The following is a 56,332-nucleotide window of genomic DNA, read 5'->3' as shown; positions in this document are numbered from 1 at the left end:
GTCGGACCCGAGGTCGACGCCTACCGGCTCAAGACCAACGTGGCGCCCTACACGGGCTTGTCCGCCGGCCAGTTCGAGAAGGTCTCCATGCCCAAACGCTGGCTGTCGGACAACGCCGTCACGGACATCGGTGAGATCGACGGCAAGATCGCCGTGACGCAGCTGCAGAAGGGCTCCCTGATGCAGTCCGACATGATGGTCAAGAGCCCGGAACTGCGGCCGGGCGAGCAGGAGATCGCCATCATGATCGACGCGGCGACCGGTGTGGCGGGCAAGATCCACCCGGACGACAAGGTCAACATCTACGCCACCTTCGCGGGTGAACGGGACGGCGACGTATCCCAGTCCAAGGTCATCGTCTCCAACGCGAAGGTGCTGGACGTAGGCCAGCTGACCGCACTGGACCCGGACGGGGACGACAGGAACCAGGCGTCCGAGGTCGTGCCGATCACCTTCGCCCTCAACACCCTCGACACCCAGCGCGTCGCGTACGCGGAGTCCTTCGCCGAGCACGTACGCCTCGCGCTGATCGCGCCCGGCAGCGACGGCACGATCCGCCCCGGCGACCGCACCTACACGCTCGACAAGGACAAGTGAGGACCGGATGACCGCGAGGATCCTCCCGGCCGTCGGCGACGCCGACGCGGCCAGGTCCGTGACCACCCTGCTCAGCCAGCTCCCGGACGCGGAGCCGGCCGCCCCGGCCGGAGACTCGACGCAGCTCATCGACACCCTCGCCCGCCTCGCGGGCGAGTCCATCGAGGAACTGCCCGAGGTGGTGCTCGTCCACGAGCGGATCGGCCCGGTGCCCGCCCTGGAACTGATCCGGGAGGTGTCCCTGCGCTTCCCCGCCGTCGGGGTCGTGCTGATCACCGCCGACGCGAGCCAGGGCCTCTTCGCCGCGGCGATGGACGCCGGAGCGCGGGGCCTGGTCACTCTCCCGCTGAGCTACGAGGAGCTCGCCAACCGCGTTCAGGCCGCCGCCCAGTGGTCCACCGGCGTGCGGCGCCACCTCGGAGCGGGCGCCGACGTGTTCACCGGGCCCGGCGGCACCGTCGTCACCGTCACCGGGGCCAAGGGGGGTGTGGGGGCCACCGTCACAGCCGTGCAGCTGGCCCTCGCGGCACAGGCCTCGGGGTACACGGCCGCGCTCGTCGACCTGGACCTCCAGACCGGCGACATCGCCTCGTACCTCGACGTACAGTTCCGGCGTTCCATCGTCGACCTCGCGGCCATCACCGACATATCCCCGCGTGTTCTGTCCGACGCCGTCTTCTCGCACTCCACGGGCATGGCCCTGCTGCTCGCGCCCGGCGAGGGCGAACGCGGCGAGGAGGTCAGTGACCGCTCCGCCCGCCAGATCGTCAGTGCCCTGCGATCCCGCTACGAGATCGTCGTCATCGACTGCGGGAGCCAGATGAACGGGGCGAACGCGGCGGCGATCGAGATGGCCGACACCGCCGTACTGGTGACGACGCCGGACGTCGTCTCAGTGCGGGGTGCCAAGCGCATCGTCCGTATGTGGGACCGGCTCCAGATCCGCAAGGCCGAGGAGACGGTCACCCTCGTCAACCGCTTCAACCGCAACACCGAGATCCAGCCGCCGCTGATCCAGCGGATCACCGGAACCCGGATGGCGGCCACGGCGGTCCCGGCGAACTTCAAGGAGCTCCAGGGGGCGGTCGATTCCGGAAGGATGCACGAACTCGACGCCAAGAGCGTGGTCAAGCAGGCACTCTGGAGCCTCGCCGGGGAGCTCGGGCTGGTGAAGGCCTCCGAGAAGGGCGAGAAGGGCGGCGGGAAGTACCGCAACGACCGGGGCGCCCTCGGGCGCGCACGCCGCAAGTGAGACAGCACGGCTCAGGACGGTGGCACGACCGAGACGAGGGGGCATGTTGACCGATGACCATCATGCGGAGAGCGGGCACGGGGATACCCGGACGGCGACGCGTGGCCACGGACGGGCGACGAGCCCGTGACCGCGGCCAGACCGCGATCGAGTTCGTCGGAGTCACGCCGCTGATCATTCTGGTGGCTGTCGCGCTCTGGCAGTGCGCGCTGATCGGTTACACCTACAGTCTCGCGGGCAACGCCGCGGACGAGGGAGCGCGCGCGGGCACCGGCGCACCCTTCTCACGCGCGGCCGCCTGCCGGCAGGCGGCCGACGAGGACCTTCCGGACGCCTGGGCGGCGGGGGCCGACATCAGCTGCCGCTCGGAGATCGGCATGTACCGGGCCGTGGTCTCCCTGAAGGTGCCCGTGATGGTCCCCGGCGTACTGGACTTCCCGATGACCGTCGAGGGCGACGCAGCCGCGGTCAAGGAGGGCTGAGCGATGAACGTGGCACAGGAACAGGGCAGGAGGCGTACCGACCGGGGGCAGGTCGCCATCGAGTACATGGGGTTCATCCCGCTGCTGCTGATCGTCGGGCTGTTCGCCATCCAGCTGGGGGTCGCCGCCTACACGGTGAGCCAGGCAGGGACGGGCGCGCGGGCAGCCGCCCGCATGGCCAGCTTCGACAGGCCGGACCTGCCTCCCCCGGCGGCGGGCCGGGCTGCGATGAGCGACTGGCTGGCCGACGATTCGGCCTTCGTCCCCAGCTGGGGCGTCGACGACGTGAAGTACACCGCCCGGGTGAAGATCCCCTCGGTCGTCCCCGGCATCGACGACTGGGGCTGGGCGGAGCGGAGCTCGACGATGCCACGCGACTGACCCGCCCGATCCAGCACCCGGTGCGTCCGGCAACCGGCCCACCAGACCGAGGAGTCACTGCATGAGCCTGCGGGCACGCATCACCGCCCCCGAGGAGCGCGGCGGGGGACGGGAGGACGGCCACATGGTCGCCACCTACCGCGCCAAGCTGCTCGAGGAGATCGACCTCGCGGAGATGTCCTCGCTGGCCGCCGCCGACCGGCGGGCCCGCCTCGAACGCGTCCTCGGCCACATCATCAGCCGCGAGGGGCCGGTCCTCTCGACCGTCGAACGCTCGCAGCTCATCCGGCGGGTGGTCGACGAGGCACTCGGCCTCGGCATCCTGGAGCCCCTGCTCGAAGACGCCTCCATCACCGAGATCATGGTGAACGGGCCGGACCAGATCTTCGTCGAGCGAAGCGGCAAGGTCGAACAGCTCCCCATGCGCTTCGGCTCGCACGAACAGCTGATGCAGACCATCGAACGCATCGTGTCGACCGTCAACCGCAGGGTCGACGAGTCGAACCCCATGGTGGACGCCCGCCTGCCCAGCGGCGAGCGCGTCAACGTGATCATCCCGCCGCTGTCGCTGACCGGCGCGACCCTCACCATCCGTCGCTTCCCGCGCTCCTTCACCCTGCCGGAGATGATCTCCTTCGGTTCGCTCGACGAGCAGATGCTCATCCTGCTGTCGGGGCTCGTGCAGGCCAAGCTCAACATCATCGTCTCGGGAGCCACGGGTACCGGCAAGACGACCCTGCTCAACGCGCTCTCCGGCCTGATCCCCGACCACGAACGCATCGTCACCATCGAGGACTCCGCCGAACTCCAGCTCCAGCAGAACCACGTGATCCGTCTGGAGTCACGCCCCGCCAACGTCGAGGGCAAGGGGCAGATCACCATCCGGGACCTCGTCCGCAACTCCCTCCGCATGCGTCCCGACCGCATCGTCGTGGGTGAGGTCCGTGGCGGTGAGTCCCTCGACATGCTCCAGGCGATGTCGACGGGTCACGACGGATCACTTGCCACCGTCCACGCGAACAGCGCCGAGGATGCCCTCATGCGTCTTCAGACGCTGGCCTCGATGTCCGAGATCAAGATCCCCTTCGAGGCGCTGCACGACCAGATCAACAGCGCGGTCGACGTGATCGTCCAGCTCACCCGGCATGCGGACGGCGCCAGGAAGATCACGGAGATCGCGGTGCTGGACTCCCACGGCCGCGAGAACTACCGCATCGTCTCCGTCGCCAGGTTCAACGCGCAGCCGATGTCCGCCGACGGCCGGATCCACGGTCAGTTCCAGTACCTCCCGCTCCCCCGAAGGACCGCCGAGCGCCTCTACATGGCGAGCCAGCCCATTCCGCAGGCTTTCGGGGTCGCCTCGTCCGAAGAACAACTCGCCACCCGAGAGGCCAAGTAGGTACCGCGCCATGAACAATCTCCCCCTGATCACGGTCGGCGTCACGCTGCTGTGCGGTGTACTCGGCGTCGCGGGCCTGCACACCTACTCCGCGGGCCGGGCGGACCGCGAGGCGCTGGTCGACCGGCTTTCGCACACCGGACAGATCACGGAAGGCGGCCGGCCCCGGCGGTTCCGGGGCATCGACCGACGGCTGCGCGCCACGCGGCTGGGCCGCAGGATCGAGCTGAAGCTGGCCGCGACGGGCCTCGGGATCACGCCGGGAGAGTTCTTCGTCTACGCGCTCGTGGCGGTGGCGGCCGTCTGGATGATCGCGTCCTCACTCCTGGCCTCGTTCTTCGGACCGGTGGCCGCACTCATCGCCCTGTGGGGTGCGAACACCTTTCTCAACTGGCAGCGCGCCAAGCGCACGGAGCGTTTCATCAACCAGCTCCCCGAGCTCTCCCGCATCCTCGCCAACGCCACCCAGGCGGGGCTCGCCCTGCGCACCGCCATCTCCATGGCCGCGGAGGAGATGGACGACCCGGCGGGCGAGGAACTGGCCCGCGTAGCGCGCCGTCTGGCCGTGGGAGAGCCGCTCGACGACGCACTCAGCGAGCTGACCGACCGGCTGCCCTCCAGGGAACTCGTCGTCCTGGTCACGACGCTGGTCCTCTCCAACCGGGCCGGAGGCACGGTCGTCAGCTCGCTGCGCAACCTCACCCAGACGCTTGAGGAGCGGAAGGAGACCCGGCGAGAGGTGAAGACCCAGCTGTCCCAGGTGACGGTCACGGCGTACGCGGTGCCGATCTTCGGACTGGGGGCCATGCTCCTGATGAACTCGGTCATGCCCGGCGCGCTCGACCGCATGACCGGTGCACTGATCGGCCAGGTGGCTGTGGTCGTGTCACTGATCCTCTACACGATCGGGTTCGTCGTGATCCGGCGCCTGTCGCGCATCGACGTCTGAAAGGCGACCTGACATGGACCTGATTCTTGCCGCCGTCGTGGGTCTGGCCGTCTACGGGGCGATCCACGGCATACGCATGTACCGCGCGGAGGCGAAGCTGCCGGGTGACCTCGCGGTCGCCCTCGAGGTCGGTGCCAGCCGGACGACCGTGGTCGGCTCCGGAGTCGACCGCATGGGCATGCGCTGGGCACCGGCGGTCCTCCGCATGATGGGCCCCAAGGCCGTCAGCAAGAAGCGCCGGCAGATCGACCTGGCGGGCAACCCGGGCGGGCTCACCATCGACCGCTACGCGGCGCGTCGAGCGGTGTACGGGGTGCTGGGGCTGATCGCGGCGCTCCTGATGCTCGCCCGCGGGCAGATCCTCGTCGCACTGTTCATGGCGGCCTTCGGCCTGTTCTGGGTCGAGGCAGGCATCTGGTCCGCGGTCCGGGTGCGCCGTGACCACATCGACCGGACGCTGCCCGACTTCCTCGACGTGCTGGCGGTCGTGGTCTCGGCGGGCCTCGGATTCCGTCAGGCCCTGGGACGGGTGGCCGACCGGTACGAGGGTCCATGGGCCGACGAGCTCCGCATCACCTTGCGGCAGATGGACATGGGCGTCAGCCGGCGGGAAGCGTTCGAGCAGCTTCGTAAACGCAACGACTCGGAGCAGGTCGCGATGTTCGTGACCACGCTCCAGCAGGGTGAGGAACTCGGCGCACCCATCGTCGAGACACTCATCCAGATCGCCAACGACATGCGTCGGACCGATGCCCAGAACGCGCGTCGCAAGGCATCGAAGGCTGTCCCCAAAGCGACTTTCGCGGTGACCTCGTTCCTGTTGCCGGGGACTCTGATCCTGCTGGTCGTCGGCTTCGTCTACGGCGCCGACGTCGACTTCAGCTTCCTGGGCGGTGGCTGACGACATGGCCCGGACCATCGGGGAACGGGAGGTGAAGGAGCCATGGCGAGCCAGGTCAGGCTGTTCACCGCACGGCTGAGGGCGGAAGTGGGCACCGCGGCCCAGGTCGCCGCACGTCCCCGTCCCGCACTCGCGATCCAGGTCAACGCGCTACAGGCGATGTGCCGCCAGGTGTTCGGATTCCGGCTCGCCATGATCGCCATCGCGACTCCGTTCGCCATGGCCGGAACCGCGCCGGGGTTCGCCACCTGGCTGGTCGGCATGGCGATCGTCGTCACGTTCATGGGTTCGTACGTCCTCTTCCGGGACTGGGAGCGCTTCGGTCCCCTGCTCCTGCGCCACCCCTGGGTCCTCGCGGTCGACGCCCTCTTCGGCTCCCTCCTGCTGATCACCGCCACCCCCGAGTCCACCCTGGCCTACGTCACCGTCTGCACCCCTCTCCTGGCCGGTCTCACCACCGGCTGGCGGGGAGCGGCGATCTTCGCGGCCTTCCAGTCAGTGATCATCTTCGGTGTGTACGGCACGAGCGACGATCTGGAGGCCGGCGGTGCGGCGTCACTCCTGCTGCCGGGCTTCTGTGCGGTCGCCGGAGCGGCCGGAGTAACGCTCCGGAACCTGCTCCTGCGCTTCGGATCCGCCAGCCAGGCACTCACCGAGACCAGGGCGCGGCTGGCCGTGAGCGAAGCCGTGGAAGGTGAACGCACCCGCCTCGCCCGGGAGATGCACGACTCCGTCGCCAAGACCCTCCACGGGCTGGCCCTGGCTGCCGACGGCCTCGCCCATTCCGCCGACCGTATGGACCCGCTCACCGTCAAGCACCAGGCGGAACTGGTGGCCCGATCCGCCCGCCGGGCCGCCGCGGAGTCACGCGAACTCCTCTCCGATCTCCGCCGCGAATCCGGCCTGGACGGCGGGGTGGACGTCATCGCCGAGCTCGCCGCCCGCGTGGACGACTTCAGCGGCAGGCACGCCCTGTCCGCCGTCTTCCGCCTGCTCAACGACGCACCCGTGCCGCCGATCCCTCACGTGGTGGCACGGCAACTGCTCACCATCGCCTCGGAGGCGATGGAGAACGCCCACCGCCACGCCCACCCCACCTACGTCGTCGTCCTCGCCGGAATCAAGGGAGACGTCCTGCGCGTCACCGTGTACGACGACGGTCAGGGCCTGCCCGCCGGGACGACGCTCGACAGCCTGAAACGAGGGGGGCACTTCGGCCTCCTCGGCATGGTCGAACGCGCAGCGTCGATCGGTGCCCGTATCCGTATCGGCAAGGGCAGAGCCGCCAAGGGCACCGAGGTACGCCTGGAGCTGCCCATGGCCGCCCTCGCGCCCGCTCCGGTGTCCGCACCCGGGTACGCGGCCGGACCGGACGGAGCATTCGTGCCGCAACTGGAGTGACCTGCTCGTCCTTCCGTCCCGCTCGCCGCCCCACCCTCCGCTCCACCTCCGTCCCCAACCCTGAGAGGAGGTCGCAGAATGCCGGACGACATCTCGCGCGCGTCGGGCCAGAACTGGGCAGCACGGAACCACGCCTCCCAGCACAGCTCCTCGCGCGCCGCCCGGCCGAGCTCGGACCAGAGCTCCGCCGGTTTCTCCGTTCCCCAGCGCTCCACGGCATCCGAGGAACTGCCCGCATTTCCGTCCGGCCCCGGCGCACCCGCGGCGGTCCCCCTGAGAGTCGTCGTCGCCGACGACAACCCGGTTGTCCGTGCGGGACTCGGAGTCCTGCTGTCCGGCAGGGCCGACATCGAAGTGGTCGCCGAGGCGGCGGACGGCCGGCAGGCCTACGACGAAGCCGTGCGGCACCGCCCCGACGTCGTCCTGCTCGATGTCCGGATGCCAGGCGTGGACGGCATCTCCGCTTTGCCGCACCTGGTGCAGGTTGCACCCGTGATGATGCTGACCTACAGCCGTGAGAGCGAGGTCGTGCACGAGGCACTCCGCCTCGGAGCAGGCGGCTACCTCGTCCACGGGGAGTTCACGGCGGACCAGCTCGTGCAGGCCGTCAGGGACACCAGGGCAGGCCGTGCGCATTTCACGGCCACCGCGGCCGACGCGCTCCTCGCCCATATGCGGCAGGGCCCCGGACGACCGGGGCAGGCTCTGCCCGAGGGCCTGGGCACGGCGTTGACAGCCGGGCCCCCGCACGTGGGAGGGGGCTACGAAGGCCCGCGCCCGCCCGCCGCGGCCTACGGCACGCAGCAGCACGAACCTCGCGCGGAACCGGGGTACGCGCCGGAGCGACCCGCTGAGAACAGGCAGGGTCTTTCGCACATGCAACCTTTTGTGGCACAGTCGTCGAATCGGGAGGGTGCTTCCAACAGGGCGCAGTATCAGCTGAGTTCGCGGGAGGTCGAAGTCATGGAGCTGATTTCGTCGGGAATGAGCAACCAGCAGATCGCCGCGACCTGTTTCATCAGCGAAAAGACTGTCAAGAACCACATCAATCGCATCTTCACCAAGCTGCACAGCAGTAGCAGGAGCGAGGCGATCGCCCGCTGGCTCGGCACCGCGCCGAGTGCGGGGCCCGGAACCGGGGGGACAGGCAGCCATGGATGAACGGGGCAGGGGCAGGCGGCTCTGCCGAGTAGGGCCTCGGGCCCAACTCGGCCTTTGGGCCCGCGATTGGGCCCACGGGCCCTCCGGTGCACAGGGTGTGCCGACGTACGTTTCTCATGTCGAAAGCGGCACCGGCCAGGAGGAAGCCGGTTACGCGGAAGGCACCACAGAGACGTACGCGTCGGCCGTCCCACGGTCGGCCGATACCGGAGGGGTACACCATGTCGAACACCGTGCTGAAGACCGCAGTCCAGACCCAGCTGGCCGTGCGGGGCTGGAAGAACACCGTCGTGACCCGGATGGCGGGCCGCGAGCGCTCGCAGGGCCAGACGGCGTTCGAGTACCTCGGCATCATCCTCGTGGTCATCGCGATCATCGGTGGCATCGTGGGCCTGGGTATCGGCACGTCGATCACGACGCGGATCGGCAAGCTGGTGGACCAGATCAAGGCTGGCTAATGGCCGGAGGATTTCGCGGAGACCGAGGGCAGGCCTTCCCCATCTATGTCGTGATGGTGGTGGGCCTGCTCTTCGTCGCGTTCGCGTTCTTCGCGGTCGGTCAGGCAGCCGCCACGCGCAACGGAGCCCAGGGTGCCGCGGACGCTGCGGCTCTCGCGGCCGCCCAGGACGCCCGTGACGGAATGGGACCGGAGTTCCTCGCGGCGCTGCGTACGCCCGAGGGCCTGGACCAGTTCCTTCGGAAGCACCAGTTCTACAACCGGTGCGGGTCGGCGGGTCGTCTCGCCGCCGCGAACGAATCGGATGTTCGTGGTGAGTGCTCGTGGGACTACGGCTATCTGCAGGACGCTGTCACGGTGAATGTGGAGACCCGCAACACTGTCGGCAGATCGGTGATTCCCGGCACGGAGGACGATCACGCCACCGCCGATGCCACCGCGGTGATCGAGTTCCGTTGCAGCCCCAAGCCCGATGACATCGTCGGCGCCCTGGTCACCCTGAGCTGTGACGGCCGGGGCGGTTTCGGTATCGACCTGGCGAAACCCGAACGATGGTCCGTTCTGGTCAAGACGCTTTTTTCCGTGCACCTGATCGACCGTTGACCGCGAATCACGAGTGAGAAAGCAGAATCCATGAGCATCCGGCGTGCTACAGAGCCTCGAAGGGCAGTGGCGGCTGCCTCCATGGTGGTCGTCATGGCCTTTTCCGTCATGGCCTGCGGTGGTGAGGACGGAGGTGACGGTGGTGCGGAGAACAACGCGACGTCCTCCTCCTCCGCCACGGCGAAGCCCACGGACGACGGTGCGGGGGGCAAGGAGGACACCGCCGCAGGGGACAACGTGGACCCGAATGTGAAGCTGGCGGAAATCAAGGGCGCCAAGGACATGGTCCTCGTCATCAACGAGGTGAAGCGTGACTCGTCGGGGTTCGTCACGGTTCAGGGGACCATGACGAACGAGGGAGACGAACCGGTCAACCCCTCGGGCTGGTCCGGCAGCGAACCGATCATCGTACAGACGAACCTCAATTCCGTCGGTGGTGCCACACTCGTCGACAAGACGGGAAAGAAGCGCTACTACATCCTGAGGGACACGGACGGGCGTTGCCTTTGCACAGCGGGGATCTCGGGTGTCATGCCCGGTAAGTCCCTGCCGGTGTTCATGCAATTCCCGGCCCCGCCGGAGACGACCACGGAGGTCGACTTCACCCTGCCGACCTTCGCGACGACCTCGCTGAAGATCTCCGGGTGATGATCAACATGACACGTATCCGTACACGGTTCAGGGCGTCGGATTCGGCAGGGGTGGTCATCGCGACAGCCGTGCTGGTGGCCGGTGCGACGATGCTTGGAGCCGGTCCGGCTCTTGCGGACGACGGGCCCAGTGTTCCGCCCGGTACCGAAGCGAGTGCCGAGCCCCCCGTCGAGGTCGACGGCAATGATCCGGACCTGCAGATGCCCGAGGGCGGAACGCTCGCGCCTGCCAGGGTCCTCGACATCATCCAGGTGGTGGAGGACCTGGGGGGCGAGGAGCGCCGCGAGGACAGCAACGCGGACATCAAGTTCGCGCTCCAGGCCGAGGTCCTCTTCGGCAAGGACAGCGCCAAGCTGGGCCCGGAGGCGAATTCGCGCATCTCCGCCATCGCCGATGAGATCGAGAAGCAGAACGCCACCAAGGTCCGCGTGTTCGGCTTCACCGACGACCTCGGTTCCTCCGCCCACGGTGACGTGCTGTCCAAGCAGCGCGCCGAAGCGGTCAACGGCGTGCTGTCCAAGCAACTGCCCCCGACGGTCACCTTCGAGATCCGTGGGTACGGCGAGGAGTACCCCATCTCCGACAACAGCACGGAGGAGGGCCGGAAGAAGAACCGCCGCGTGGAGGTCTCCTTCCAGCGTGGCGGCAGCTCCTGAGCTCTGTCCATACCGCGGGGCCGGCACCGGGTGGTGTCGGCCCCGACGCGTGTCGGAGCAGGCGGTCTGCCTTCCGTCGACGCCCGTATTTGGGCCCTGAGGCCCATGCCGGTGGGCGTCGTCCCGTGGTCGGATGAATGTCGTGGGTGAAATCCCGCGCATGGACGACTGGTTGGGGGATCAGGGTGTCTGGCACAGGAGGCTTCGCGGCTGTCGGCGGCTCGGGTTGGATAGCGGGCCCTTCGGGGAGGACGTCGCTGCCGAGGCCTCTGCACGTGGTGCTGGTCCTCGTCCGGGTGCTGTTCGGGTTCACGGTGGCCGGAGGCATCAGTGGGCTGATGCTGGCGGCGTCGGTCGACGGCGTCGACGGCGAGCTGCTCGGGCTCCTGCTGTACGCCGCCCTGCCCGGTGCTGCGGGCTTCACCCTGTCGATGCATGTCCGCACGGGTGATGTCTGGATCTGGCGCGGGCTCCTCGGTGTCCACGTGTGGTTCCTTCTCGGGGCATGCGCGACGCTGAGCGGCGGGCAGACCGGGCGTGGTCTGACCCAGCTCGTGATCCCGCTGGTCACCCTGGCCCTGTTGCTCCGCCGCAGTTCCCGTGACTGGTTCGATCTCCGACCTGAACAGCGAGCCCCGCACCGGCCGTTCAGCATCCCCCGGATGATCACGTGGCGCCGTGACGGTGGGCAGACCGCCCTCGAGTACCTGGGCCTGATCCTGGTTGTCGTGGCCCTCATCGGCGGGCTGGTGGCCACCGGTATCGGCAGCCAGCTGACCGGTGGTATCCGTAGCGCACTCTGTGAGCTGACCGGTAGTTCGTGCCCGGCACCCGCCCCCGGTGACGTGGTCGCGGGTGAGGGTGACACGGGCGGAACCGCAGACGGGGGAGTGGACGGCGGGGGCACGGTCACCGGCGGATCCAGCACGGGAGGCTCGGACGCGGGAGGTGCCGATACGGGTGGCGCCGCCTCAGGCGGCAGCACCGGGGGCACTTCCGGCGGAAGCACCGAAGGCACGACCGGCGGCACCACGACCGGCGGCACCACAACCGGCGGCACCGAAGGCACGACCGGCGGCACCTCGACCGGCGGCACCGACGGCGGGTCCGGCGGCTCCGGCGGAAGCACCGAAGGCACGACCGGCGGCACCGAAGGCGCGACCGGGACCGCGACCGGCGGCACCGAAGGCACGACCGGCGGCACCTCGACCGGCGGCACCGAAGGCGCGTCCGGTGGCACCGGCGGGGACACCGGAGGCAGCACCGGTGGCACGGAGGCCGACCCTGCGAGCAGCGTGCAGGAGGAGACCGACGAGGAGAAGAACGACGCCGCCGACGACGAGCCCGGCTGGGAGGACGACGAAGCCGCCGGAGACGACGCCAAGGAGGACGACGAGGACTGCTTCTCCGGATTCGGGGCCTTCTTCTCCTGTGCCGGGGACAAGGTCAAGCAGGTCGGCCAGGGTCTCTTCGTCGACGGGATCTGGGGCGACGTCACCGGGATCTGGGACACGGTCACGGACCTCCCCGGCACCTGGGACGGCATCAAGGACTACGGCAGCTCGCTCGGCGACGCCTGGTCCGAGGGCACGAAGGACGCCGGTGAGAAGTGGAGCAAGGGTGACTACTGGGATGCCCTGACCGACTGGGGCGGCTCCTCCGTCGACACGGGGCTGACCGTCCTCGACGACATGTTCATCGGTGACGAGGTCAAGGACCAGTGGAACAACGGTCAGAAGACCCGTGCCGGCACCAACGTCGTGTGGAACATCGGCTCCCTCTTCATTCCCGGGTACGGCGAGGCCAAGATCGCCCAGAAGCTGGGCAAGCTCGGGAAACTGGGCAAGCTCGGCAAGCTCGGCGAGGCGGCCCAGAAGGCGGGCAAGGCCGCCGAGCGGGCCCGCAAGGCCGCGGGCAAGGGCGACGTCGACGGCGCGAAGAAGGCCGCGGACGAGGCCCAGGAGCATGCCGACGACGCGGCCGACGAACTGGCCGAGAAGGGCTGCCTGATCAGCTCGGGGCCGCTCGGCGGCGGCCTGTCGCAGCCCTCGTACGCCGGAGGTGTGAACGCGGCCGCGGGCACCCCGGTCGCGTACCGCGTCAACGGCCTCCCGGTGCTCTTCGCGGCGGAGAAGGACTGCGACGGGGTCAGCCAGGAGGAGGTCGACGCCGCCGAGCAGGCGCAGAAGGACGCGGACGCGGCCAAGGAGGCGGCGAAGGAGGCCAGTCGCAAGCAGGTCGCGAAGTGGGCGAAGCCCTCCTGGTACGAGGACCTGAAGAATCCCCGCAAGGGCTCGAAGGACCTCGGTGCCGGCCAGTGGAAGGCCAAGAAGTCCGTGGCCTACTGGCCCGGCATGGAACGCTGGATGCGCTACCAGGAGCAGGTCTCCGGGGTGAAGCGGGGCAAGGAGTACGCCGTCAAGGACCCCAGCACCGGCAGGGACGTCGACTTCGACGGCTGGGACTCCGCCTCCCAGACGTTCAAGGAGGCTAAGTTCGGATACGGCAAGAAGGTCCGGCCCGACGGCACGCTCGAGCCGGCCCAGGCGGCGAAGTTCGTCGAACAGGCACAGCGGCAGGTCCGTGCCGCCGGTGGCAAGCCGGTGGAATGGAACTTCTCCAATCCGAAGGTCGCCGAAGCGGCACAGAAGGCGTTCGACGACGCCGACGTGGACGTGACCGTGAAGCACACTGCGGTGGAGAAGTAGCGGTAGCGGACCCACAAGGGCGGAGAGAGGCAGATGTCCGGCGAACTGGTGGTGAAGGTGTCCTGGGGGCCTCGGCCCGAGTCGTCCAGGGAGCTGGCGGCGCGCTGGCTGGAGACGCTCGGCCGGCTGTCGGCGCTGTCCGTGCCCGCGCCGGTGGACTGGTGCTGGGACACGGAGGGCGGGAAGGGAGATCCGGTCCCCTCCGGTGCCGAGGAGTTCGCCACCGTCGTCGAGGCCGGGGGGCCCGAGGAGGACGCCGACATTCTCGGCAGGCAGGCCGCCGTCGTCGGTACCTGGCCCGACGGAGGCTATGCGTATCTCAGGGCCAAGGGGGGCGGCAGCGACGCGTACACGCCGTTCACGGCCACCCTCCAACTCTTCCCGGGGCCCGGGGCGCCCGCGGGGACAGCTCCGCCGCTGTCCGGCCGCCTGCCCGAGGTCCTGACCGCCCTGGCCGAATCGTGGGAGGCCGACACCGGTCTGGCCTACGACCGCCCGCTGTTCAACGCCGTCAGGGCGGCTTTCGGCCTGCGCAACTCGCAGCCCCGCTGCGGATGGGTGACCTATCTCTCCGCCAACCGTGCCGCACTCGTGCCCGGGGATCTGCCGGGCTCCCGGCACCCGACGGCCGGCGGAGGACTGGTCCTGGACTCCGGGCGCTCCACCGAGGCGGTCGAGGCCGCCCAGCGGGCGCTCGCGGAGGCGGGTGCGCTGGAACCCCTGCCCGTCGCCGCCCCCCGGCCGGCCTGGTGAGCGGGGCACTGGAGCTCAGGGCGAGGATCCGCGAGGACATCGCCGCGATCGAGACACTGCGAACGGGCCGGTACGCGCCGCCGTGGGCGTACTGCGCCGACCCCGGCCGCTCGGCCCACGGAGAGGACTTCGCCGTCGTCGTGCTCAGGGTCAGCGACGAGTTCTACGGCGCCGGAACAGACACCGACGCCGGAACATACGCCGACCCCGACGAGCCCGGCGGGCGCATGGCCGCCGCGCACGAGGAGTTCGAGACGGAGCGCTGGGGAGTGGTGCTCGCGCTGGACGAGCGCTGGGGGGCCCACCGCGTGCTTTCCACGGCTCCGTACGAGGAGCGCGAGACGGCAGGCGCTGTCGTACCGCCGCTCTTCGCGGCGCTCATCGAGCTCGGTTACTCCGGCGACGTGCAGATCTGGGACGCGGAGGGACGCTCGGAGGGGCACTCCGAAGGGCGCCCGGAAGGGCGCGTGGTCGGGGTCGGCGTCGGGCAGATGGACAAGGAGGAGCCGGTCGTCCTCTTCGCCGCGGCCCTGGCACCGGCCTGCACCGCCGACTGACCGGCGTGCCCCGACCCGTCCCACCGGCACCTGAACCGGTGTTCTCAGAGCCAGCCCCGCTCCGCCGCGAACCCGGCCAGCAGCCCCAGCGAGAACAGCCCCAGCACCCCCGCGAAGACCGCCGGCATCAGTATCGGCCCCCACGCCCCCGGGCCCGCCACGGTGGCCAGCCGGTCCGGGGCCGCCGGGTCGTAGGAGATCCGCACCGGCGCCCCGACCTCGAAGCCGAACGGGCCGGGGGCGTGGTCGGTGAACTCCACCTCGCGGCCGTCCGGGGTGCGGAAGGCGAAGACGTACTCGGTGCGGTAGCGGTTCTCCGTGTCCGCGCCGCGGTCCACCACACGCCGGTCCGAGCAGCGGCCCTCGGCCCGCTCGCCGCGCCGCACCAGCCGCAGCACCCGGAACAGCCGTAGGCCGGAGCGGACCGCGAACGCGCCGAGGAACAGGCCGAACAGCAGCAGGAAGGTGGCCGTGCCACCGGGCAGTACGTCCATGAACGAGGCTCCGCTACGGGTTACTTGACGGTGACGGACTCGACGAACGCATCGAGGTCCGCCGGACTCAGCGCACCCTTCACCGCATTGATCCGGACGGCGAACGGTACGTCCTTCGAGTCCACGCCCGCCACCACGATCCCCGTCATCCGCGTTCCCTTCGCCGGGGTCGACTTCTCGCCCGTCGAGGTGAACTCGTAGTCGATCCTGCGCGCTTCCCGGGCACTCTCCTCACCCGCGAGGCGCACGTCCCGGGTGTCCTTGCGGGTCGCCCCGAGGCCGATGCCGGCGCCCGCCGCCGCGGCGGCCTCGCCGGCGTTGTCGACGCCCGTGGCGAAGTCCAGCTGGATGGACACCATGCCGGTGCGCAGGCCCTTCTCCTCCTTCAGGGCCACCGCCGCGTTGGCCTTGCTGCGCTCGGCGGCGGGCTGCGGGGCGTACCCGTCGTCCTCGGGGTAGCCGACGGACACGCTCCTCGTGTCGAGCGTGCCCCAGCCGTCCGGGACCGAGGCGGCGTCCGTGCCGCCGCAGCCGGTGAGCAGTGTCAGGCCGAGAGCGGCGGCAAGGGCCGTGCCGAGCGCCGTGGACTTCGTCAACGTCATCGCCTCTTCGTCGCGCGTGTTCACCGCGCGCAGTAGCTGTACGGGAGGTACGTGCGCTTGTCGCCCTGCGGAGCTCCGAGGAACCGCGCGTCCGTCAGTGTCTCCTTCTTGTGCTCGTCGGAGAGGGAGAATCCGAGGCTCATGCCCAGGGAGACCTCGAAGCCGAACTCCTGGGCGTCCGTCTCCCCGTGGTACTGCATCGTGCTGGACAGGCCGTCCTGGAACATCAGCTGCTCGAAGGGGTCGGTCCCGGCCGGCTTCTTCTGAAGGGACTGGTCGCCGAACATGTACTCGAAGGGTGCGGTGTTGTTGCCGGATCCGTCGAGCCACTGCTCGGCGAGGGAGCGCTTGGCCTCGGTGACCTTGTCGGTGTCCTTGCCGAAGACGATCGAGTTGGTCTGCACCTCGATGCCGGTGTCCCCGGAGGAGTCGGTCACGCTGCCCTTGCCGCCCCGCTTGTCCTTGTCCTTCTGGCCGTTGTCGCCCCCGGCCTCGCCCTTGTCCGACGTCGAGGTCTTCTCCACCGTCTTCGTCATGTCGATCCGGACGATCTTCCCGGTCTTCTGGTCACGGGTGACGGTGATGGCCCCCGTGTGGGTGTCCTTGGCCCCGGCCGTGCCGCCCAGCGGGCCGGCGGTGCCGCTCACCTTGCCCTCGATCTCGAGCTTCGCGGTGTAGGTGTACGACTCGTTGCCGTTGACGTCGTCCTTGGTGATCGTCACGTCCGGCGAGAACTTGGCCTTGCCGCCCAGCTTCGCGCTCAGCTTGGTCTCGTCGGCCGGCTTGAGGGAGAGACCGCCGTCGGCGTACACGTTGAGGCCGATGGTCGAGTAGGAGATCTTCTTGTCACCGATCTTCTTCTCGATGTCCTCCTTCTTCTCCGCCCACTTCATCCCGGAGTACCAGCCGCCGCCGTAGCCGCCGCTGTGCTTCATCGAGGTCTCCCACATCTTCATTTCCTCGATGTCGTCCCGCATCTTCTGGGCGTCCGCCTCGCTCCTGAACACCCAGGTGTCACCATTGGTGATCTTGATGCCGCCGCCGATGTCGACGTCCGCCTTGCCCAGGCTGCCGAGCTTGACGCCCGGCGTGCTGGCGTTGACCCCTGCCGAGGCGGCGTCGGTGAAGGTCATGTAGACGAGCTTGTCGTTCTCGTCGACCTTCCCGTCCTCGTTCACATCGGTGTTGGCCTGGGCCACCTTCTGCTGGAAGCCGTACTCCTCGCCCCACTCGAACCAGCCGATCTTGACCTTGCCGCCCGCCGTGTCGGAGACGTTGGATATCTGGCACAGCTTGGGCTCGTAGTCGGCGTCGGTCCTGGGCTGCGCGGTACCGTCGCCTCCCGTCGTACAGCCGCCGCCGTCCCCCGTGAGGGTGGAGACGGCACACCGGATCCGGTCGCCGATGCGGCCGCCGACTCCGGCCATGGCGAGCGCGCCGATCAGCGCGACGACCAGGACGACGACCCCGAGGTACTCCATGGCGGTGGCGCCCTGGTCACGCCAGTCGTACGAGCGTGTGTACGCCGACGAGGGCGCGGAACCCGTGTCGTCGTCCTCCAGGAGACGGTCCAGGGCCATCCCCACGGCGGCCCCGGTGACCATGGCGACGGCCGGCATCAGGAGGCCCTCGGTGCCCACGACGTCCCACGCCACGGCATAGCCGTACGCGAGCCCGGCGACGGGGACGGCGAGCGTGCCCAGGAGGTACAGGAGGCGCGATGCCCGGTGCCGGTCGGGAAGGGCGCGGCCGGCGGCCAGGACGGTCAGCACGGTCACCAGGACGGCGGGCAGGTGCAGCAGGGCCAGTCGCCAGCCGAACGATTCGAGCCGCTCGTCGGTGGCGAGCGTCTCGACGAGCGCCCGCGTCACCAGGAACCCGGTGACGGCGTAGACGAGGGCCCCGGCCGCCCAGCCGCGGGTCAGGGGGAAGAACCGGCCTTCCCCTCCCGTGCCGCCGGTGGCGCCCGACGGCACATGGCCCGGGATCCTGCCTCCCCAGTCGCTGCCACCGCTCACGGTCCACCCTCTCGCCGACACCTGCCCCGCTCTCCGTGAGAGGTGAGCGTACGGACGGAACAGGCGCGTGACCTGGGCCCCCGGCCCCAAAAGCGGGCCCAACCACGGGGGTTCGGGGCGCCTTTCACGACCTGGGGGCGGGCAGGACGCGGGCTTCTCCGGACGGAGGTGCCCCGCGCCGGCCGTTCCGCTGGGTCCCCGGGCCCAAGACGGCGGGCCGGTGGGGTCGTTAGCGTCGGTCCCATGATCTCTGTGATCGACCTCGTCGGCGCCGGGGACGTGCCCCCGCCTCCCCGGACGGCCGAGCCGGACCCCCTGCGGGAGCCGGACGCGCTGCGGGAGGCGCAGCTGCTCGACTGTCGTGTGAGTCCGTCGGACTCCACGATCGCCCTGCTCTTCGAGCTGCGCACCGCCCCCCGGTTCGACGAGGGGAACGCCGCGCTCCTGGTGGTGCGCGGCCTGCGTTCCTTCGGATGGGACGCGGGTACGGGGCCGGGGCCTTCCACGGCGATGACGGTGCTGTCCGGCGTGCCGGGCCGTCTGGACGACCTCGTCCGTGCGGAGTTCTCGTTCCATCCGGAGACACGGCTCGAAGTCCTCGGAGAACGGGCCTGCTTCTACGTCCTCGACGTCGAGGGGGCCGGGGGCGTACCGGCCGGACACTCCGAGGGGGAGACGGAGCACGGGCGCGGGCTGCCCCCTTCCTGGGAGTCCCCGTGCACCGTCCTTCAGGCGTCCGGCGCGGGCTGAACGGGGGAGGAGGGCGGGGGCGCGGCGCTGCCGGCGGGCGCTGCCGGTCCCGAGCCCTGCTCCTGCGGCGTCCTGCGGCGGCCGCCGTTGAGCACGAGGTGCGCGATGACACCGGACACCAGACCCCAGAAGGCCGATCCGATGCCGAACAGGGTGACACCGGAGGCCGTGGCCAGGAAGGTGATCAGGGCGGCCTCCCGGTCCTTCTCCTCCCGTACGGCGCCCGCCAGTCCGCCGGACAGGGCGCCGAACAGGGCGACGCCGCCGATGGACGCGACCAGCTCCACCGGCAGCCCCGCGAAGAACGCCACCAGGGTCGAACCGAAGATGCCCACCACCAGGTAGAAGGCCCCGCAGGCGACCCCGGCGACATACCGGCGTCGCGGATCGCGGTGTGCTTCGGGGCCCGTGCAGATCGCGGCGGTGATGGCCGCCAGGTTCACCGCGTGGGAACCGAACGGGGCGAGCACCGCCGACACCAGACCGGTGGAGCCGACCAGGAGCCGGTCGTCGGGGCGGTAGCCGGACGCGGTGAGCACACCGACCCCGGGGGCGTTCTGGGAGGCGAGGGTCGCCAGGGTGAGGGGGACGGCGATACCGATCAGCGAGGCCATGGAGAAGGCGGGCGCCGTGAACACCGGGTGTGCCAGACCGACATGGTCCAGGCGGACATGCAGCTTCGAGCTCGCCGCGCTGCACGCCAGACCCGCCACGAGCGCCAGCAGCACGGCGTACCGGGGAAGCCACCGCTTGCCGAGCAGATAGGCCAGGAGTACGGAACCGGCGATGAGCGGAGTGTGTTCCAGCGAGGTGAACACGTCCGCGCAGAAGGAGAAGAGGACGCCCGCCAGCATGGCGGAGACCACGGCCCCCGGCACGAGCCGCATCAGCCGCCCGAATATCCCGGTCACCCCGATCAGGGCGATCACCAGGCCCGACACCACGAAGGCGCCGATCACCTCGTCGTAGGCGTACGAGCCGATGCTGGTGACCAGGAGAGCGGCGCCCGGGGTGGACCAGGCGGTGACGATCGGCATCCGGGTGCGCAGGCTCAGGGCGATGCAGGTCAGGCCGCTGCCGATCGAGATCGCCCAGATCCAGGAACCGGTCTGCCCGGCGTCCAGGTGAGCCGCACGGGCGGCGGCCAGCACGATCGCCAGCGGACCCGAGTAGGAGACGACCACCACGACGACGCCGGCGAGCACGGCGGACAGGGAGAGGTCACGGAGCAGCCGGGGCCGGGGTCCCGGATCGCCGGGCGGGGGCCGCTCCGCACGTTCCTCTGCCGTCGGTACCGATGAACCGGACGTCATCCGCTGTCGCCTTCCTCCCGCTCCGCACCGGCCGTACGGGTCGTACGGCCGCCCGGAACCCTCGCACGGTCCGCCGTGCGCGCTCCGCCGGGTCCGCCACCCGAGACCGGCCGGCGGCACGGTTTATTTGGGCGCCGGGGGTGCCAGGTTGGGTCCTCGGGCCCAAGACCGCGCGCATGCCCGGTGGTTAGCGTCGCGGGTATGACTGGTCCGGGGGATGTGCGTCGTCGGTTACGTCGTTGGTCGCGGGAGAGGGTGCCGCGGAGCGGGGTGCGTCTGCTCGGGATGCGCCGGGGGCAGCGTGGTCAGGGCGCGATCGAGTACGTCGGTCTGGTCATGGTGGTCGTGGCGATCGTCGGCGCGTTGGTGGCGACGGGGATCGGCGCGGAGCTGACGGAGAAGATCGGCGCGCAGGTGTGCCGGATCGGCGGGGGCGGTGACTGCGGTGGCGGGGGCGGGAACCCCGAGGCCCAGGGGCCGCCGGGTGACGGTGAGCCGGTCGCCGACGACGGATCTCCGAAGTCGCAGACCCAGATCGACTACGACGCCGCACTGAAGGACCTCCAGGACGCTCAGGCGGCGGAGAAGACCAGCTCGGACAAGGCGCTCGAGGCGGCCAAGGAGCTGGCCAGGATCCTCGCGGAGGAGCTGGGGATCACCGACGCGCTGGACTGCATCACCAAGGGCGACATGGGCGCCTGCACGGAGACGTTGATCAATGTGCTGCTCAGCCTGGTGGGGGGCGCGGTCGGGAAGCTCGCGGCGAAGTACGGGGCGCCGTGGAAGTGGAAGAAGGCCGCCAAGCTGATCCAGGCGCTGAAGAAGCACGGCGGTGACCTGTACGACGGGCTGAAGGGCCTGATCAAGAACCGCAAGAAGGTCAAGGACGCCGAGAAGAAGCTCGCGGACGCGCAGAAGAAGCTCGACGCCGAGAAGAAGGACCCGCCGAAGAAGGACCCGAAGGACGACAAGCCGCCGACGTGCCCCGTCAGCCACAGCTTCCCGCCCGGTACCCCCGTGCTGGTCGCCGACGGCGGGCGGGTGCCGATCGAGTCGCTGCGGGCCGGGGACGAGGTGCTCGCCACCGACCCCGTGCGCGGTGTCTCCGAGGTGCGCCGGGTGACGGAGACGTTCACGACTCACGACGACAAGGAGTTCACCCGGCTGAGGACTTCGGCCGGAAGGATCACGGCGACCGACACGCACCCCTTCTGGCTCACCGGCCGGCAGCGGTGGGTGGACGCGGGCGACATCGTGACGGGGGACCGGCTGCGGCTGCCCGACGGCAGGCCGCTCGTGGTGACCGGGGTGTCGCGCTTCACGGAACGGCGGACGACGCACGACCTGTCGGTCGACGGCATCCACGCGTACTACGTCGGAATCGGCGAGGCCGACGCGCTGGTGCACAACAACGACTGCGAGTTCGAGACCGATCCGAGCGTCAAGGGTCCGGCGGCGGGCAAGAAGCTCAAGCCGCCGCACCCCAGGCACACGGTGGCCGGTGCGAGGAACGGCATGGTCAAGGAGAAGAACACCATCATCCTCAAGGGCAACGAGGCGGACGTCCAGAACGACATCAAGGGAATCGCCGAAGGCAGGGCGAAGCTCGTCGACAACGGCAACGCCTACGAGATCAACGGGCGCAAGTACGGGGTGGAGGGGAACGGCCGGACCTTCCCGATCTCCGGCAAGGGGCTCGTGGAGCTCGACAGGAACGAGTACGCCGCGCTCAAGGAGATCGCCAAGGCGGGCGGAAAGACCGATTCGCCCGCTTTGACAAGAGACCCCCGCTTTGCCGACCATCCTGAAGTGGTCGAGAAGGCCAAGAAGGTTTACGACGGGACCTATTCGTGACGGCGATCTACACCTTCCTCACCGTGCACCGGCCCGCGCCGCACACCATGGCGTCGGCGCTGGCCGGAGCGCTCGGTGTCGAGCCCGGGGACGTGGACGTCGCCGACGAGGACACCGGGCGGACCGACGACAGGAACTGGGACGCCCCGGTGCTCTGCACGCATCACTCCGTCGCCGGGGACGTGACCCTCGCCTGGGACGTCTCCGTGTCGGACGCGGTGGCGGCGCCACCGACCGAGGCGGAAGCCGCGGCGCGGCTCGCGGACCGGCTCCGCACGACCGTCCTGTACCCCGCGCAGGAGACGCCCCCCTCGGCGTACTGGGCGGCAGGCCCGGACGGGACGGTCACGCGCGCGCGTCTGGTGGAGGGGGACGGCGACTTCCCGGTTCACCTGGTCGACGCGGTCGAAGCCCCCATGGAGCAGCTCCCGGAGGCCAGGGTCGAGGTGCTGGCCGAGATCCTGCGCGAGGAGCGCGTGGAGACCCCGGTCACCGACGCCTTCGCCGCGGCGGCGGACCCCCACGGCTACGCGCCGGCCACCAGCACGGTGAACCGCGCGCGGGAGGCGCTGCTGCTCTGGGAGCGCATGGTGCGCCGGATCGACGCAGGGTGGCTGCCGACCGGCCGCTATCCCTTCGAGCTCTACGCCGAGGACCTGCGCACCCGCGACGGCCTCGCGGAGCCGGCGGGAGCCGACGACGCGGAACGTGATCTGGTCCGACGGGCGGTGGCCGAGCTCGACGAGGTGTTCCGCCGCCGTACGGAGGACGACGGCGGAGCGCTGCTCGGGCGCCTCACGGGATCGGGCACGGCCGTCGCCGCCCGCGGCTGGTGGTGGCAGCGCCGCCCGTCGGCGCTCCCCTGGGACAGCTGAGACGTCGCCGGAACCCCCGGGGCCGGCAGCACCTCCGCACCGGCCGTGACGGCTGAGGGTCCCGAGTTGGGCCCCTGGGCCCAAGACGGGTGACCGCCGGGTCAATAGCGTCTGTCCCGCAGGTGATCGACGCCCGTCCCGGCGCACCCCCACGGCGCCGGGCCGGGCCGCAACCGGAAGGTGACGGCGCGTGCCGACGGCTGAGCAACTGACCCTGACCGACGAGGAGTCCCGTCTCCTCCAGCAAGGGCTGATGGAATGGTGCGGCCCCGCCCGCTGCACCGAGGAGTTCGCCGTGGCCATGGGCTTCGACAGCGCCCAGGACCTGAGCCGCCGCGGCATGTCGATCCGCGGCGCCCTGGCGGAGAGGGCGGCGCTGGACCCCATGGACTGGGCGCGGGCGCTGCTCGCGACCGAGCTGGCCTTCGCCAGCGAGGTGGTCGGCTCGGGCTACGAGTGGTCCACCACAACTGGCTGGACCGACGACACCACCCTGCGCGTCCTGCGCTCGGCGCAGCTGAAACTGATCCGCACGGTCGCCCCGCTCGTCGGCCGGGGGCTCGGCACCCGCAGCGCCCCGCGCGCGGAGGTGCTGCGGGCGGGAGGAGCGCCTCCACCAGGACCGGCTTGGTGACCGGCACGGCGGCGGGCCCATAATCGGCCGCATGCACGATCAGCAGACGCGCTCCCGCCCGGTGGCGCCCGGAACCCGCGGCACCCGGCACCGCGCCGCCGCCCTGCTCACCGCCGCCGCTCCCGCCCTGGGCGCGTACGCGGCGGTCAGGGCCCTCGGGCTTCTGGTCCTCGCGGTGTGGGCGCCGGCCGCCGGGAAGGACGCCCTGCACCTCCTGGGCGGCCGCTGGGACTCCGTCTGGTACCAGCGGATCGCCGAACACGGCTACGGCAGGACCGTCACCCTCCCCGACGGCGGTGTCCATTCCGACCTGGCCTTCTTCCCGCTCCTCCCGGCCCTGGAACGCGGCCTCGCCGCAGTCACCCCGTTCACCGTGCAGGGCGCCGGGATCGCCGTCGCCTGGCTGGCGGGGCTCGTCGCGGCCTGCGGGATCTTCGCCGTCGGAGCGCGGCTGCACGGCAAGCGGGCCGGGGTGGTGCTGGCGGCGCTGTGGGGCGCGTACCCGACGGCGTTCGTGCAGTCGATGGCGTACACCGAGACCCTGTTCACCGCACTCGCCGCCTGGTCCCTGTACGCCGTGCTCAAGGGCCGTTGGATCGCCGCGGGCGCGCTGTGTGTGCTCGCCGGGCTGACGCGGCCCTCGGCGGCCGCGCTCATCGCGGCACTCGCGGTCACCGCCGCCGTCGTCCTCGTACGGGAGTGGCGGGCGGGCGGCGGGCGGAACCTGCTGCGCCGGAACGCGCGCATGCTGCTGGGGGTCTGCCTGGCCCCGCTGGGATGGCTGGCGTACGTGGTGTTCGTCGCCCTGCGGGAGGGCAGCCCGTTCGCGTACTTCGAGGTCCAGGCGCAGTGGGGCAACAGCATCGACGGCGGCCGGGCGCTGGCCGCGTTCATCGCCGGGCTTCCGCTTCCCGCCGCACTCGGGCTCTGCGCCGCGCTGGGGCTGCTGGGGTGGCTGGTGGTCCTCTGTGTACGGCAGCGGCAGCCGCTGCCCGTGTTGGTGTACGGCATCGCGGTCGTCGTCGTCTCGCTCATCGGCTCCGGTTACTTCGGCTCCCGGCCGCGCCTGATGATGCCCGCGTTCCCCCTGCTGCTGCCCCCGGCCGTCGCGCTGGCAGGAGTGCGCCCGACGGTGCGCGCGGGCGCGGTCGTCGCCGCGGCGGCCCTCGGCTCCGCCGCCTACGGGGCATGGACGCTGCTGGGGCCGGGACCGCCCTGAGTTGGGCCCACGGGCCCACGCGCCGGGATCACCCCGGTTGTTAGCGTGCTGATCCGGTGCACGGCGGTCAGGAGCGGTGAGCGATGAAGGTACGGAGCACTGTCGTGGCGGCGGGCGCGCTCGTCCTCTGCCTGGCGGCCGCCGGCTGCGGGCCGGACGGCGGGGAGGGCGGGGGAGCCGCGAAGAAGACCACCGCCTCACGGACGCCGGCCGCCGGCTCCGCGGACGGCACGGACACCGACGCGCCCGACGCCCCCGCCTCCACGCCGGCCAGCACCGGCGAGACCCTCACCGAGGCACAGCTCGCCGGGGTGGTCCTGAGGACGGGCGAGGTGAAGGGCTTCGAGGTCGCTCCCCTGGAGGGGGCCGACGAACGGGGCACCGAGGAGTCGGAGGACGCGGCCTGCCGGCCGATCACGGCGATCATCAACGGCTCGCCGGAACCCGCGCCCGCCGCCACCGTCTTCCGCACGGCGACGGACACGACGGAGGAGGGCCGGGACGACCAGACCGTCGTCACCGAGATCCTCACCTCGCACCCGAAGGGCGGGGCCGAGGAGCTGCTGCGCTCGGTCCGTGACGCGGTGCGGGCCTGCGCCGACGGGTTCCGCACGACGAGCGACGACGGCCCGTCCACCTACACCGGGGTCCAGGCGCTTCCGGGGGCGAAGGCCGGCCAGGAGTCCTTCGCCTACCAGGTGACGGGCAGCCTGGAGGGCGCCGAGGTACCCCTCGTCTTCCACCTCGTACGGACGGGATCGACGGTCGTCACCTTCTACGCGGCCGGCTTCCTCACGGCGACGCCCCCGGAGATCCCGGCCGCCCTCGTCAGCGCGCAGGCGGCGAGACTTCCGTAGCCGGTACGGAGACCCGCACCCGCGTCCCGGGCCGCAGGCCCCAGCCTTCCATCGCCCCGGCCTCCGCCTCCACCACGTGCCGGGCGCGGAGCCTGGGCAGACCGAGCCGTCCCGGCTTCATCGTGCGCACCGCCAGGACGCCGAACTTCCGGTCCAGGTAGGCCACATCGATGGTGAACCGCATCCGGAAGGTGTGCACGCTCCCGCACGGGGTGATCAGCAGCGCGCCGTCGACACCGTCCACGCCTAGCAGTCCGCGCGCCCGCGCACGGTAGGAGGCCGCTATGCGCAGCGGCACCTCCCGCACCTCGGTGTCCGACCCGACCGTCAGTGTTCCGCTGCCGTTGCGCCATTTCCCCATGGGCACCGACCGTAGACCCCCGGACCGCCGTGTGGGTCCGGAACGGCCGGCAGTGGGCCCCAGGGCCCAAGACCGGGCCGTGCGGGCCGGATTAGGGTCGGATCCGTGGACGCCACACTGATTGCGGTCGCCGCGCTCTGGGGTGCGGTCGCCGGACTGCTGCTCCCGCGCGCCGCGTACCGCTTCTCCGTCGAGCCCGAGGAGCCCTGGCGGGCCGCGTGCCCGGCCGGACACGCGCTCACGGGGCCCGCCGGGGGCTGGCTCGGCCCGGCCAGGTGCGGCGCTTGCGCCGTGGCCGTCCCCTCGCTCCCGGGAGGCGCGGCTCCGCAGGCCCCGAGGCCCCGGCGGAGGGGCTACGCACCCGCCGTCGTCGCGCCGGCGGTCACCGTGCTCGCCTGCGTCGCCCTGGCCGCCGCCACCGGCCCCCGGCCCGAGGCCGTCGTCTGGCTGCTGCTGGCCCCGGTGGCGGTGCTCCTCGCCGTGATCGACCGCCGCGTCCACCGGCTCCCCGACACACTGACGCTGCCCCTGGCGGGTGCCGCCGCCCTGCTCCTGGGGTGCGCGGCCCTGCTGCCCGAGCGCGGCGGATCCTGGACCTCCGCCCTGCTCGGCGGAGCGGCGCTCGGCGGCTTCTACTTCCTGCTCTTCCTGATCAACCCGAACGGCATGGGCTTCGGCGACGTGAAGCTCGCCCTCGCGCTCGGTGTGGCGCTCGGCTGGTACGGGTGGGGCGTGCTCTGCGCGGGGGGCTTCGCCGGGTTCCTGTTCGGCGCGCTCTACGGTGCGGGACTGATGCTGGCGCGCCGCGCCGGGCGCAGCACGGGCATCCCGTTCGGCCCGTTCATGATCGCGGGAGCGCTGGTCGGCCTGCTGTTCGGGGGACTGGCCGCTTGACACACACCCGGCGCACGTATGTACGGAATATCCGGTCGCGCCGGTCCGCGGCGGGCTGTCACCCTTCCCTCATGACCGGATCATCCACACCCCCTGTCCCCTCCGCCTCCGACGCGCGCTTCGACGCCCTCGTCGCGGAGGCCGACGCCGCCTCCGTCGACGGCTGGGACTTCTCGTGGTTCGACGGGCGGGCCACCGAGCAGCGCCCGTCGTGGGGGTACGCGCGCGCCATGGCGGCCCGGCTGGCGAGGGCGAGCGCCGCGCTCGACATCCAGACCGGGGGAGGGGAGGTGCTCGCCTCCGCACCCGTGCTGCCGCCGCTCACCGTGGCCACCGAGTCGTGGCCGCCGAACGTCGCCCGTGCCGCCGCCCTGCTCCACCCGCGCGGCGCCGTCGTCGTCGCGGACTCCGACGAGCCGCCGCTGCCCTTCGCGGACGGTGCCTTCGACCTGGTCGTCAGCCGGCATCCGGTGACGACCTGGTGGGACGAGATCGCCCGGGTCCTGGCCCCTGGCGGCACGTACTTCTCCCAGCAGGTCGGCCGGGAGAGCGTGTTCGAGCTCGTCGAGTACTTCCTCGGCCCGCGGTCCCCCGAGGAGCGCGGCGCCCGGGATCCGCGGCGCGCGCGGGACGACGCGGAGGCGGCCGGGCTGGAGGTGACGGACCTGCGTGCGGAGCGGCTCCGCATCGAGTTCCTCGACATCGGCGCCGTCGTCCACTTCCTGCGCAAGGTCATCTGGATGGTGCCCGGATTCACCGTCGGCGCCTATCTGCCGCAACTGCGCTCTCTGCACCGGCAGATCGAGCGGGAGGGGCCCTTCGTCGCGCACAGCGCCCGCTTCCTGATCGAGGCACGCAAGCCGGTTTTCTCGTCAACGGGCCTACGTTGAGGGCGTCTTCACAGACCGCGGATGCAACGGCATCACCTGCCCCTCCGTCCTACCCATGAGTAGTGCGACCCTGGTGGTTGAGCGCACAACGAAGGAGCAGGTCATGTCGGTGGGAAGGGAAATGCCGGGCGAGGAGATCAGCGCTCCCGCCGGCCGGCCGCGCCACGGGAGGGCCGACTGGCTCACGGGCGCGCGGATCGCCTCCGTCCAGGGCCTGTTCTACCGGCCCGAGGGCCGCGCGGGGGAACCCGAAGCCGTCGAATTCGTACTGGAGGGCGGCCAGTCGGTCCTGCTGACCTGTGCCTCCGACCGGACGCTGAGCATCACCTCCGGTGCCTGGCCCGTCCTTCCCGACTGGTGTGTACCCGCGGGGCAGTGGCAGTTCGAGCAGCTGAGCAGGCTCCCTCCGCCCCCGTACGGCGGTGCCTGGACCGTCACCGGCACGCAGGAGCGGCGCGACGAGTACGGCGAGGTGCGTGAGGCCGTGTTCCGGTGCGAGAACGGCGACTTCGTGGTCCTCGGCGGTGACACGGTGGCGATCCGCTTCGTGCCCCGCTGAGCCCCGCGAGCCCGCCCTACGCGTGACCGCCCACCGTCACCTCTCCCACCGTCAGCTCCGGGGTCCCCTCCAGTACCTGGCCCAGGTGCTCCACCTGTGCCTCCAGGGCCCGCGTGCGCCCTGCGTCCAGAGGGCCCAGCGGCTCCACGGTCACCGCGATGCGCTTCCCCGAGCGCCGTTGGTGCCACACCCCGGCGACCGTGCCGTCCACCAGCAGCACCGGGAAGTTGCCCGCCTGGCCGCCGGCCAGCGCCCGCTCCCGGGCGGCGCCCGGGAAGAGCCGCTCGCGGGGCCGGGAGGCGATGGTGAAGGCGTCGAAGTAGGGGAGCAGCCGCACCCCGCACGGCCCCGCCGAGGGGAACAGCGTGTCGCCCGCGACCACCCAGGCCGCCCCGCACCCCTCGAACACCACCTCCTCGATCGCGCCCGCCCGGGCCAGGTCCTCGAAGAGCTGCCCGGCCCAGCCGCGGGGCGCCGCGAGCCACTGGGCGAATTGGGCGGGCGTGGCGGGCCCGTACGCCCTCAGGTAGCGCCGCACCAGCGCGGCGGTCGCCTCCGGGCCGGGCACAGGGACGGTCCCCGGGTTGGTGTAGGTGGCCTTCCGGCCCCGGTTCGGCGCGTAGCACAGCGCTCCCCGGTGGCCGGCCAGGTGCAGCACCTGCCGCCACCGGGGCCACATCCCCTGGAACGCGGGCATCACCAGGTCTCCCGCCCAGGGGCCGGTGCGGCCGACCACCTCGTCGGAGAGCTCGTCGATCGTGAGTTCGGCGCCGGTCAGGGCGTCGCCCACCGCCGCCACCACCGCCTCGACCTGCTCCGGTGTCATCCGGGCTCCCTTGGGGAACGGGCTGCTGCCGCTCGGCACGGCCGACAGGGCCCCGGTCCACATCGGCAGCTCCTCGGCGGGCAGCAGGTGCACGGTTCCGCGCGGGCCGAAGGTCTTCACGAGCGTCCGGTCGGTCCACAGCGCCGCCCGCACGTCCGTGCGCGTCACCCCCGGAGCGCGGAGCCCCACCGAGAGTTCGGCGGCGGAGAGCACCTGCGCATGGGCCCCGAGCATCGCCGCGACGGCGCCGGCGGCCGTGCGGGCGCCTGACGGGGAGCTCCCGGAGAGGCCCTGCCGGTCGAGACGCCGGGCGTTCGCCCCGGACCAGGTCACGGTGGTGCTGCGGGCTCGTGTCGTCATGGGCCGAATGTAGGGCGCCTACAGGACGGAAACTGTCCTGTAGTGCCCGCCGGACCCGCCTGCGGGCACTCCCGCAGCGCAGTCCGGCGAATTCGGAGAGTGATTATTCGGTGGCGTGGCACCCAGCATCACTTACGAAGGGTTATGGTGGAAACCCCCCCTCGGGCCGGTCCGTACCCCCCCCCCCACGGACCGGCCCGTTTTTTTGTGCCCGGACGCGTTCCGGATGTGCGGACCGTGTGCGGGACCGGTGGCGACTCCCCGGTGAGGCAGGGGAATCCGCCCCGGAGCGGGGGTGCGTCAGCCCCGGTTGGCCCAGATGTTGGTGCTCGCGGTGTCCACCGCGAAGGTGTCGATCTCCTTCAGCTCGGCGGCGGTCAGCGCCGGCGCGGCGAGCGCGGCCACGTTCTCCTCCAGCTGCTTCACACTCGACGCGCCGATCAGGGCCGACGTCATGCGGCTGTCGCGCAGGACCCAGTTGAGCGCCAGCTGCGCGAGCGACTGGCCGCGCCCCTGTGCGATGTCGTTGAGCCCGCGCAGCCGGCGGACCATCTCCTCCGACAGCAGGCCCGGGTCCAGGGACTTGCCCTGGCTCGCGCGCGAGCCCTCGGGGATGCCCGTCAGGTACTTGCCGGTGAGCAGCCCCTGGGCGAGCGGCGCGAAGGAGATGCAGCCCATGCCGGCTGTCTCGAGGGTGTCGAGCAGCCCGTCGGACTCCACCCAGCGGTTGACCATCGAGTAGGAGGGCTGGTGGATCAAAGCCGGCACGCCCATCTCCTTCAGGATCCGGGCCGCCTCGGCGGTCTGCGCCGCGTTGTAGGACGACACACCGGCGTACAGCGCCTTGCCCCGGCTCACGGCGGAGGCCAGCGCCCCCATCGTCTCCTCCAGCGGGGTGGCCGGGTCGAAACGGTGGGAGTAGAAGATGTCGACGTGGTCGAGCCCCATCCGCCGCAGCGAGGCGTCGAGCGAGGAGAGGAGGTACTTGCGGGACCCCCACTCGCCGTACGGGCCGGGGTGCATCAGGTAGCCGGCCTTGGTGGAGATGACGAGTTCGTCCCTGTACGGGGCGAAGTCCTGGCGGAAGAGCTTGCCGAAGTTCAGCTCGGCGGAGCCGGGCGGCGGGCCGTAGTTGTTGGCCAGGTCGAAGTGGGTCACACCGAGGTCGAAGGCGCGGCGCAGGATCGCCCGCTGGGATCCCAGGGCGCGGTCGTCGCCGAAGTTGTGCCAGAGGCCGAGCGAGACGGCGGGGAGCTTGAGCCCGCTGCGGCCGGTGCGGCGGTACTCCATGGAGTCGTAGCGTGCGGTATCGGCGAGGTAGGAGAGGGAATCAGTCACGTTTCACTCCTTATCACGGACTTGTGACAGGCCGGGTTGGGCCCTCGTGACCCGTCCGCAGTAATGTGGCGGCTTCGGGACCTGCCGATCCGCGGCGCGAGAGCGCGGACCGCACGGCGATCCCCCGGGGGGCGGCCCCGGACCCCCCGGTGAGGGGGAGGGCGGGCCTCAGGCCCGTACGGAACCGAGAGGGTGAACTCAGTGAACTTGCGCGACCTGGTGTACGGGCTCTACGCACGCCGGGTGGGAGGCCGCCTGGACCACGACCAGGTGCCCAAGCACATCGGAGTCATCCTCGACGGGAACCGGCGGTGGGCGAAGGCGTCCGGCGGCTCGGCCGTGCAGGGGCACCAGGCCGGCGCGGACAAGATCTCCGAGCTGCTCGGCTGGTGCAGCGAGACCGATGTCGAGGTCGTCACCCTCTGGCTGCTGTCCACGGACAATTTCGACCGGCCCGAGGCGGAGCTCATCCCGCTGCTCGGCATCATCGAGAACACCGTGCGCCAGCTGGCCTCCGACGGACGCTGGCGCGTCCACCACGTGGGGACGCTCGACCTGCTGCCCGCGCGGACCCAGACCGTCCTCAAGGAGGCGGAGGAGGCCACGGCGGGCATCGAGGGGATAATCGTCAACGTCGCGGTCGGCTACGGCGGCCGTCAGGAGATCGCGGACGCGGTGCGGTCCCTGCTGCTGGAGCACTCCTCCAAGGGCACCACCTTCGAGGAGCTCGCCGAGGTGGTCTCCACGGACCTGATCTCCGAGCACCTCTACACCCGCGGACAGCCCGACCCGGACCTGGTGATCCGCACCAGCGGGGAGCAGCGGCTGTCGGGCTTCATGCTGTGGCAGAGCGCCCATTCGGAGTACTACTTCTGCGAGGTCTTCTGGCCGGCCTTCCGCAAGGTCGACTTCCTCCGCGCCCTGCGTGACTACGCGGCGCGGCACCGGCGCTACGGGGCCTGAGGGGCGCGGCGTCACCCGTCCGGCGGACGGAGGACGGAACGGGGCCCCGGAGCCACGCCGCGCGCACCTTGTCGCAGGCGGGGGCATGGCTTCGCGTGTTCGAGGGAATACAGCTCTCAGGTCGACGTCCGGTCAGCAACCAGGCGGACGTCGCAGCCAAGTGAGCGGCACCCAGCCCGCTCGCCCGGGAGGCCCTTTGCACACGAAGGACCGCACACCGTGCGGCCGACGCGGAGGGCCGGCGTTCGGCCCGCGCACGGGTCCGAACCCGGTCCGTCCTCTCCCTTGGGGAAGTTCCCGCGACGCCCGTCGCACTCCCCGACCTCGTCCGAGGGGGTACGTCCTTCCGTGGTGACCAGCACTAAGCGCCGCATGCCCGACAGGCGCACCTATGTTCTCGACACCAGCGTCCTGCTGGCCGACCCCAACGCCATGGCCCGCTTCGACGAGCACGAAGTCGTGCTGCCGATCGTCGTGGTCACGGAGCTGGAGGCCAAAAGGCACCACCCCGAGCTGGGATACTTCGCCCGGCAGGCCCTGCGCCTGCTGGACGACTTCCGTGTCCGCTACGGCCGGCTGGACGCTCCGATCCCGCTCGGGGATCTGGGCGGGTCGCTCCGTGTCGAACTCAACCATTCCGACCCCGGCGTCCTGCCCGCCGGCTACCGGTTGGGGGACAACGACTCACGGATCCTCGCGGTCGCGCGCAACCTGCAGGCCGAGGGGTACGACGTCACCGTCGTCTCCAAGGACCTGCCTCTCCGGATCAAGGCGTCCTCGGTCGGCCTCCTCGCCGAGGAGTACCGCGCCGAGCTCGCCATCACCGACTCCGGCTGGACCGGGATGTCGGAGCTGGCCGTCGCCGCCGAACAGGTCGACCTGCTCTTCAGTGAGGAGACGCTCTACATCCCCGAAGCCGCCGACTACCCCGTGCACACCGGACTGGTCCTCCAGTCCGAGCGCGGCAAGGCGCTCGGGAGGGTCACGGCCGAGGGCAACGTGCGTCTCGTGCGCGGCGACCGGGAGGCCTTCGGGATCCACGGCCGCAGCGCCGAGCAGCGCATCGCGCTCGACCTGCTCCTCGACCCGGACATCGGCATCGTGTCGATGGGCGGCAGGGCGGGCACCGGCAAGTCCGCCCTGGCGCTCTGCGCGGGGCTGGACGCCGTGCTGGAGCGCAGGCAGCACAAGAAGGTGATGGTCTTCCGGCCGCTGTACGCGGTCGGCGGGCAGGAGCTCGGCTATCTCCCCGGCAGCGAGTCCGAGAAGATGAGCCCCTGGGCGCAGGCCGTCTTCGACACGCTGTCGGCGGTGGCCGGGCGCGAGGTCATCGAAGAGGTGCTGGGGCGCGGGATGCTGGAGATCCTGCCGCTCACCCACATCCGAGGCCGGTCGCTCCACGACGCGTTCGTCATCGTGGACGAGGCCCAGTCCCTCGAACGGAACGTCCTGCTGACCGTGTTGTCCCGGATCGGGGCGAATTCACGGGTGGTGCTCACCCATGACGTGGCGCAGCGGGACAACCTACGGGTCGGCCGGTACGACGGAGTCGTCGCCGTGGTCGAGAAGCTGAAGGGGCATCCGCTCTTCGCGCATGTCACGCTCACCCGCTCCGAGCGCTCGCAGATCGCCGCGCTGGTGACCGAAATGCTGGAGGACGGCCACATCTGACCAGGAACACCCCATTGATGCCGCCCGGCGAGCCAAGGAGCTTAGCCGGGCGGCATTGTGCTGCGCCGTCATTTCCGAAAAAGTTGTGCGCCAAACGAGGTGTGAGCTTTCACACGCAACACAGAATTGCAACGCACCGTGTCCTTCCGGCAGAGTCTTGCTTCCGTCAGGCCCCGCATACGGCACTTGGGCACCTCCAGAGGCGCCACGCACCACACAACTCAACAACAGCCGTCCGTATGCCGCCCGCGAGTACCATGTGGCACTCCCTCAGGGGAGCTGCCCGCCGGGCCCGTGCCTCCCGTGACCCAAGCAGTAGGGAGGCCAGTGTCAAGGGCACGATTGCGCCCGCGAGGTCACCTAAGCGGGCGATGCTGGAAGGACACCGTGTGAGCCGGATCTCGGTCCGGGGGTTCGCCGTGGCATCCGCCACCGCCGTAACCACCGTAGGCGCCGTCGTAGGCGTTGCGTCGGGCAGCACTCCCGCTGTCGACGACAACAACTTCGAGGCGGCCGCAGCCGACACCACGCTGCTCGCAGACATCCCCGCGGGCCAGCAGGCCCAGGTGCAGACCGCTTCGCTGACGCAGCAGGCCGACGCCCAGGCGTCCGCGGCCGACGCGGCGGCCAAGAAGTCGGCCGAGGAGACGGCCCGCATCCAGGCCGCCAAGGACGCCAAGTCGAAGAAGCAGGCGGCCGAGGACAAGCTGGAGGCGGAGCGCGAGGCCAAGGAGAAGGAGGCCGAGCGTGCGAGCCGGTCGTCCGTCCGTGACGCCACCTCGTTCTCGGCGCAGGGCTCCTACAGCGTGGCCCAGGTCCAGGCCATCGCGCGTCAGATGATGCCGGCCGATCAGTTCCAGTGCTTCAGCAACATCGTGGACCGCGAGTCGGGCTGGAACTACCAGGCGTCCAACCCGTCCTCCGGGGCCTACGGCATCATGCAGGCGCTGCCGGGCTCCAAGATGGCGTCGGCGGGCGCGGACTGGCAGACCAACCCGGCCACGCAGATCAAGTGGGGCCTGAGCTACATGAACAGCGACCGCTACGGCAGCCCCTGTGCGGCCTGGTCGTTCTGGCAGGCCAACCACTGGTACTAGGAGCCCCGCGAGGTTCCGCGCTCACCTTCGAGATGCCCCGCACCGTCCTACGGTGCGGGGCATCTCGCGTGTACGGTCGAACCGGACAGCTCCGGGGGGCGTGCGTGGGGCGGACGGGGGAAAAGGGAAAACCATGTCGAAACTTCCGGGTTGGCTCGGCCGGCTGGGCGCAGAACTCACCGAGATCGGGGCGCGCCTGGAAGAACGCCGCGCCGAGGACGAGCGCCGTGCCGACGCCGATGCCACCAGCGGGTCCTCGTCCACTCTCTCCACCGTCGCCGCCGAGCAGGTGCCGCGCCCGCCCACGTACGCCCCCTCCGTCGCCGCCAAGCCCGAACCGGTGGCGGCGATCCCCTGGGGGATGCGCGTCGCGGCGGAGGCGGGCTGGCGGCTGCTGGTCCTGGCCGGCACGCTCTGGGTGCTGATGCGGATCATCAGCGCGGTGCAGCTGGTCGTCCTCGCGTTCGTCGCCGCGCTGCTCGTGACCGCGATGCTCCAGCCGACCGTCGTGCGGCTGAGGCGGGTCGGGCTGCCGCGCGGTCTGGCCACCGCGGTCACCGCGGTGCTCGGCTTCGTCGTCATGGGCCTGGTCGGATGGTTCGTCGTCTGGCAGGTGATGGACAATCTGGACACCCTCTCGGACCGCGTCCGTGACGGCATCGACGAGCTGAAGCGCTGGCTGCTGGACAGCCCCTTCCACGTCACCGAGTCGCAGATCAACGACATCGCGAAGAACCTCAGCGACACGATCGGCACCAACACCGAGGAGATCACCTCCGCCGGGCTCCAGGGCGTCACGGTGATGGTCGAGTTCCTCACCGGGCTGCTGCTGGCGATGTTCTCGACGCTCTTCCTGCTCTACGACGGGAAGCGCATCTGGCAGTGGGTGCTCAAGCTGGTGCCCTCGCAGGCCCGGCCCGGCGTCGCGGGCGCCGGACCGCGCGCCTGGCGGACACTGACCGCCTATGTGCGGGGCACGGTGATCGTGGCCCTGATCGACGCGATCTTCATCGGGCTCGGGATCTACTTCCTCGATGTGCCGATGGCGGTCCCGCTCGCCGTCTTCATCTTCCTCTTCGCCTTCATCCCGCTGGTCGGCGCCGTGGTCTCCGGCGCCCTCGCCGTGGTCGTCGCGCTCGTCACCCAGGGCGTGTTCACCGCGCTGATGGTGCTGATCGTGGTCCTCGCCGTGCAGCAGATCGAGGGCCACATCCTGCAGCCCTTCATCCTCGGCCGCGCCGTGCGCGTCCACCCGCTGGCCGTCGTGCTGTCGGTCGCGGCGGGCGGCATGGTCGCGGGCATCGGCGGTGCGGTCGTCGCCGTACCGCTGGTCGCGGTGACCAACACGGTGGTCGGCTATCTGCGCTCGTACGGGCAGGACCCGGCCGCGCTCCAGGGGCCCGGGCCGCACGGGGCCACGGCGCTCTCGGCGATGCCCCCGGCCGAGCCGCCGCCCGCCCGCCCCGCGGAGGAGCCCGCGGCGGACACCGGGGAGCCTGCCGAGCAGCCGGGGGACGCACCCGGGAAGTGACATGAGAAGGGCCCCGTGGACGGTCGGTCGTCCTCGGGGCCCTTCTCGTACAGGGGGTACTACTCGGCGAGCACGGCCTCGGCTTCGAGGGTCACGCCGACCGCCTGGATCACCGAAGCGATCTTTACGGCTTCCTGAATGGTCTCACGGTCGACGCCGGCCTTGCGCAGCACCTGCTCGTGGGAGTCCAGGCACTGGCCGCAGCCGTTGATGGCGGAGACGGCGAGGGACCACAGCTCGAAGTCGACCTTCTCGACGCCGGGCTTGCCGATGACGTTCATCCGCAGGCCCGCACGGAGGTTCCCGTACTCGGGGTCCGACAGCAGGTGCCGGGTGCGGTAGAAGACGTTGTTCATCGCCATGATCGCCGCCGCCGACTTCGCCGCGGTGTACGCCTCGGCGGAGAGGTTGGCCTTGGCCTCCGGCTCCAGCTCGCGGAGCACCTTCGGCGAGCGCGAGGCGATCGCGCAGGCCAGGACGGTGCCCCACAGCTGCTGCTGCGGGAGCTCGCTGTTGCCGATGACCGAGCCGAGGTTCAGCTTCAGGTCCTTGGCGAAGTCCGGTATGGCCGACTTCAGTTCATCGAGTGCCATGTCGGTATCAGCTCACTCGCCCGAGAGGAGGGCGACCGGGTCGAGAGTGGTCTCGCCCTTGGTCCAGTTGCAGGGGCAGAGCTCGTCGGTCTGCAGGGCGTCGAGGACCCGCAGGACCTCCTTGGGGTTACGGCCCACGGAACCGGCGGTCACCATCGTGAACTGGATCTCGTTGTTCTGGTCGACGATGAAGACGGCGCGCTGCGCGAAGCCGTCCTCGCCCTCGATGCCGAGGTCACGCATGAGCTCGTGCTTCGAGTCGGCCAGCATCGGGAAGGGCAGGTCGGTCAGGTCCGGGTGGTCCTTGCGCCAGGCGTGGTGCACGAACTCGGAGTCACCGGAGAAGCCGAGGACCTGTGCGTCACGGTCGGCGAACTCGTCGTTCAGCTTGCCGAAGGCGGCGATCTCGGTGGGGCACACGAAGGTGAAGTCCTTCGGCCACGCGAAGACGATCTTCCACTGACCCTCGTAGGTCTTGTGGTTGATCTGCTCGAACTCCTTGCCGCTCTCCAGCGACACACAAGCGGTCAGATCGAACTCGGGGAACTTGTCACCGACAGTGAGCACGCGCACTCCTTGCTGCATAGGAAATCCCCTTTTGAGGGCGTTCCTGGGGGTTGGACTGCACCCACCTTGGCACAGAGTGCATTGATCGCGGAAATAGCTACACTCGGTCGGGATGATCGGAGGTGCCTATCAGTGGCGTATGTAAATCAGGCTATTAGGGTCAAGCAGCCCAGTCTCTCGCAGCTGCGTGCCTTCGCGGCCGTGGCGGAACATCTGCACTTCCGTGATGCGGCGGCAGCAATCGGGATGAGTCAGCCGGCACTCTCCGGAGCCGTGTCCGCGCTGGAGGTGGCACTGGGTGTCCAGCTCATCGAGCGTACGACGCGCAAGGTGCTGCTCACGCCCGCGGGGGAGCGGCTCGCGGTGCGGAGCCGGGTGGTGCTGGAGGCGCTCGGCGAGCTGATGGAGGAGGCAGAGGCGGTGCGCGCGCCGTTCACCGGGATACTCCGGCTGGGCGTGATCCCGACGGTCGCGCCCTATCTGCTGCCGGCCGTGCTCAGGCTGGTCCACGAGCGCTACCCCGAGCTGGAGCTCCAGGTCCACGAGGAGCAGACCTCCTCGCTGCTGGACGGGCTGGCCGCCGGCCGGCTGGACCTGCTGCTGCTCGCCGTGCCGCTCGGGGTGCCCGGCGTCACGGAACTGCCCCTGTTCGACGAGGATTTCGTGCTCGTCATGGAGAAGGAGCACCGCCTCGCGGGGTGCAGCGGCCTTCCGCGCGGGACCCTGCGTGATCTGCCCCTGCTGCTGCTCGACGAGGGGCACTGCCTCCGCGACCAGGCGCTGGACATCTGCCGGGAGGCGGGGCGCACCCAGGGGGCGCCGGTGACGACGACCGCGGCGGGGCTCTCCACCCTGGTGCAGCTCGTCGCGGGCGGGCTCGGGGTGACCCTGCTGCCGCGTACGGCGGTGACGGTGGAGACCGGGCGCAACGAGGCGCTGTCCACCGGGTACTTCACGGACCCGGCGCCCTCGCGGCGGGTCGCGCTGGCCGTTCGTACGGGCTCGGCGCGGCACGAGGAGTTCGAGGAGCTGGCGGACGCGCTGCGCGGTGCGCTGGGAGCGCTGCCGGTGCGGGTGTACGCGGAGGGGTGAGCCCGGACGGCCGCCGGACCCACCCCTCCCGCCGTCACTCCGTGCGCAGCCCGTCCGGGCGCATCATGCGCCACAGCAGGGGCAGCGAGAGCAGGGTCACGGCCACGACGAGCACCCCGCCCGCCCCCGCCAGCGGCAGGAAGACCCACCACCGCGTCACCGTCTTGGCCAGCATCCAGGTCATGACGGCGCCGAGCGCGACACCGCCCGCCACCGCGACCAGGAGGCTGATGGCCACGGGGACGGCCGTCTGCCAGAGCACCGACCAGCCGAGCGTGACGCGCCTGGTGCCGAAGGCGATCAGGACCGACAGCAGCCGCTTGCGCTCACGGAGCTGCTCCAGCTGGGAGACCAGCATCGACGCGGCGATCAGCAGCAGTGTCATCAGCGCGCCGAACCGCAGCCCCGTCTGCACACTGGCGTACTGGCGGTCGCGTGTCATCGACGTCAGGGCGGCGACCCGCATGCCCGGGTCGATCCTGGCGGCGGTGTTCCGCACGTACTCGGCGACGTCCTCGACATCGTCGTCGACCTTGATCTGCGCGATGGTCTGGGCGTGCGGCAGCGTGCGCGGGTCGACGGCTCCGACCGTCGCCATGATGCCCCAGTGCTCCTCGCCGAGCGGGTCGCGTGCGGCGGTGACGGTCCGGGCGTCCGCGGGCAGGGTCCAGAGCAGGCTCTTCTCGCCCTTCGACCGGTCGGCACCGGAGTTGAGCTCGACCTCCTGCCCCTTGCGTGCCGTCTCGTCGACCCAGTCGCTCAACTCCTTGTCGCCCCGGGGGTGGACGACGAAGACGTCGCCGTCCGCGCAGGAGCGGATCTCGGCCAGCTCCTTCAGCGTCGGGCAGTCGCCGATGCTGAGCGAGGTGGTCGGGGTGACCTCGTCCTCCTTGTACGTGCCGGGCTTCGTCACGTACGTCTCGACCGTGCCGATGACGGCCTCGACGCCCTTCGTGGACCGGAACTCCTCGATGGTGCGGGTGGCGGCGTCCCCGCTGACCTTCTCCGAGAAGGTGTGGAACTGGGCGCGTGACGGGTCCTGCCCCGTCATGTGCGTGAACTCGTCGCCCATCGCGGCGAACAGCATCTGCAGGGCCACGGCGCCCGCCACCGCGACGGCGATCCCGCTGACCGCGCGGGAGGCCGCGCCACTGTTCAGCTGGAGCCTGCGGACGGCGAGCTGCCAGGGCACCGGGCCGCCGCGCAGCGGGCGGACGCAGGCCTCGACCAGCCAGGGCAGCAGCAGGGCGAGCCCGACCAGGACGAGGACGGCACCGGCCGCGATGGGGTACGGGTCGACGAAGTCGCCCTCGCCCACCCTGCCGGTCACTCCCAGGAGGGCCAGCCCCAGGGCCGGCACCAGCAGACGCCACCAGAGGCGGCGCCGGCGGCGGCCCGTGTCGCGTACGACGCCCAGCGGCTCGACGATCACCGCGCGCATGGCGACCAGCGTGACCAGTACGGCGCACAGCGGCACCGCGACGGCGATCAGTACCGCCATCCACGGCGCGGGCGTCAGGTCGGACGGGAAGACGCTGTAGTTCCACACCTCGACGTAGCCGCTGAACCCGCGGCCCACGAGGAAGAAGGCCACGCCCGCGAGCAGCCCGAGCAGCGAGCCGAACAGGGCTTCGCCCGCCGCGATCCTGCGGGTGGACCGGATGTCCGTACCGACGAGGCGCAGGGCGGCGAGCCTGCGGTCGCGGCGGTCGCCGCCGAACCGTACGGCCGTGGCGATGAAGATGGCCACGGGCGCCAGCAGCACGACGCAGACCATGATGACCAGGACGACGAGGGCGGGCGGGAGCGGCTCGTCCTTGCTCCTGTCCCCGTAGCCGTCGACCCGATGGCCGCCGGCGGCCGGGGTCAGGGTGTCGCTGCCGACGTAGAAGTACAGCTCCCCGGGGGAGAGCAGGCCCGCTTCGCCGATCGTCGCGGTGACCGGGTACGGGAGGCGCTCCCGCAGGAGGCTGCCCCCGGGCGAGGCCAGCAGCTCCTTCAGTGCGGGGGAGGCCGCCATCTCGCCGGGGCCGGGGAGCGCCCGGACGCCGGGCGGGGTCACCGGGTGCGCGCCCTCCGGACGCATCAGGAAGCCGCCGACGACCTGGCCCCTGTACTCGGTCTCCGCGTTGATCCGCAGCACGGTGGTGTCGGACCTCGCGGCCTTGTCCTGGTAGGAGACCGGGCTCTCCTGGCGGGCGAGGTCGCGATGGGCGCGTTCCGCCAGGAGATGGGGAACGGAGGAGGCGATCAGCAGGAGCGCCACGCCGAGGCCCACCCCGACGGCGGTGAGCGCGGTCCGCGCCCAGCCCTCGCGGCCGCCCGCCGCGGCGAAGCGTATGCCGAGGCCGAGATCGCGCAGCCAGGTCATACGGCGTACTCCAGGTCACGGCAGCGGCCGTCGCGGACGACGACCTCGCGGTCCGAGTACGCGGCCACACGAGCCTCGTGCGTCACGAGCACGACGGCCGTGCCGGCCGTCCGGGCGGACTCGGTGAGGAGCTCCATGACCCGCTCGCCGTTGAGGGAGTCGAGCGCGCCGGTCGGCTCGTCCGCGAAGACCACCTTGGGGGAGGCGACCAGGGCGCGGGCGACGGCGACGCGCTGGCCCTGACCGCCGGAGACCTCGCCGGGACGCTGGGCGGCCAGGTCCTCGACCTCCAGGCGCGTCATCCACTCCAGGGCGGTGCCTTCGGCCGCCTTGCGCCGGACACCGGAGAGCCGGAGCGGCAGGGCGACGTTCTCCACGCAGGTCAGCTCGGGGACGAGCTGGCCGAACTGGAAGACGAAGCCGAAATCGCCGCGGCGCAGGGCGCTGCGCTCGGCGTCGGACATCGCGGAGAGCTCGCGTCCGGCGTAGGTGACGGTGCCGGAGTCGGGTGTGACGATCCCGGCGAGACAGTGCAGCAGGGTCGACTTGCCGGAGCCGGACGGCCCCATGACGGCGACGACCTCGCCGGGGTGCACGGAGAACGAGGCGCCGTCGAGCGCGGGCGTCGAGCCGTAGGCCTTGTGCAGGCCGTGGGCCGTGAGGAGGGAGCCGGCGGGGGTCACGGGGCGACCACCTCGGCGAGCCGGCCGAGGCGTGCGGCGGTCAGTTCCAGCCAGCGGAGGTCGGCTTCGAGGTGGAAGAGCGCGTGGTCGCAGATCAGCTGGTCGGCCAGGTCGCCCTTGCGCTTGCGGTCCGTGAGGATGCGCATCAGGCGCAGGTGCTCGGAGCGCTGGGCGTCCAGCAGGTCGGCGGCGTCGCGGCCGGTGAGCAGTGCCAGGACGACCTTCGTGTACAGGGTCGACTGGAGGTACGGCTCGGGCTTCTCGGGCTGGGCGAGCCAGGCGGCGACATCGGTGATGCCGGCGTCCGTGATGGCGTACCGCTTGCGCTCGGGCCCACCGTCCGTCTCGACCCCGTCCACCTCGACGAGGCCGTTCTTCAGGAGGCGGGACATGGTCGCGTAGACCTGCCCGTAGTGCAGGGGGCGATCGTGGCCGAACTTCTCGTCGAAGGCGCGCTTGAGGTCGTAGCCGTGGCGGGGGCCGGACTCCAGGAGCCCGAGGAGGGTGTGACCGATTGACATGAGCCGCACTCTACATGGTGTGTATACCTTGCATGTATACGCCCCTGCCTGCCCGCTTGCTGCCTGCTCGCCTGCCCGCCCGGACGCCGGGGCCGTTCCCGGCGCCCTGTACGGGCTCGTTCCGCGCGGGCCCGTACCGCTGGCTCAGTCCTCGGTCTCGTCCGGCTCGGGCGGCGGGGCCTTCGGGGGCCGGCCCCGGCGGGGGATCGGGCCCGCGCCGCCCGGCAGCCGGCCCGCCTCCGCCAGCGCCCGCCGCAGCAGGAACTCGATCTGCGCGTTCGCGCTGCGCAGCTCGTCCGAGGCCCACCGGGCCAGCGCGTCGTGCACCGCGGGATCCAGCCGCAGCAGCATCTGCTTGCGGGCCGGGCCGCGCCGGGGTGTCCGGCCGGGGGGAGGGGCCGCGTCGTCGGTCACTGGTAGAGCGTGCCCGTGTTCAGGACCGGCTGCGCCGCGCGGTCACCGCACAGCACCACCATGAGGTTGCTGACCATGGCCGCCTTGCGCTCCGAGTCGAGCTCGACGATGTCCTGCTCGGCGATGCGGGTCAGCGCCATCTCGACCATGCCCACCGCACCCTCGACGATCTGCTGGCGGGCCGCGACGACGGCCCCCGCCTGCTGCCGCTGGAGCATCGCGGAGGCGATCTCGGGGGCGTACGCGAGGTGGCTGAAGCGGGACTCGATGATGCGCACGCCCGCCGCCTGCACCCGCGCGGTGAGCTCGACCGCGAGCTTCTCGGTGATCTCCTCGGCGTTGCCCCGCAGCGACAGCCCGCCCTCCTCGTGGGCGTCGTACGGGTACTCGATCGCGATGTGGCGGACGGCCGCCTCGGTCTGGGTGGCGACGAACTCCAGGAAGTCGTCGACCTCGAAGAGCGCCTGCGCCGTGTCCTCGACCTTCCAGACGACGATCGCGGCGAGCTCGATCGGGTTGCCGTAGGCGTCGTTGACCTTCAGGACGGCCGTCTCGTGGTTGCGGACCCGGGTGGAGATCTTGCGGCTCGACGTCAGCGGGTTGATCCAGCGCAGGCCGTCCGCGCGGATCGTTCCGACGTAGCGGCCGAAGAGCTGGATGACCCGGGCCTCGCCCGGGGCGACCATCTTCACACCGCTCATGCAGAAGAAGGAGGCGATGGCCAGGAGCAGTCCGAGGATGAAGATCGGGATGCCGGCGCCGTTGTGCCCGTTCGAGCCGAGGACGCCGCCGACGATGGCCAGGGCCACGCCGAGGAACACCCCGAAGACGGTCAGCAGGAGTCCGAGGCCGCCGGGGATGGAATGTGCGGTCGTCTCCCTGACCTGGGGTTCGGGCATCTCGGGAGCGTCCGGCGTCAGGTCGGCGCCGGCGCCGGCCGCGTCGGGAAGGTCGTGCGGTGCGGACATGGTCCCCCCGTTTCCTGCGGCATAGCGCCGCGCTAGCAATGTGATTACACATTAACGCCTCTCGCAACCTTGTGCATCCCTCATGAGTCGGTTCCTTCGGGACCGGGTGCTGATTGTCACGTCCGGAAAAGACCGGATCGCCTGCCATTTGTCCCGGCTCCCGGTGTTAGCTGGCAGGTCTGACCGGAGCGGTACGAGCAGAAGAACAGGAGCACCACAGCGATGGGTCGAGCGGATGAGCGACGAGCCCAGGGGCGGGGAGCGCCCGCCCGGGGCGGGCGAATACGCCGGCTCTTCACCTGGCGCAAGATCCTGGGCACCCTCTTCGGCCTCTGCCTGCTCGGGATGGGTGCCTTCGCGGCGCTCTACGTGTACGTCGACGTGCCCGAGGCCAACGCCCAGGCCGAGAAGCAGAGCAACGTCTACAAGTACAGCGACGGCACGCTCCTGGCCCGCAGCAACTCCGAGGTCAACCGGGAGATAGTCGACCTCGGCGTCGTGCCCAAGAGCGTCCAGCACGCCTTCGTCGCCGCCGAGAACAAGTCCTTCTACCGGGACCAGGGCGTCGACCTCAAGGGCACCGCGCGCGGCCTGCTCAACACGCTCTCCGGCAAGGGCAAGCAGGGTGGTTCCACGATCACGCAGCAGTACGTGAAGAACTACTACCTCACCCAGGACCAGACGGTCACCCGCAAGCTCAAGGAGCTGGTGATCTCACTCAAGGTCGACCAGCGGATGAAGAAGGACGACATCCTCGCCGGGTACCTGAACACGGTGTACTACGGGCGCGGGGCGAGCGGCATCCAGGCGGCGGCCCAGGCCTACTACGGAGTCGACGCCAAGGACCTCGACACGTCCCAGGGCGCCTACCTCGCCTCCCTGCTCCAGGCGCCCAGCCAGTACGACTGGGCCTACGCCTCCCCGACCGGCAAGAAACTCGTCAAGGAGCGCTGGGCCTACACGCTGAACAACATGGTCGACGAGGGCTGGCTCGACGGGGCCGAGCGGGACACGATGAAGTTCCCCGTCCCGAAGGCGCCCAAGGCGGCCCCCGGCATGGAGGGCCAGACCGGCTACCTCGTCGAGGCCGCGAACGACGAGATGAAGCGGCAGGGCATCACCGACGAGATGCTCGACGCCGGCGGCTGGACGGTCACCCTCAACATCGACAAGAAGCGGCAGAAGCAGCTCGTGAAGTCGGTCGACGGGCAGTTGGAGAACCAGCTCGACCGCAAGGACAACAAGGTCGACGCGACCGTCCAGGCCGGCGCGACCTCCGTGGACCCGAAGACCGGCAAGGTCGTCGCGCTGTACGGGGGCGTCGGCGCCACCGAGCACTGGTACAACAACGCCACCCGCCGGGACTACCAGCCGGCCTCCACGTTCAAGCCGCTGGTGCTGGCCTCGGCGCTGGAGAACGGGTCGACGACCCAGAACGGCGACCTGATCGGCCTGAACACGGTGTACGACGGCACCAGCAAGCGTCCGGTGGTCGGCAGCAGCATCCCGTTCGCCCCGCAGAACGAGGACGACGTCAGCTACGACAGTCCCACCGTCCAGCGGGCGATGGACAAGTCGATCAACTCCGTCTTCGCGCAGATGGTCGTCGACGCCGACCCGGGTGCCGTGAAGAAGACGGCGCTCGCCCTGGGCGTACCGGACAGGAACTTCCCCGAGACGCCCGCGATGACCCTGGGCACCATGAACGCCTCCACGTGGGACATGGCCGGGGTCTACGCCACCCTCGACAACCACGGCAAGAAGGTCACCCCCACCATCGTGAAGTCCGCCGCGAACCGTGACCGCACCATGGAGCCGGTCGACGGCGTGGGCGGCCAGGTGATCAGCAGGGCGTCCGCCGACACCGTGACGAAGGCGCTGCAGGAGGTCGTCGACCTCGGCTCCGGCCGCGAGGCCAACACCTCCGCCTACGACGCCGCGGGCAAGACGGGCACCTCGGAGAACAACAAGGCGGCCTGGTTCACCGGCTACACCCCGGAGCTCTCCACGGCCGTGGCCCTGTTCGGCGAGTCCCCCCAGGAGGGCGGCGGCCAGGTCAGCCTCACCGGTACGGCCAACTCCGGCCGGGCCAACGGTGGCGGGTTCCCCGCGAAGATCTGGGCGGACTACACGCTGGGCGCGCTCGGGGGCGGCTCGGACGCCACCTTCGACCTGGAGGGCGTGGAGCGCGGTGAGACGCCGGTGACCGAGACCCCCTCGGCCACCCCGTCCGAGACGCAGGAGCCCTCCGAGACGCCGTCCGAGGAGCCGGAGGAGCCGTCCGAGTCGCCGAGCGAGACGCCGGGGGAGGAGTCGCCGCCGGTCGAGACACCGAGCGAGACGCCTTCGTCGACGCCGAGCGGGACGCCCAGCGCGACCAAGGACCCCGGCGACGGGGAGCAGCCGCCGGGCGAGCGGCCGGGCAGCGACAGCCTGCTGGGCCAGTAGCGACACGGATGAGGGGCGGGTGCCGGGCCGGCACCCGCCCCTCACTCATGTCCCGCGTCAGCCGCCGTTGACCTTCTTCGGTGGAGACGAGCCGCTCGCGCGCCGCGTCGTCCAGGACCTCGCGCACCATGGTGCCGGGCTGTCCCCAGGTGGTGGCAGGACGATACCCAGGGCCTCCCGCCCGGACCGGTCCGAGCCGCCGGAGCCCTAAGGGGTGGCCATCTCGAACCAGACCACCTTGCCGGTCGAGAGCCGGGTCGCCCCCCACCGCCTGGCCAGCCGGTTGACCAGGAACAGTCCCCGTCCGCCCTCGTCCGTCTCCCGGGCGCGCCGCTGCCTGGGGAGCTGCGGGGAGTCGTCGCCCACCTCGCAGCGCAGGATGTCGGTGCGCAGCAGCCGCAGGGTCACCGGCCGCTCCGCGTAGCGCACGGCGTTGGTCACCACCTCGCTGACCAGCAGCTCCACCTCGTCCGAGAGGTCTTCCAGGCCCCACCGGCTCAGTGCCCTGCGGGCCAGCCTGCGGGCCCGGCCGGGCGCCGCGTCCTCCGGTTCCAGGAACCAGTACGCGACATCGCTCGGGGCGATCCCGTCGAAGCGTGCGGCCAGCAGGGCGATGTCGTCGTCCCGGTCGCCGGGCCCGAGCATGTCCAGCACGTCGTCGCAGAGTGCTTCCAGCGGCGGCGAATGGTCCGGGCCCGTCAGCTGGGCGGTGGCGGCGAGCCGCTCCCGCAGGATCTCGATGCCCGTCCAGACGTCCCGCATCCGGGACTCCACCAGGCCGTCCGTGTACAGCAGCAGGGTGGCCCCGGCCGGCGCGTCCAGCTCGACGGCCTCGAAATCGACCCCGCCGACCCCGATCGGCGCCCCCGGAGGTACCCGGAGCACCTCGGCCCGGCCGCCCAGGTGGAGCAGCACGGGGGGCGGGTGGCCCGCGTTGGCGATGGTGATGCGGTGCGCGACGGGGTCGTATACCGCGTACAGGCAGGTCGCCATGCGGTCGCTGCCGAGCCGCTGCGCCTGCTCGTCCAGATGGTGCAGGACCTCCTGCGGAGGCAGGTCGAGGCCGGCCAGGGTCTGCGCGGTGGTGCGCAGCTGGCCCATGATCGCCGCGGAGGTCATGGAGTGCCCCATCACGTCGCCGACGACCAGGGCGACCCTGCTGCCGGGCAGCGGGATCGCGTCGTACCAGTCACCGCCCACCCGGGCCGTCTCCGCGGCCGGGAGGTAGCGCGAGGCCAGGCGTACGCCGGTGGGCTGCGGCAGCGAGTCGGGCAGCATCGTGCGCTGCAACTCGTCGGCGATGTACGCCTCGCGCCCGTAGAGCACGGCCTTGTCGATGCCGAGCGCGGTGTGGGTGGCCAGCTGCGCCGCCACCAGGAGGTCGTTGGCCTCGAACGGCGGGCGGTCGGTGCCGCGCAGGAACACGGCCGCACCGATCACCCGGCGCCGGCCGCGCAGCGGGGCCAGGATCGCGCGGTGCCCGGTCGGCACGGTCCGCCCCGCCCCCAGCAGCTCGGGCAGGGCCACGCGGGCCGCGGCTGAGTCACCGAAGACGGGCCGCACCCCGCGCAGCACCTCGGCGAGTGCGCCGCCCGCCCGGATCTCGCACAGGTCGGCGGCGGGCAGCAGCCCGGCCTGCGGGTCGGTGACGGGCAGCCGCAGCCGCTCGCCCTCCGGCCCGCTCTCGCTCTCCTCGTCCGCCAGCCGCAGCCTGTCGGTACGCCGCAGCCGCAGCACGAAGGGGTTGACCGGCCGCTCGTCGCCCACCGGGAGCGGGTCGCGGAGGTAGACGAGTATGGCGTCGGAGAACGTGGGCACGCTCGCCCGGCACAGGCCCAGCACGATCTCGTCCAGGTCTATGCCCCGGGCGATCCGGCGGGTCGCCGCTCCGACGAAGCGCAGACGGTCCCCCTCGCGGCGGGAGACCGTCTGGGTGTCGACGACGGCCGCGGCCGCCTCCGCGCCGGGCAACGGATTCGGTACGGCGTTCGGGGCCGTGCCCTTCGCCGCGTTCGGCGCCGGGGAAGGGCCGGGGATCGCCGCGGTGGCAGCGGCACCCGGCGGGTCCTCCTGCTGCCGGGGCCGGGCGCGTTCCTGCGGCCGGGCAGCGAGCGGCTGCCGGCCTTCGTGGGAGGTGGGATGCTCCGTCACGCGTGGGGTTCCGTCCGTCCGGGCCGGTTGTATGAGGCAGGCGCAGTCACCTCGGGGCGTTGCGCCACTGTGCCCCGGCAAGAGCGGTGAGAACAACGGCTGTCACCGGATGCTCTCGGGAAAGGGGCCGAAACCGTACGGCCGCGCTGAGGGCCGGTCCAGGGTCTCCCGGTGGCCGGGCAGCGGACAGCGAGCACGTCTCCACCCCCTCGTAGTGGTTCGAGCGACCGCACGTCCACCGGCTCCGTTGACCGTGTGACTCATGCGATGCGTGCGGTGACTGGTGGTCAGGCCCTTGGCCGGTCACGCCGGTTGTGGCGCATCGGTCCGGCGGAGCGGTTCATGGAAGGCGATCCTACGTTTGCCCCCCTGGGGTGCATCAAGGGTCTCACGACGGCGTGGGGGCGGGGGTGCGGTCCCAGTCATCGGGCAGCGGGGGGACCTGCCACCGGGGGTCGGGCCGCCAGTGCTCCCAGCCGTCGCTGAAGGGCGTGCCCCAGCTGCGGATCACCTCGACCGCGGCCAGCCCGGCCTCGCGCACCCGCCGGGCGGTTGCCTCGTCCATCAGCCCGACCCGCTGGGCCTGGGCGAACTCGTCCTCGTCGAGCCACTCCCAGCTGTGGTCGGGGCGCACCGAGATGTCGAGGAAGTGGTCCTGCGAATCGACCCCGCCGGCCCAGCGTGAGTGGGGCTCCTCGAGGTTGACGTACCAGTTGCGGAAGAGCCAGCCGCGGTCCCAGAACAGCCATACGGACCAGGGGTCGCCCGGCCGGGCGAGCTTCAGCACACCCGATCCGAACCACCGCGAGCGCACCGTCGTGCGCGGACGCGTGTAGCGGGTGGCGAGGGGCTCGGCGTGGACCTGCGTGCCGTCGGCGAGGACCGGTCTCACGCACTCGGTGCCGGACGCCATCCACACGGCCAGCAGCTCTTCGGTGTCCTGGACGACGGTGACCGGGCGGCAGATGTGGACCCCGTGGCCCCCGCCCCCGTCCCCCGGGCTTCCGTTGGCCCGGTAGCGCCAGAGAATCCGGTCCCCCGGCGCCCAGCGCACTCCGTCCCCCGCACCCGCCCCGGTGCCTGCTCCCGTACCCGCGTCCGTCGCTGTCATGAAGAGATCTTAGAGACGTGGGCGCCGGCACGGTGGGTTACCCGTCACGGCCGGGTCATACGCAACACGTCCAGGGCCTCGTCCAGCTGTTCCCGGGTCAGGTCGCCCCGGTCGACGTATCCCCCGGCCAGGACGGTCTCCCGGATCGTGGTGCCGTCGGCCAGGGACTTCTTGACGACCTTCGCCGCCTCCTCGTAGCCGATGTACTTGTTCAGCGGCGTCACGACCGAGGGCGAGGACTCCGCGTAGTGCCGGGCCCGTTCCGCGTGGGCCGTGATGCCGTCGACCGTACGGTCCGCGAGCAGCCTGGACGCGTTGGCGAGCAGTCGCACCGACTCGAGCAGGTTCTTCGCGATGACCGGGAGCATCACGTTCAGCTCGAAGTTGCCGGCCGCTCCGGCGGCGGCGACCGTGGCGTCGTTGCCCGTCACCTGGGCCGCGACCATCAGCACGGCCTCCGGGACGACCGGGTTGACCTTGCCCGGCATGATCGACGAACCGGGCTGCAGGTCGGGCAGGCTGATCTCGGCCAGGCCGGTGCGGGGCCCCGAGGCCATCCAGCGGAGGTCGTTGGAGATCTTGGTGAGCGAGACGGCGACGGTGCGGAGCTGGCCCGAGGTCTCGACGAGCCCGTCCCTGGCCCCCTGCGCCTCGAAATGGTTCCTGGCCTCGGTGAGCGGCAGTCCGGTCGTGCGGGCGACCTCCGCGATCACCGCCGCGGAGAAGCCGGGCGGGGTGTTGATCCCGGTGCCCACCGCCGTACCGCCCAGGGGCAGTTCTGCGAGGCGGGGGAGCGAGGCGTGCAGCCGTTCGACGCCGTGGCGGATCTGTGCCGCGTAGCCCCCGAACTCCTGGCCCAGAGTGACGGGCGTCGCGTCCATCAGATGCGTACGGCCCGACTTCACGACCTCCGCGAATTCGGCTGATTTCCGCTCCAGGGAAGCGGCCAGGTGTTCCAGCGCCGGGATCAGGTCGGCGGTGACGGCTGCCGTCGCGGCGATGTGGATCGACGACGGGAACACGTCGTTCGACGACTGGGAGGCGTTGACGTGGTCGTTGGGGTGGACCTCGCGGCCCAGCCGCTCGCCGGCCAGCGTGGCCACGACCTCGTTGGTGTTCATGTTGGACGACGTGCCGGAACCCGTCTGGAAGACGTCGACGGGGAAGTGCTCGTCCCAGCGGCCCTCCGCGACCTCGGCGGCCGCCTCCTGGATCGCGTCCGCGATGTCCGGATCCAGCACCTTCAGCTCGGCGTTGACCTTGGCGGCAGCCGCCTTGATCCGGGCCAGCGCCTCGATGTGGGCCCGCTCCAGCCGTTGCCCGGAGATCGGGAAGTTCTCCACCGCGCGCTGGGTCTGCGCGCGCCACTTGGCGTGCGCGGGTACCTTCACCTCGCCCATCGAGTCGTGCTCGACGCGGTACGTCGTTTCCTCGGCCGTTCCGTCCATGGTGTTCAGACCTCCTGATGCAGATGAGCACGTGGGGTGTTCCACGTATTCCCTGTTCCCGGAGCGCCGTCCACCGGAAGGCATGCGCGGCGGGGCCGCCCTCCGGCCGTGTGCGGGAGCGGGCGCCGCGTGGTGCGCCCGCTCGCCGTCGTCACCGGGGCGGGGCGGGATCAGCCACAGGGGAACACGTAGTCCGACGAGTAGTTGATGGACAGGTTGCTGGACGAGGTGCCCATCTTCGCCGTCACCTTGGCGCAGGCGATGCTGGACACGTAGACGGGGCCCGCGTACTGGGTGAAGTTGCCGGTGTCGCTGTCACAGCCGGTGCCGTCGACCTTGCAGACCTTCAGGGACATGTAGCGGGAGACGCCCACGTTGTTGTCCATGATCGCGCACCCCTTGCCCCCGTTGGTGTAGGAGAACAGGGTGGCGAGGCGCAGGCCGGGGTCGGTGCCCACCGGGAGGGGGATCGCCTTGCTCAGGGCGTAGCCGGTGCCGCACACGGTCGCGGCGGCAGCCGTCGCCTGCGGGTCCGCCTGGGCCAGTGCCCGGGTCGTGGCGTCCGCGGTGGCCGAGAACGCCACCTCGGGCCGGTCCGCGGCGACGGCCTGGGGCGCGGTCAGCACCGCGGCGGCGAAGGCGGCAGCGGCGAGGGTCGCACGCATGACAAATGCGGATCTGGGCATGGCTGAGTCCGTTTTCTGCTGGAGGTGTGTGCTGCCGGACGCCTGGCCAGGCGTCGGGGCGTCATCAATGTAGGTGTGACCTGCACGGGAAGTCGTGAATGCGGCGATCTCTGGCGTGAACTCGTCCCGGCCGTCCCGGCCGCCCCGGCGACCGGGACCGGAAGCCCGGTCTCGGTCGCCCTCCGGTCCGCGGAACCGCCGGCCCGGGGATGGCCGAAATCCGGCCCCTGCGCGCCCCCGCCCCGGAGAACGCCGCAGGGGCGCCCGGCCGTGGCCGGACGCCCCTGGGGTCCCTCGTGCGGGAAGGTCAGCCGAGGCCGGGGCCGCGGACCGGGATGCTGGTGAAGGTCGGTGCCGGGGCGGGCTCGGTGAAGAAGTCGTTGCCCTTGTCGTCGACCACGACGAACGCGGGGAAGTCCTCGACCTCGATCCGCCAGACCGCCTCCATGCCGAGCTCCTCGTACTCGACGACCTCGACCTTCTTGATGCAGTCCTGCGCGAGGCGCGCGGCAGGGCCGCCGATCGAGCCGAGGTAGAAGCCGCCGTGCGCGCCGCACGCGTCCGTGACCTGCTTGGACCGGTTGCCCTTGGCGAGCATCACCTTGGAGCCGCCCGCCGCCTGGAACTGCGCGACGTAGCTGTCCATCCGGCCGGCCGTCGTCGGGCCGAAGGAGCCGGACGCGTATCCTGCGGGAGTCTTCGCCGGGCCCGCGTAGTACACCGGGTGGTCCTTGAGGTACTGCGGCATCTCCTCGCCGGCGTCGAGCCGCTCCTTGATCTTGGCGTGCGCGATGTCGCGCGCCACGACCAGCGGACCGGTCAGCGAGAGCCGGGTCTTGACCGGGTACTTGGTCAGCTCCGCGAGGATGTCGTCCATCGGCCGGTTGAGGTCGATCCTCACCACGTCACCGGACTCGTCCAGGTGCTCGTCGGTGGTGTCGGGAAGGAAGCGCGCCGGGTCCTTCTCCAGCTGCTCCAGGAACACGCCCTCGGCGGTGATCTTCGCGGTCGCCTGGCGGTCGGCCGAGCAGGACACGGCGATCGCGACGGGCAGCGAGGCGCCGTGCCGGGGAAGGCGGACGACCCGGACGTCGTGGCAGAAGTACTTGCCGCCGAACTGCGCGCCGATGCCGATCTTCTGCGTGAGTTCGAAGACCTTCTGCTCCAGGTCCTCGTCCCGGAAGCCGTGGCCGGTCGGGGAGCCCTCGGCGGGCAGCTCGTCCAGGTAGTGCGCGGAGGCGTACTTCGCGGTCTTCAGCGCGAACTCGGCCGACGTGCCGCCGACGACGATCGCCAGGTGGTACGGCGGGCAGGCCGCCGTACCGAGCGAACGGATCTTCTCCTCCAGGAACTTCATCATGGAGGCCTCGTTGAGGACCGCCTTGGTCTCCTGGTAGAGGAACGACTTGTTGGCGGAGCCGCCGCCCTTCGCCATGAAGAGGAACTTGTAGGCGCCGCCGTCGGTCGCGTACAGCTCGATCTGGGCCGGGAGGTTCGAGCCCGTGTTCTTCTCGTCCCACATGGTCAGCGGCGCCATCTGCGAGTAGCGCAGGTTGAGCTTCGTGTACGCGTCGAAGATGCCGTGCGACAGCGCCTCCTCGTCCCCGCCCTCGGTGAGCACGTTCTGACCGCGCTTGCCCATGACGATCGCCGTGCCCGTGTCCTGGCACATCGGCAGGACGCCCGCGGCGGCGATGTTCGCGTTCTTCAGGAGGTCCAGCGCGACGAACTTGTCGTTGGAGGAGGCCTCGGGGTCGTCCACGATGCGCCGCAGCTGCGCGAGGTGCGCGGGCCGCAGGTAGTGCGAGATGTCGTGCATGGCCTCGGCGGCGAGGGTGCGCAGGGCCTCCGGCGCCACCTTGAGGAACGTACGGCCGTCGGCCTCGAAGGTCGAGACGCCCTCGGCGGTCACCAGCCTGTACGGCGTGGTGTCCTCTCCCAGGGGGAGCAGATCGGAGTACGCAAACTCTGGCATTACGGCCATTCCTCACTCGGCGACAGCGGCTGACCACCCTTGGGCAGCGCATCCACCAGGGTAGAGCGCCGGGGGTGCGCCGAGCCTGTGAGGTAAGGCTCACCCGGGCCGCCCGATCCGGAGGCCGCCCGATCCGGAGGCCGGTGATCCGGCCGACCGATTCGGAGCGGGGCCGGAGAGGCACTGGTCGCGATCTATCGCGTTTGGGTACGCTGGGCCGGTGGACCTCGAGAAGCAGCCCCAGCAGCCCGTCGCTCCGGTCGGTCCCGCGCCCGCCGGCATCCGCGCCTCCGACGCGGACCGCGACCGGATCGCGGACATCCTGAGGGAGGCCGTGGCCGAAGGCCGGCTGACCGCCGAGGAGCATGCCGAGCGGGTCGAGCTGGTCTACCGGGCCAAGACCGTCGGCGAGCTCGAGCCGCTGGTCCAGGACCTGCCGGCGCCGGGCGGCGGCGCCCGTCGGGCCGCCTCGCCCTACGGCTACGAGCCCGGAGGGACGGCGGGGCCCGCCGAGAACCTGGTCGCGGTCTTCAGTAGCTCCACCCGCAGGGGCCGTTGGCGCGTCGGCGGCCGCACGAACGCCTTCGCTCTCTTCGGCAGCGTGGAGATCGACCTGACCGAGGCGCTGTTCGGCCAGCGGCTGACGGTGATCAACGCGACGTCCATCTTCGGGAGCGTCGAGATCAGGGTTCCCGAGAACATCTCGCTCCGCGGCAGCGGGACAGGCATTTTCGGCAATTTCGAGGTCGACACACTGGAGTCCGCGGACCCGGAGGCACCGGTGGTCGTGGTGAACGGCTACTCGGTCCTCGGTAGCGTCGAGGCAAAGCCCAAGCGTGGCAAGCTCATTGCCAACCTCACCCAGCAGCTGCGCAAGCACCTCGGCCACTGAAGCCGGGCACCGACGAATTCAGGCCAGTCGGTGACGCGGAGCCCCCGCGGGGGCCGGGCGGCGGCGCCACGCAGTGCATAGGCGTGCGTACAGCGGGTAGGGAGTGCTGCATCGCCTCTCGCTCGCGAAGCCCAAGCCGTCGTCAGGAGTGGACCGTGCTGCACATGCCGCATCAGCCCCTGCAGGTCGCCGCCGTGCCGTCCCAGCGCGCACCCGCGCGGGAGGATGAGGCGGGGCCATGGCACTCGGAGGCGGTGTGCCGCCGGGACGAGGCCGGGCTCTTCTTCGCCCCGTCGAAGGAGCCGACCGCCGCTCGGCTGTCCCGCGAGGAGTCGGCGAAGCAGGTCTGCGCGAGGTGTCCGGTCATGGTGGAGTGCCGCGAGCACGCGCTCGTACAGCCCGAGCCCTACGGGGTGTGGGGCGGCCTCACCGCCGCCGAACGCCGCGTGGTGCTCGCCCGGCGCCGCAGGCGGGACATGGAGCTCAAGGCGACGGCCCAGACGGGGCGCATAGCCGCAGCGGGCTGAAGCGCCCGCGTACACGGATGTGGCGGCCGCCCGCCGGGCGGCCGCCACATCCGTACCGCCGGGGCTACTTGGCGCGGTCGAAGTCGATCGCGCTGTAGGCGCGCAGCTTCGACAGCCGGTGCGTCGAGTCGATCCTGCGGATCGTGCCGGACTTGGACCGCATCACGAGGGACTCCGTGGTGGCCGTCTCCGCGCGGTACCGCACACCGCGCAGCAGTTCACCGTCGGTGATCCCGGTGGCGACGAAGAACACGTTGTCGCCACTGACGAGGTCGTCCGTCGCCAGGACCCGGTCCAGGTCGTGGCCCGCGTCCAGCGCACGCTGCCGCTCCGCCTCGTCCTTGGGCCAGAGCTTGCCCTGGATGACACCGCCGAGGCACTTTATGGCGCACGCCGAGATGATGCCCTCGGGGGTGCCGCCGATGCCCATGAGCAGGTCGACGCCGGTCCCCTCGCGGGCCGCCATGATCGACCCGGCGACATCGCCGTCGGAGATGAACCTGATCCGGGCGCCGGTCTCCCGGATCTCCCTGACGATGCTGTCGTGCCGGGGCCGGTCCAGGATGACGACGGTGACGTCCTCGGGCCTCATGCCCTTGGCCTTGGCGACGCGCCGGATGTTCACGGACGCGGGCGCGTTGATGTCGACGAAGTCGGCGGCCTCGGGGCCGGTGACCAGCTTGTCCATGTAGAAGACGGCGGACGGGTCGAACATGGCGCCCCGGTCCGCGGCGGCCAGTACGGCGATCGCGTTGGGCATGCCCTTGGCGTTGAGCGTGGTGCCGTCGATCGGGTCGACGGCGATGTCGACCTCGGCGCCGGTGCCGTCGCCGACGCGCTCGCCGTTGAACAGCATGGGGGCTTCGTCCTTCTCGCCCTCACCGATGACGACGACACCGTTCATCGACACGGTGGAGACGAGGGTGCGCATGGCTTTCACGGCGGCGCCGTCGGCGCCGATCTTGTCGCCGCGGCCGACCCAGCGCCCGGCGGCCATGGCGGCGGCCTCGGTGACCCGGACCAGTTCCAGGGCCAGGTTGCGGTCGGGGGCCTCCGGGGAGACCTCGAGCTGGGACGGCAGATGATGCTCGGACATCGGAGCGCACCTTTCTGTACGACGACGACCGGAAAAGAGGGTGCTGTGACTCTATCGGTAGGTCGATAAAATGAGCAGAGCGGGTCACGTATGAGCGGGTGCCCGCTGGCCGGGCGGCCGGAAGGCCGTGCCACCATGGGGCCGTGGCAAGCAAGCGAGGCAAGCAGACCGTCCGGGACATGTTCCTGTCGATGCTCGTGATCACCGCGGTGGCGGGCGTCGTCTACATCTTCATCCCGCACGACGACAAGGCCGACCCGATCAAGGCGGTCGACTACCGGGTCGAGCTCGCGACGGCCCGTCGTGCCGCGCCCTACCCGGTGGCGGCGCCCGCAGGGCTGTCGAAGGAGTGGAAGCCGACCTCCGTCTCGTACGAGGGGCAGGCGGGTGCCGGCTGGCACCTGGGCTTCCTCGATCCGGACGGCAACTACGTCGCCGTGGAGCAGTCCACGACTCCTGCCAGGAAGTACGTCCCCGACGTCAGCCAGGACGCCGAGGACACCGGGCACACCGAAGAGGTGGCCGGTCAGGAGTGGCAGCGCTGGGAGGGCCCGAAGTACGACGCCCTCGTGCTGCACGCCGAGGGCGTGACCACGGTGGTCACGGGCTCGGCCCCGAAGGAGCGCCTGGCGGAGATGGCCGCGGCGCTGGAGACGGCTTCCTCCTGAGTCCCCGTACGACGAGAGGGCCCGCGGCGCTCAGCGCCGCGGGCCCACACGGCGGTCGGGGGGGGGTTCAGAAGGGCGTGGCGACCAACTCGTTGGGAAGGCGCGGC

Annotated in this window: 54 protein-coding genes (1 of these 54 cut by a window edge); 34 read left to right on the top strand and 20 right to left on the bottom strand. The window is 70.9% G+C overall.

Annotated features, from left to right (window positions below; translation table 11 throughout):
• The 16 genes from cpaB to ACFUNE_RS32845 all read left to right on the top strand — a co-directional run.
• Positions 1-597, top strand: partial view of a Flp pilus assembly protein CpaB gene (cpaB, locus tag ACFUNE_RS32920; protein WP_383575597.1) — the 3' portion only. 108 nt of this gene lie to the left of the window's left edge; only the last 597 of its 705 coding nucleotides appear in the window; its start codon lies off the left edge, out of view; it ends in the stop codon at positions 595-597.
• A gap of 7 nt (positions 598-604) precedes the next feature.
• Positions 605-1,849, top strand: coding sequence for a CpaE family protein (locus ACFUNE_RS32915; protein ID WP_383575595.1), 1,245 nt, complete (start codon positions 605-607; stop codon positions 1,847-1,849).
• A gap of 53 nt (positions 1,850-1,902) precedes the next feature.
• Positions 1,903-2,331: a TadE/TadG family type IV pilus assembly protein gene (locus tag ACFUNE_RS32910; protein ID WP_383575593.1), complete on the top strand. Its 429-nt coding sequence runs from the start codon at positions 1,903-1,905 to the stop codon at positions 2,329-2,331.
• Positions 2,332-2,334: 3 nt separating this feature from the next.
• A complete protein-coding gene (locus tag ACFUNE_RS32905; protein WP_383575591.1) occupies positions 2,335-2,712 on the top strand; it encodes a TadE/TadG family type IV pilus assembly protein in 378 nt (125 codons plus the stop codon).
• A gap of 61 nt (positions 2,713-2,773) precedes the next feature.
• Positions 2,774-4,111, top strand: a complete 1,338-nt coding sequence (locus ACFUNE_RS32900; protein WP_383575590.1) for a CpaF family protein — start codon at positions 2,774-2,776, stop codon at positions 4,109-4,111.
• 10 nt (positions 4,112-4,121) lie between these two features.
• Positions 4,122-5,060: a type II secretion system F family protein gene (locus ACFUNE_RS32895; protein WP_383575588.1), complete on the top strand. Its 939-nt coding sequence runs from the start codon at positions 4,122-4,124 to the stop codon at positions 5,058-5,060.
• Between the two features lie 13 nt (positions 5,061-5,073).
• Positions 5,074-5,961: a DUF5936 domain-containing protein gene (locus ACFUNE_RS32890; RefSeq protein WP_383575585.1), complete on the top strand. Its 888-nt coding sequence runs from the start codon at positions 5,074-5,076 to the stop codon at positions 5,959-5,961.
• A 42-nt stretch (positions 5,962-6,003) separates the two neighbouring features.
• Positions 6,004-7,362: a sensor histidine kinase gene (locus ACFUNE_RS32885; RefSeq protein ID WP_383575583.1), complete on the top strand. Its 1,359-nt coding sequence runs from the start codon at positions 6,004-6,006 to the stop codon at positions 7,360-7,362.
• Positions 7,363-7,440: 78 nt separating this feature from the next.
• Positions 7,441-8,523 (top strand): response regulator, encoded by a 1,083-nt coding sequence (locus ACFUNE_RS32880; RefSeq protein WP_383575581.1) that lies wholly within the window; start codon positions 7,441-7,443, stop codon positions 8,521-8,523.
• Between the two features lie 221 nt (positions 8,524-8,744).
• The gene (locus ACFUNE_RS32875; protein WP_329232337.1) at positions 8,745-8,981 is read left to right on the top strand and encodes a hypothetical protein; all 237 of its coding nucleotides are present in this window, start codon (positions 8,745-8,747) and stop codon (positions 8,979-8,981) included.
• Complete coding sequence (locus tag ACFUNE_RS32870; RefSeq protein ID WP_383575579.1) at positions 8,981-9,583, top strand: pilus assembly protein TadG-related protein; 603 nt, start codon at positions 8,981-8,983, stop codon at positions 9,581-9,583. Before ACFUNE_RS32875 ends, ACFUNE_RS32870 begins: the two co-directional genes overlap by 1 nt.
• Before the next feature lie 93 nt (positions 9,584-9,676).
• Positions 9,677-10,231 (top strand): hypothetical protein, encoded by a 555-nt coding sequence (locus ACFUNE_RS32865; protein ID WP_383575577.1) that lies wholly within the window; start codon positions 9,677-9,679, stop codon positions 10,229-10,231.
• An 8-nt stretch (positions 10,232-10,239) separates the two neighbouring features.
• Entirely contained in the window at positions 10,240-10,890 is a 651-nt protein-coding gene (locus ACFUNE_RS32860) for an OmpA family protein (RefSeq protein ID WP_383575575.1), read from the top strand.
• A 275-nt stretch (positions 10,891-11,165) separates the two neighbouring features.
• Positions 11,166-13,598, top strand: coding sequence for a Tox-REase-5 domain-containing protein (locus ACFUNE_RS32855; RefSeq protein ID WP_383575573.1), 2,433 nt, complete (start codon positions 11,166-11,168; stop codon positions 13,596-13,598).
• A gap of 33 nt (positions 13,599-13,631) precedes the next feature.
• Positions 13,632-14,351 (top strand): hypothetical protein, encoded by a 720-nt coding sequence (locus tag ACFUNE_RS32850; RefSeq protein WP_383575571.1) that lies wholly within the window; start codon positions 13,632-13,634, stop codon positions 14,349-14,351.
• Positions 14,348-14,908: a hypothetical protein gene (locus tag ACFUNE_RS32845; protein WP_383575569.1), complete on the top strand. Its 561-nt coding sequence runs from the start codon at positions 14,348-14,350 to the stop codon at positions 14,906-14,908. Before ACFUNE_RS32850 ends, ACFUNE_RS32845 begins: the two co-directional genes overlap by 4 nt.
• Before the next feature lie 44 nt (positions 14,909-14,952).
• Here ACFUNE_RS32845 and ACFUNE_RS32840 read toward each other — a convergent pair whose 3' ends face one another.
• From ACFUNE_RS32840 to ACFUNE_RS32830, 3 genes are read right to left on the bottom strand one after another with little or no spacing between them, the layout of a single operon-like run.
• Entirely contained in the window at positions 14,953-15,402 is a 450-nt protein-coding gene (locus tag ACFUNE_RS32840) for a DUF3592 domain-containing protein (RefSeq protein ID WP_383575567.1), read from the bottom strand.
• A gap of 20 nt (positions 15,403-15,422) precedes the next feature.
• Positions 15,423-16,004 (bottom strand): hypothetical protein, encoded by a 582-nt coding sequence (locus ACFUNE_RS32835; protein WP_383575565.1) that lies wholly within the window; start codon positions 16,002-16,004, stop codon positions 15,423-15,425.
• A gap of 20 nt (positions 16,005-16,024) precedes the next feature.
• On the bottom strand, positions 16,025-18,022 hold the full coding sequence (locus ACFUNE_RS32830) for a hypothetical protein (RefSeq protein ID WP_383575563.1): 1,998 nt from the start codon (positions 18,020-18,022) through the stop codon (positions 16,025-16,027).
• Between the two features lie 243 nt (positions 18,023-18,265).
• Between ACFUNE_RS32830 and ACFUNE_RS32825 the strand changes: the two genes are divergently transcribed.
• Positions 18,266-18,772 (top strand): hypothetical protein, encoded by a 507-nt coding sequence (locus tag ACFUNE_RS32825; RefSeq protein ID WP_383575561.1) that lies wholly within the window; start codon positions 18,266-18,268, stop codon positions 18,770-18,772.
• Here ACFUNE_RS32825 and ACFUNE_RS32820 read toward each other — a convergent pair.
• Positions 18,751-20,085, bottom strand: coding sequence for a benzoate/H(+) symporter BenE family transporter (locus tag ACFUNE_RS32820; protein ID WP_383575558.1), 1,335 nt, complete (start codon positions 20,083-20,085; stop codon positions 18,751-18,753). The two genes, ACFUNE_RS32825 and ACFUNE_RS32820, sit on opposite strands and share 22 nt — an antisense overlap.
• 270 nt (positions 20,086-20,355) lie before the next feature.
• On the opposite strand from ACFUNE_RS32820, the gene ACFUNE_RS32815 reads away from it, so the two are divergent.
• From ACFUNE_RS32815 to ACFUNE_RS32795, 5 genes are all read left to right on the top strand, one after another.
• Positions 20,356-21,939 (top strand): polymorphic toxin-type HINT domain-containing protein, encoded by a 1,584-nt coding sequence (locus ACFUNE_RS32815; RefSeq protein ID WP_383575557.1) that lies wholly within the window; start codon positions 20,356-20,358, stop codon positions 21,937-21,939.
• Positions 21,936-22,814, top strand: coding sequence for a hypothetical protein (locus ACFUNE_RS32810; RefSeq protein WP_383575555.1), 879 nt, complete (start codon positions 21,936-21,938; stop codon positions 22,812-22,814). Before ACFUNE_RS32815 ends, ACFUNE_RS32810 begins: the two co-directional genes overlap by 4 nt.
• A gap of 190 nt (positions 22,815-23,004) precedes the next feature.
• Positions 23,005-23,448, top strand: a complete 444-nt coding sequence (locus ACFUNE_RS32805) for a hypothetical protein (protein ID WP_383575553.1) — start codon at positions 23,005-23,007, stop codon at positions 23,446-23,448.
• A gap of 31 nt (positions 23,449-23,479) precedes the next feature.
• A complete protein-coding gene (locus tag ACFUNE_RS32800; protein ID WP_383575551.1) occupies positions 23,480-24,667 on the top strand; it encodes a hypothetical protein in 1,188 nt (395 codons plus the stop codon).
• A gap of 83 nt (positions 24,668-24,750) precedes the next feature.
• Complete coding sequence (locus ACFUNE_RS32795; RefSeq protein ID WP_383575549.1) at positions 24,751-25,524, top strand: hypothetical protein; 774 nt, start codon at positions 24,751-24,753, stop codon at positions 25,522-25,524.
• Here the strand turns inward: ACFUNE_RS32795 and ACFUNE_RS32790 are convergent.
• Positions 25,496-25,885, bottom strand: a complete 390-nt coding sequence (locus ACFUNE_RS32790) for a DUF192 domain-containing protein (RefSeq protein WP_383575547.1) — start codon at positions 25,883-25,885, stop codon at positions 25,496-25,498. The two genes, ACFUNE_RS32795 and ACFUNE_RS32790, sit on opposite strands and share 29 nt — an antisense overlap.
• 105 nt (positions 25,886-25,990) lie before the next feature.
• Here ACFUNE_RS32790 and ACFUNE_RS32785 point away from each other — a divergent pair, with 105 nt between their 5' ends.
• The 3 genes from ACFUNE_RS32785 to ACFUNE_RS32775 all read left to right on the top strand — a co-directional run bounded on the left by ACFUNE_RS32785 (position 25,991) and on the right by ACFUNE_RS32775 (position 28,228).
• Positions 25,991-26,779, top strand: a complete 789-nt coding sequence (locus ACFUNE_RS32785) for a prepilin peptidase (RefSeq protein WP_383575545.1) — start codon at positions 25,991-25,993, stop codon at positions 26,777-26,779.
• A 71-nt stretch (positions 26,780-26,850) separates the two neighbouring features.
• The gene (locus tag ACFUNE_RS32780) at positions 26,851-27,669 is read left to right on the top strand and encodes a class I SAM-dependent methyltransferase (RefSeq protein WP_383575543.1); all 819 of its coding nucleotides are present in this window, start codon (positions 26,851-26,853) and stop codon (positions 27,667-27,669) included.
• A gap of 103 nt (positions 27,670-27,772) precedes the next feature.
• Positions 27,773-28,228, top strand: coding sequence for a hypothetical protein (locus ACFUNE_RS32775; RefSeq protein WP_383575541.1), 456 nt, complete (start codon positions 27,773-27,775; stop codon positions 28,226-28,228).
• A 16-nt stretch (positions 28,229-28,244) separates the two neighbouring features.
• On the opposite strand, the gene ACFUNE_RS32770 is transcribed toward ACFUNE_RS32775, so the two are convergent.
• Positions 28,245-29,414: a winged helix DNA-binding domain-containing protein gene (locus ACFUNE_RS32770; protein WP_383575539.1), complete on the bottom strand. Its 1,170-nt coding sequence runs from the start codon at positions 29,412-29,414 to the stop codon at positions 28,245-28,247.
• A 300-nt stretch (positions 29,415-29,714) separates the two neighbouring features.
• Positions 29,715-30,752: an L-glyceraldehyde 3-phosphate reductase gene (gene mgrA, locus ACFUNE_RS32765; protein ID WP_383575537.1), complete on the bottom strand. Its 1,038-nt coding sequence runs from the start codon at positions 30,750-30,752 to the stop codon at positions 29,715-29,717.
• A 201-nt stretch (positions 30,753-30,953) separates the two neighbouring features.
• Here mgrA and ACFUNE_RS32760 point away from each other — a divergent pair, with 201 nt between their 5' ends.
• From ACFUNE_RS32760 to ACFUNE_RS32745, 4 genes are all read left to right on the top strand, one after another.
• Complete coding sequence (locus ACFUNE_RS32760) at positions 30,954-31,715, top strand: isoprenyl transferase (RefSeq protein WP_383575742.1); 762 nt, start codon at positions 30,954-30,956, stop codon at positions 31,713-31,715.
• A 348-nt stretch (positions 31,716-32,063) separates the two neighbouring features.
• Positions 32,064-33,386, top strand: coding sequence for a PhoH family protein (locus ACFUNE_RS32755; RefSeq protein ID WP_383575535.1), 1,323 nt, complete (start codon positions 32,064-32,066; stop codon positions 33,384-33,386).
• Between the two features lie 389 nt (positions 33,387-33,775).
• Positions 33,776-34,483, top strand: coding sequence for a lytic transglycosylase domain-containing protein (locus tag ACFUNE_RS32750; protein ID WP_383575533.1), 708 nt, complete (start codon positions 33,776-33,778; stop codon positions 34,481-34,483).
• Positions 34,484-34,616: 133 nt separating this feature from the next.
• Positions 34,617-36,014, top strand: a complete 1,398-nt coding sequence (locus ACFUNE_RS32745; protein ID WP_383575531.1) for an AI-2E family transporter — start codon at positions 34,617-34,619, stop codon at positions 36,012-36,014.
• 59 nt (positions 36,015-36,073) lie between these two features.
• Here the strand turns inward: ACFUNE_RS32745 and ACFUNE_RS32740 are convergent, their stop codons facing one another.
• Entirely contained in the window at positions 36,074-36,607 is a 534-nt protein-coding gene (locus tag ACFUNE_RS32740; protein WP_073744727.1) for an alkyl hydroperoxide reductase, read from the bottom strand.
• A gap of 12 nt (positions 36,608-36,619) precedes the next feature.
• Entirely contained in the window at positions 36,620-37,174 is a 555-nt protein-coding gene (locus ACFUNE_RS32735) for a peroxiredoxin (protein ID WP_056793803.1), read from the bottom strand.
• Between the two features lie 132 nt (positions 37,175-37,306).
• Between ACFUNE_RS32735 and ACFUNE_RS32730 the strand changes: the two genes are divergently transcribed.
• Positions 37,307-38,266 carry a hydrogen peroxide-inducible genes activator gene (locus ACFUNE_RS32730; protein WP_383575528.1) on the top strand — a complete coding sequence of 320 codons (960 nt, stop codon included), beginning with the start codon at positions 37,307-37,309 and terminating at the stop codon, positions 38,264-38,266.
• A 34-nt stretch (positions 38,267-38,300) separates the two neighbouring features.
• Here ACFUNE_RS32730 and ACFUNE_RS32725 read toward each other — a convergent pair whose 3' ends face one another.
• From ACFUNE_RS32725 to ACFUNE_RS32705, 5 genes are all read right to left on the bottom strand, one after another.
• Positions 38,301-40,637: an ABC transporter permease gene (locus ACFUNE_RS32725; RefSeq protein ID WP_383575526.1), complete on the bottom strand. Its 2,337-nt coding sequence runs from the start codon at positions 40,635-40,637 to the stop codon at positions 38,301-38,303.
• The gene (locus ACFUNE_RS32720; RefSeq protein WP_383575524.1) at positions 40,634-41,320 is read right to left on the bottom strand and encodes an ABC transporter ATP-binding protein; all 687 of its coding nucleotides are present in this window, start codon (positions 41,318-41,320) and stop codon (positions 40,634-40,636) included. Before ACFUNE_RS32720 ends, ACFUNE_RS32725 begins: the two co-directional genes overlap by 4 nt.
• Positions 41,317-41,841 (bottom strand): PadR family transcriptional regulator, encoded by a 525-nt coding sequence (locus ACFUNE_RS32715; RefSeq protein WP_383575522.1) that lies wholly within the window; start codon positions 41,839-41,841, stop codon positions 41,317-41,319. The genes ACFUNE_RS32720 and ACFUNE_RS32715 overlap by 4 nt, the downstream gene beginning before the upstream one ends.
• Before the next feature lie 144 nt (positions 41,842-41,985).
• Positions 41,986-42,255: a hypothetical protein gene (locus ACFUNE_RS32710; protein ID WP_383575520.1), complete on the bottom strand. Its 270-nt coding sequence runs from the start codon at positions 42,253-42,255 to the stop codon at positions 41,986-41,988.
• A complete protein-coding gene (locus ACFUNE_RS32705; RefSeq protein WP_383575518.1) occupies positions 42,252-43,223 on the bottom strand; it encodes an SPFH domain-containing protein in 972 nt (323 codons plus the stop codon). Before ACFUNE_RS32705 ends, ACFUNE_RS32710 begins: the two co-directional genes overlap by 4 nt.
• Positions 43,224-43,445: 222 nt before the next feature.
• Here ACFUNE_RS32705 and ACFUNE_RS32700 point away from each other — a divergent pair, with 222 nt between their 5' ends.
• Positions 43,446-45,671, top strand: coding sequence for a transglycosylase domain-containing protein (locus ACFUNE_RS32700; protein ID WP_383575516.1), 2,226 nt, complete (start codon positions 43,446-43,448; stop codon positions 45,669-45,671).
• A 207-nt stretch (positions 45,672-45,878) separates the two neighbouring features.
• Here ACFUNE_RS32700 and ACFUNE_RS32695 read toward each other — a convergent pair whose 3' ends face one another.
• The 5 genes from ACFUNE_RS32695 to ACFUNE_RS32675 all read right to left on the bottom strand — a co-directional run bounded on the left by ACFUNE_RS32695 (position 45,879) and on the right by ACFUNE_RS32675 (position 53,042).
• Positions 45,879-47,822, bottom strand: a complete 1,944-nt coding sequence (locus tag ACFUNE_RS32695) for a SpoIIE family protein phosphatase (protein ID WP_383575514.1) — start codon at positions 47,820-47,822, stop codon at positions 45,879-45,881.
• 388 nt (positions 47,823-48,210) lie between these two features.
• The gene (locus ACFUNE_RS32690) at positions 48,211-48,933 is read right to left on the bottom strand and encodes a DUF402 domain-containing protein (RefSeq protein WP_383575512.1); all 723 of its coding nucleotides are present in this window, start codon (positions 48,931-48,933) and stop codon (positions 48,211-48,213) included.
• Positions 48,934-48,977: 44 nt separating this feature from the next.
• Entirely contained in the window at positions 48,978-50,381 is a 1,404-nt protein-coding gene (locus tag ACFUNE_RS32685) for a class II fumarate hydratase (protein WP_383575510.1), read from the bottom strand.
• 170 nt (positions 50,382-50,551) lie between these two features.
• A complete protein-coding gene (locus tag ACFUNE_RS32680; RefSeq protein WP_383575508.1) occupies positions 50,552-51,067 on the bottom strand; it encodes a hypothetical protein in 516 nt (171 codons plus the stop codon).
• A 307-nt stretch (positions 51,068-51,374) separates the two neighbouring features.
• Positions 51,375-53,042 (bottom strand): fumarate hydratase, encoded by a 1,668-nt coding sequence (locus ACFUNE_RS32675; RefSeq protein ID WP_383575506.1) that lies wholly within the window; start codon positions 53,040-53,042, stop codon positions 51,375-51,377.
• Between the two features lie 220 nt (positions 53,043-53,262).
• On the opposite strand from ACFUNE_RS32675, the gene ACFUNE_RS32670 reads away from it, so the two are divergent.
• Together ACFUNE_RS32670 and ACFUNE_RS32665 are read left to right on the top strand one after the other, a co-directional pair.
• A complete protein-coding gene (locus tag ACFUNE_RS32670; protein ID WP_383575504.1) occupies positions 53,263-53,934 on the top strand; it encodes a DUF1707 domain-containing protein in 672 nt (223 codons plus the stop codon).
• A gap of 155 nt (positions 53,935-54,089) precedes the next feature.
• Complete coding sequence (locus ACFUNE_RS32665) at positions 54,090-54,461, top strand: WhiB family transcriptional regulator (protein ID WP_383575502.1); 372 nt, start codon at positions 54,090-54,092, stop codon at positions 54,459-54,461.
• Positions 54,462-54,525: 64 nt separating this feature from the next.
• On the opposite strand, the gene glpX is transcribed toward ACFUNE_RS32665, so the two are convergent.
• Positions 54,526-55,557 carry a class II fructose-bisphosphatase gene (gene glpX / locus ACFUNE_RS32660; protein WP_383575500.1) on the bottom strand — a complete coding sequence of 344 codons (1,032 nt, stop codon included), beginning with the start codon at positions 55,555-55,557 and terminating at the stop codon, positions 54,526-54,528.
• Positions 55,558-55,700: 143 nt separating this feature from the next.
• Between glpX and ACFUNE_RS32655 the strand changes: the two genes are divergently transcribed.
• Positions 55,701-56,225, top strand: a complete 525-nt coding sequence (locus ACFUNE_RS32655) for a DUF4245 domain-containing protein (RefSeq protein ID WP_383575498.1) — start codon at positions 55,701-55,703, stop codon at positions 56,223-56,225.
• Positions 56,226-56,332: the final 107 nt, after the last annotated feature.

This window comes from Streptomyces sp. NPDC057287, assembly GCF_042667905.1.
Lineage (GTDB): Bacteria > Actinomycetota > Actinomycetes > Streptomycetales > Streptomycetaceae > Streptomyces.
The sequence above is the reverse complement of the archived record's forward strand: the minus strand, read 5'-3'. Positions and strand labels throughout refer to the sequence as shown.

Bases quoted from the DNA above. Each gene is read 5' to 3' on its own strand.
- ACFUNE_RS32715 (WP_383575522.1), bottom strand. From the start codon at position 41,841: ATGTCAATCGGTCACACCCTCCTCGGGCTCCTGGAGTCCGGCCCCCGC.
- ACFUNE_RS32880 (WP_383575581.1), top strand. From the start codon at position 7,441: ATGCCGGACGACATCTCGCGCGCGTCGGGCCAGAACTGGGCAGCACGG.
- ACFUNE_RS32915 (WP_383575595.1), top strand. From the start codon at position 605: ATGACCGCGAGGATCCTCCCGGCCGTCGGCGACGCCGACGCGGCCAGG.
- ACFUNE_RS32825 (WP_383575561.1), top strand. From the start codon at position 18,266: ATGATCTCTGTGATCGACCTCGTCGGCGCCGGGGACGTGCCCCCGCCT.
- ACFUNE_RS32865 (WP_383575577.1), top strand. From the start codon at position 9,677: ATGGCCTTTTCCGTCATGGCCTGCGGTGGTGAGGACGGAGGTGACGGT.
- ACFUNE_RS32875 (WP_329232337.1), top strand. From the start codon at position 8,745: ATGTCGAACACCGTGCTGAAGACCGCAGTCCAGACCCAGCTGGCCGTG.
- ACFUNE_RS32780 (WP_383575543.1), top strand. From the start codon at position 26,851: ATGACCGGATCATCCACACCCCCTGTCCCCTCCGCCTCCGACGCGCGC.
- ACFUNE_RS32700 (WP_383575516.1), top strand. From the start codon at position 43,446: ATGGGTCGAGCGGATGAGCGACGAGCCCAGGGGCGGGGAGCGCCCGCC.
- ACFUNE_RS32905 (WP_383575591.1), top strand. From the start codon at position 2,335: ATGAACGTGGCACAGGAACAGGGCAGGAGGCGTACCGACCGGGGGCAG.
- ACFUNE_RS32770 (WP_383575539.1), bottom strand. From the start codon at position 29,414: ATGACGACACGAGCCCGCAGCACCACCGTGACCTGGTCCGGGGCGAAC.
- ACFUNE_RS32900 (WP_383575590.1), top strand. From the start codon at position 2,774: ATGAGCCTGCGGGCACGCATCACCGCCCCCGAGGAGCGCGGCGGGGGA.
- ACFUNE_RS32820 (WP_383575558.1), bottom strand. From the start codon at position 20,085: ATGACGTCCGGTTCATCGGTACCGACGGCAGAGGAACGTGCGGAGCGG.
- ACFUNE_RS32675 (WP_383575506.1), bottom strand. From the start codon at position 53,042: ATGCCAGAGTTTGCGTACTCCGATCTGCTCCCCCTGGGAGAGGACACC.
- ACFUNE_RS32705 (WP_383575518.1), bottom strand. From the start codon at position 43,223: ATGTCCGCACCGCACGACCTTCCCGACGCGGCCGGCGCCGGCGCCGAC.
- ACFUNE_RS32885 (WP_383575583.1), top strand. From the start codon at position 6,004: ATGGCGAGCCAGGTCAGGCTGTTCACCGCACGGCTGAGGGCGGAAGTG.
- ACFUNE_RS32740 (WP_073744727.1), bottom strand. From the start codon at position 36,607: ATGGCACTCGATGAACTGAAGTCGGCCATACCGGACTTCGCCAAGGAC.
- ACFUNE_RS32895 (WP_383575588.1), top strand. From the start codon at position 4,122: ATGAACAATCTCCCCCTGATCACGGTCGGCGTCACGCTGCTGTGCGGT.
- ACFUNE_RS32725 (WP_383575526.1), bottom strand. From the start codon at position 40,637: ATGACCTGGCTGCGCGATCTCGGCCTCGGCATACGCTTCGCCGCGGCG.
- ACFUNE_RS32680 (WP_383575508.1), bottom strand. From the start codon at position 51,067: ATGCCCAGATCCGCATTTGTCATGCGTGCGACCCTCGCCGCTGCCGCC.
- ACFUNE_RS32870 (WP_383575579.1), top strand. From the start codon at position 8,981: ATGGCCGGAGGATTTCGCGGAGACCGAGGGCAGGCCTTCCCCATCTAT.
- ACFUNE_RS32840 (WP_383575567.1), bottom strand. From the start codon at position 15,402: ATGGACGTACTGCCCGGTGGCACGGCCACCTTCCTGCTGCTGTTCGGC.
- ACFUNE_RS32795 (WP_383575549.1), top strand. From the start codon at position 24,751: ATGAAGGTACGGAGCACTGTCGTGGCGGCGGGCGCGCTCGTCCTCTGC.
- ACFUNE_RS32745 (WP_383575531.1), top strand. From the start codon at position 34,617: ATGTCGAAACTTCCGGGTTGGCTCGGCCGGCTGGGCGCAGAACTCACC.
- ACFUNE_RS32890 (WP_383575585.1), top strand. From the start codon at position 5,074: ATGGACCTGATTCTTGCCGCCGTCGTGGGTCTGGCCGTCTACGGGGCG.
- ACFUNE_RS32790 (WP_383575547.1), bottom strand. From the start codon at position 25,885: ATGGGGAAATGGCGCAACGGCAGCGGAACACTGACGGTCGGGTCGGAC.
- ACFUNE_RS32910 (WP_383575593.1), top strand. From the start codon at position 1,903: ATGACCATCATGCGGAGAGCGGGCACGGGGATACCCGGACGGCGACGC.
- ACFUNE_RS32775 (WP_383575541.1), top strand. From the start codon at position 27,773: ATGTCGGTGGGAAGGGAAATGCCGGGCGAGGAGATCAGCGCTCCCGCC.
- glpX (WP_383575500.1), bottom strand. From the start codon at position 55,557: ATGTCCGAGCATCATCTGCCGTCCCAGCTCGAGGTCTCCCCGGAGGCC.
- ACFUNE_RS32800 (WP_383575551.1), top strand. From the start codon at position 23,480: ATGCACGATCAGCAGACGCGCTCCCGCCCGGTGGCGCCCGGAACCCGC.
- ACFUNE_RS32835 (WP_383575565.1), bottom strand. From the start codon at position 16,004: ATGACGTTGACGAAGTCCACGGCGCTCGGCACGGCCCTTGCCGCCGCT.
- ACFUNE_RS32860 (WP_383575575.1), top strand. From the start codon at position 10,240: ATGACACGTATCCGTACACGGTTCAGGGCGTCGGATTCGGCAGGGGTG.
- ACFUNE_RS32850 (WP_383575571.1), top strand. From the start codon at position 13,632: ATGTCCGGCGAACTGGTGGTGAAGGTGTCCTGGGGGCCTCGGCCCGAG.
- ACFUNE_RS32685 (WP_383575510.1), bottom strand. From the start codon at position 50,381: ATGGACGGAACGGCCGAGGAAACGACGTACCGCGTCGAGCACGACTCG.
- ACFUNE_RS32690 (WP_383575512.1), bottom strand. From the start codon at position 48,933: ATGACAGCGACGGACGCGGGTACGGGAGCAGGCACCGGGGCGGGTGCG.